We start from the raw sequence: 54487 nt of genomic DNA on the forward strand, positions 1-54487 counted from the left end.
ACCGTCCTCCTGACCTCTGTCCCGCGGCTGCGGGGGCCTCGCGGGACGAGGTCCTCACGACGAAGGGCCCTGCGGCTGGACGCACCAGCACAGCAGGACCCTTCGTAGCGGTGGAGCTGAGGGGATTCGAACCCCTGACCTTCTCATTGCGAACGAGACGCGCTACCAACTGCGCCACAGCCCCTTGAGCGGGTAACAGGCTAGCACCACGTCGGCGGTGCTACCCACCCGCGGCCTCACTCCCCCGACGCACGCCGACGGGCGAGGATCGCGTCCAGGTCGAGGGACCTGGCCGGGCCCGTCGAGCTCGCGGTGGCGGGTGCTGCCGAGGGAGTCGACTCCTCCGGACGGCCGGACGCGCCGTGCCCCTCGTCCGCCGACGGCGCGTCCGCGGCGAGCTGGCCCACCGCGGTCAGGGCGACGTCGTCGAGCACGAGCGGAGCGGGCTCTCGACGCGGGGCCGCTGCCTTGAACGTGTAGGACGGGCGTGGCACGGGGACCGGGGCCCAGGTCTCGGTCTCGGCCGACCGGGCCTCGGACCGTGCCTGCGCAGCCGTGCGATCCGGTGCCTCGGAGGCCTCGGCGACGCGGCCCTGCACCGCCCCCGCGGACACCGTCCCCGCCCCGGTGGAGCTGCGGTCGGTCCGGGCGCTGGTCACGCTCTCCCGCGGGACGCGGGCCATGACCTCGGTGCTCGCCTCGGAGGGGTGGACGGCGCGCCCCGTCGTGCGGCGGGCGGGCTGCCGTGCGGCGCTGTCGACCGCCACGGGGGCGCGGGTGGCAGCGCCGGCCTCCCAGGCGGCGTCCGCGCGGGCCCCGGCGATCACCGCGCGCCGTCCCAGGCCCAGCACGGTGGCCAGGAGCGCGGTCGGCACCGCGCCCGCGAGCACCGCCGCGCCGGCCGCGCCGACGAGGGCCCAGCCGCCGACGGCGAGGAGGAGCAGGGCGGCGCACAGCAGGGCACGACGACGGGCAGCCGCCGAGCGGCGGGCCAGGTGGGCAGCGCGCTGGGCGTGCTCGGCGGCACTGCGCCGGGCGGCGTCCGCCGAGATGCGGTCCGTGGTCGCGTGCGGCCGGTCCATGGGTCCACCCCCTCCTCGTGCTGCTCGAGCCGTGCTGTGCAGCGGGAAGGGTGACCGTCCCGCACTCGCCGTGACCGTCGCCCCCGCCCGGGTGGCCTGGGCCACGCGCAGGACCCGCAGGCGCTCGGAGTACCTGTCGTCCGCGCGGGACTCGAGCAGCTGCTGGCGGTACCGCAACCGGTGCGGCACCAGGTAGGCGATCCACAGGCCAGCCATGGCGATCACCACGAGCCCGGCCTGGTTCACGTCACGACGGTAGGCGAGCCCGAGCACGGCGGCCCGCAGCGGCCGCGGCGTGTCGGCGGGGGAACTACACCGGTGTGGTTCGCGTGCGGCGCCACCGGGCCATCAGGCCTTCGGGGAGCTCCTCCGCGGTCACCGCGAAGGTGCGGTGGTCCCGCCACTCCCCCTGGATGTGCAGGTAGCGCTCCCGCACCCCTTCGTCGCGCAGTCCGAGCTTCTCGACCACGCGCAGGCTCGGGGTGTTCTCGGGCCGGATGTTGATCTCGACGCGGTGCAGACCGACCGGACCCAGGCAGTGGTCGACCGCGAGGGCCACGGCCGTCGGCGTGATGCCACGACCGGCGACGTGCTCGCTGATCCAGTACCCGATGCTCCCCGAGCAGAGCGACCCGCGCACGATCGTCGAGACGGTCAGCTGCCCGACGAGCTCCCCCCGGTACTCGACGGCGAAGGGCAGCGCTGCGCCCGAACGCGCCTGCCCCGAGAGCGCACGCACGAACTCCCCGAAGCTCGGCGGCGGGCCGGACACGGGCTCGGGGGAGGTCGCCTCCCACGGGTCGAGCCAGCGCGAGTTGGCCGCGCGGGCGTCCAGCCACGCCCGGGCGTCGCGTCGTCGCAGGGGCCGGAGGACGACGTCGTCCTCGCGCAGGACCACGGGCCAGCCGCGCGCCACCTCAGCTCTCCAGCACCAGGCAGGCGAGGGTGTCCCCGGCCCGCACCTGGGTCGTGTCCTCACCGACGACGGCGAGGGCGTTGGCCCCGGCCAGGGAGGAGAGCGCGACCTGGGACGGGTCACCCACGGGGCTCACCGTGTAGCCGTCGGTCGGCGAGCCGAGCACCCGCGCGGGCACGAACTGCCGTACCCCCGACGGCGAGGCCCACGGCCGGGTGGCGGCGGCCCGCAGCGAGGGCCGGAAGATGTCGGCGTGGCCGCCCATGGTCCGCAGCGCCGGGCGCACGAAGACCTCGTAGGCGACCTGGGCCGAGACCGGGTGCCCGGGGAGCGCGAAGACCGGGATGCCGTCGACGGTCCCGAAGCCCTGCCGGGCACCCGGGGCCATCGCGACGTGGTCGAAACGCACCGTGCCCAGCGGGGCGAGCACGTCCGTGACCGTGTCCCACGGACCGGCGCTCAAGCCCCCGGTGATCACCAGGAGGTCGGCCCGGACGAGCTGGTCGGCGATGATCTCGCGCAGGCCCGCGCGGTCGTCGGGGACCGGCCCCACGCGCACGGCCGTCGCACCGGTGTCCTGGATCGCGGCCGCGAGGGCGTGCGCGTCGGCGTCGTGCACGCCGCCGTCGGTCCGGGGCCGACCCGGCAGGACGAGCTCGTCCCCCACGGAGACGACCACCACGCGCGGTGCTGGGTGGACGCGCAGGCGTCCGCGGCCGAGGGCGGCCGCGACCGCGAGGTGCCGGGCCCCGACCCGGGACCCCTCGGCGAGGAGCCGGTCGCCGGCGGCGGCGTCCCGCCCGACCGGGCGGACGTGCTCGCCGGGATCGGCCCCGCCACGGACAGCCACCCGGGCGCGACCGCGGTCGGTGCGCTCGACGGGCACCACCGCGTCGGCCCCGTGGGGCAGGGGCGCCCCCGAGGCCACCAGGATCGCCGAGCCCCCGACGAGACGGAGCGGTTCGGTCGAGGAGACGGGCGCGTCGTGGACCACCGGCAGGACGACCTCACCCACCGGGGCCGGGCCGCGCAGACCGACGTCCTCGGACCGGACCGCGTAGCCGTCGCAGTCGGCGACCGCCCACGGCGGCACGTCGTAGGGGGCCGTGACGTCCTCGGCCAGGATGCACCCGGCAGCGTCCGAGAGCACGACGTCCAGGGGCGGCACGGGGCGCGCGGCGTCGAGCACCGCGGCGAGGTGGTCGTGCACGGATCTCATAGGAGCACCATCATGTCAGGACGAGGGTCCCCGGCCGGTCCTGGGACACCAACGACGGAAACTTTGCGATGATGTGACCATGAGCGGCACAGTCCAGCCCTACCCCGTCCCGCACAGCGGCCAGGACGTGGGAGAGGCCAAGGACGCCCTGCGCGCCGCGATCCGCGCCGAGCGCGAGAAGAGATCCCCCCGCACCCGGGCCCGAGCAGGTGTCGAGATCGCCCAGGTCGTCGGCGACCTCCCGCAGGTGCGCGAGGCCGGCTGCGTGGCCGCCTACGTCTCCCGGCCCACCGAGCCCGACACCCTGCCCCTGCTCGAGATGCTCGCGGGGCGAGGGGTCCGGGTGCTGCTGCCCGTCCTCGGGAGCGGCCTGCAGCGCGACTGGGCGTGGTTCACCAGCGCCGACGACCTCCAGGTCCGTGCCCCGGGCCGCCCCCCCGAGCCGGGCGGCCCGACCCTCGGGGCCGGCGCGCTGGTGGAGGCCGAGGCGATCATCGCCCCGGCCCTCGCGGTGGACACCGGTGGCGCCCGGCTCGGCCAGGGGGGCGGGTGGTACGACCGGGTGCTGGCCTACGCCCGCCCCGAGGCGACCGTGGTCGCGATGGTCTTCCCCGAGGAGGTCTACGACGCGGTCGAACGACCGCTGCCGCGTCAGGACCACGACCGTACCGTCGACATCGTGGCCACCCCGACCGGCTGGACGTGGGTCAGGGAGCCCGAGGGCTCCGGGCACTAGCAGGGCACGCGGCCGCACGTCGGCGGCGAGAGCACGGCCTGCCGACGCGGCCGCCCGGGTCAGCGCAGCGTCAGCCCGCGGGGCGCAGGGTGAGCTCGCGCGAGCTGGCCTCCTCGACCGCCTCGCGGCGGAAGGGCCACGGGAAGGTCTCCCCCTCGGCCCAGGCCGAGAACTGGTCGGTGTAGTGGACGCTGCCCGGGTGACCCGAGGTCCCCGTGAGGTTGACCCAGGTCGAGGCGTCGAGATCGGCCAGGTCCACGACCATGCGCATCGACGGCGCGGCGGTCACGGCGAAGGAGTCCGCCGCGGCGTCCCACGAGGTCGCGTTGATGATCGAGGAGCCGCCGGGCACCGCGAGCGGGCTCGGGTTGACCAGCTCGCGCACCGGACCGGGGGCGGCCTCCCCGCCGAGGACAGGGTGCTCGGGGGCTGCGGTGTGCAGGCGTCCCCACTGCCACTCGTCGGCGGTCTTGCCGAGCTCGACCGTGAGCTCGAGGCGGGCCTCGGTGAGAGCACGGACGAGGATCTCGTCCCGGCTCTCGACCACGTTGACCGTGCGGCGGTCGTCCCACCACGCGCTGTCCGGGTCGTCGAGGAGGTCCTCGACGACGGCGAGCCACCGGCTGTTGCCGCTGGGCCACTGGTCCTCGGGCAGGTCGTCCCAGAAGGTCAGCTCCAGGAGCTTGGCCCACACGGCGGAGAAGTACGCGGCCGCGGCGGAGTCGGTGCCCTGCACGTGGTCCCAGTCCCGCAGCAGGTCCACCCCCTCCTCGGTGAAGGCGTCGACCTCGAGCTCGAGGAGGGCAGGGATGAGGCTCTCGGCGTACGGGCTCCAGGCGTCGTTCTGGAGCTCGTTGGTCATCTCGACGTCGATCCGGGTGCCGTCCGCGACGAGGGCGTCGAGCTGGTCGCGGATCCGCTGCGACCGGTACCCGTAGTCCCAGTCCGCGGTGAGGAAGGGCTGGGTCCCGGAGGCGGTCACGGCCTGGTTCGCCGCGACCACGTAGCCGACAGCCGGGTCGAGGACCGCGGGCATCGAGGAAGGCTCGACCCAGCCCTGCCAGTCGTAGCGCGAGTCCCAGCCGGGCCGGGGCCAGGTCCCGTCCGAGGGCACCGGGCCGTCCAGGACCCGTGCTCGCACGGGGATCCGCCCCGGGGCCTGGTAGCCGATCTGGCCCTCGGTGGTCGCGAACACGATGTTCTGGGACGGCACGTCGAAGAGGGCCGCGGCCGCCGCGACGTCGGCGGCGTCCGAGGCCGTCGCGAAGGCGAGCACGGCGTCCGCGGTGTGGCCCGGCTCGAGCGCCGTCCACGCGAGGGCCACCTCGGTGGTGCGCCGGCTGCCCTCGGCGGTGGGCGAGGCTGCGACCCGTCCGAGGTCCATGACGTCGGAGATGATCGGGCCGTGCACCGTGGTGCGCACCTCGATCTCCTCCGACGGCCCCCCGGCGACCTCGATGGTCTCGGTGCGCGTCTCGAACGGGACCTGCTCACCGTCGCGCAGGTAGGTGTCGCCGGCGGGGCTGGTGCGCTGGAGGAAGAAGTCCGTGACGTCGGCACCGAGGTTCGTGATGCCCCAGGCCAGCTCGGCGTTGTGACCGATGATGACCCCGGGGAACCCCGAGAAGCCGAAGCCCGAGACGTCGTAGGGGCACTCGGGACCGACCGCGGTGCAGTGCAGGCCGACCTGCGACCAGATGCCCGGGGCCGAGATCGACAGGTGCGGGTCGTTCGCCAGGATCGGCGAGCCCGAGACCGTGTGCTCCCCGGAGACCACCCAGGAGTTGGATCCCGTGCCGTCCCCCTCGCCGAGGAGGTGGGGCACCGCGCCGAGCACCTCGGCGGTCGCGTCGAGGGCCCGCTGCAGCTCGGCGCCCAGCAGCGTGCCGTCAGGGTCGGCACCCGGGTGGTCGGGGGCGCCGCCCACTCCGGCGGCGGTGGGCCTCACGTCACCCTCGGCCACGATCGGGGCGTTGACGTCCTGCGGGTACCGGGGAAAGAGGTCGTTGACCCGGCCGACGTCGCGGACGGTCGCGTAGATCAGGGCGCGTGAGAGCTCCTGGTCGTAGTTGCCCTTGAGGTCCCACGCCATCGCCTTGAGCCAGGCGAGGGAGTCGATCGGGTCCCACGGATCAGGGTCGGCGACGTCGATCTGCAGGCCCAGCACCGCGTACTCGACGCCCAGGGACTCGGTGGGGGTCGCGTCGAGGTACGCGTTGACCCCCTCGGCGTAGGCCGTGAGCGCCTCGCGGGTCTCGGGGGCGAGGATCTCCCACTCCTGCTCGGCGACGGCGCGCCAGCCGAAGGTCCGGATGACCTTGTCGGCCGCGAGGGCCTCGTCGTTCTCCCCGACCAGCTCCGAGAGACGTCCCGCGGTGACGTGCCGGCGGTAGTCCATCTCGAAGAACCGGTCCTGGGCGTGCACGTAGCCCTGCGCCCGGAACAGGTCCTCGGCGGTCTCGGCGTAGATGTCTGCGACCCCGCGCTGGTCCCGCAGGACCGTGACCTCGGCCCCCAGCCCCGCCAGGTCGGCGGTGCCGCCGTGGTCGGGCAGCGGACGACGGACGACGGTCGCCGCGACGGCCGCGACGGCGACGATCGCGAGCACGAGAACGGCAGCGGTCCCGAGCAGGACGAGGCGGAGCGGACGACGACGGGGCACGGAGCGAGACTAACGGCTCCCCCACGGTGACCGAGGACCGGGGGTACCCGCCCCGGTGTCGTAGCATTGGCACTCGGATCGTGAGAGTGCCAGTCGTGATCGTGCCAGGAGGAACCGTGCCCACCTACGCCTACGCGTGCACCGCGTGCGACCACCGCTTCGACGTGCAGCAGGCCTTCACGGACGACGCGCTGACCGAGTGCCCGGCCTGCGCCGGCCGCCTGCGCAAGCTGTTCTCCGCCGTGGGCGTGGTGTTCAAGGGGTCAGGCTTCTACCGCACCGACTCGCGCGACGAGAAGCGCAGCAGCGGCGCCCGGAGCTCCTCCTCGACCTCCGGGTCGGGGAGCTCGTCGGGGTCGAACGGCGCCGCCGGGACGGGCGACAAGGCCGGCTCGAGCTCCTCGGGCGGCGACTCCTCGTCGGGCGGCTCCTCGTCAGGCAGCTCGTCCTCCGGGAGCACGGGGTCGAGCAGCTCGGGGTCGGGCGGCTCCGGGTCCAGCAGCTCGGGCTCCAGCAGCTCGGCGTCCGGCGGGTCCTCCTCGACCTCGGCTGCCGCAGGCTGACCCTCAGCGGGTCCACAGGGCCGGCGCCCCTCGCCCCCTCCACACCGTGGGCGGCCCCTCCCCGGAGCCCGTCGTGCACGTCCCTAGCGTCGCCGCATGGCCCGAGGCTCCACGGACGACCGCCCCCCTCCCCTCATCACGCTGCGCATCCTGCTGTGGAAGGGCCGCGGGGCGATGCTGGTCGGCACCCTCGTCGTCGCCGGGTGGGCGGTGGTCCAGCAGCTCGCCCCGAGCGGGCCGACGACCGCTCCCGTGGTCGTGACCACCCGTGAGGTGCCCCGCGGTGAGGTGCTCGAGGCCGGGGACCTCCGCGTCGCGCACCTCCCCGCACGCCTGGCGCCCGAGGGGGCTCTGGGTGATGCGACCGCCCTGGTGGGCCGGGCCACCGCCGTCGGGCTGACGGCGGGCCTTCCGGTGGTCGACCCGTTGCTCGAGGGGGCACGGTTCGGCGTCGAGCCGCCACCGGGGACCGTCGTGGTGCCGGTCCGGCTGGCCGACGCGTCGGTGGTGGGTCTGCTGCGGGCCGGGGACCGGGTCGACCTGGTCGGGCCGGCCGAGTCGGGGCCCGTGCTCGGGATGGCGACCGGAGCCGAGGACACGGGGAGCCCCCTCCCTCAGCCGGTCCTCCTGGCGCAGGGGGCGGTGGTGCTCGACCTCGGCGGGGGCACCGAGGAGGAGGGGCGGCTCGGTCTGGGCGGCGTCGCCGGGGCGACCTCGACCTCCGAGGCCGCCGCCGTCACGGTCGTGGCGGTCTCCCCCGAGGAGGGGCGGGCACTGGCAGCGACCGGTTCGTGGACCGCGCTCGGAGCGGTGCTCGTGGACTGAGGGTCACCACCCGTCGGGCCAGGCTCTGCGGTCGCGCGGCCGAGCACCGCCCGCGTGCTGGTGAGGCGCCAGGGCCCGCTGACATGATCACCGCGGCGGGCCGCTCGGCGCCGTCGTCCCTCTCGGTCCAGGAGACGTCATGATCGCCGGTTTCAAGAGCTTCATCCTGCGAGGCAACGTGATCGACCTCGCGGTCGCCGTCGTCATCGGTGCGGCCTTCTCGGCCGTGGTCGCCGCCATCGTCGAGGGGTTCCTCAACCCGCTCGTCGCGGCGATCTTCGGTCAGCAGGACCTGTCCGAGGTCGCGACCTTCACGATCAACGGGGCGGACTTCTCGATCGGCCTCGTCCTCGACGCGATGCTGACGTTCCTGCTCGTCGCCGCAGCGATCTACTTCGTCATCATCACCCCGATGAACGCCCTCGCGGCCCGTCGCAAGCAGGGGGCCGAGCCCGAGCCGGCCGCCCCCGCCGAGGACATCCTGCTCCTGCAGGAGATCCGTGACCTGCTCGCGAGCCGCCGGGAGCCCTGAGTCCCCGAGGCCCCGCGCCACCGCGGGACGAGCTCACCAGTGCGGAGGCTTCTCCCTGAGGAGCCGTTCGTCGTCGCCCTGGTCGGGGTCGGATCGCTCGCCCCAGCCCACGTCGACGTCGTCAGCGCTGCGCACGGGGAGCACCGGGGCGGCCTCACGCACCGTCTCGGTCGACCCGGAGGTCGACCGAGGTACCTCGCGCGCGGCATCCTCCCGACCGAGCCCGGCGGCCCCCGGTGCGGGCGTGCCGCCCGTGGCCCGTCGGGGCCGACGCGGAGGTGAGCTGCTCATCGACCGGGACCTCGCCCCGTCACAGCCGCCGGACCGCGCTGAGCACAGCGGTGTCGACCCTGGTCCCGCGGCGTGAGATGCCGAGCTCGGCACGCAGGGCCGCCGCGAGCTCCTCCTCGGTGCGCTCGACCCCGTCCGAGGCGATCCACACCGCGACCTCGTCGAGCTCGTCGTCGCTGTACGCCGCGATGGGCAGGCCCTGCTCGACCGCGGGGCGCGGGCCCCGGGCCGAGGGGCCGGGCGTGACGGCCGAGACCGGGATGAGCTCACCCTGCTCACCGTCCAGGTCAGGGGCCAGCGGCCCTGCCGCAGCGTGCACCGCGGGAGCCTGTGCTGCGGGAACCTGCACCGCGGGAACCTGCACCGCGGGGATCGCCTCGGAGCGCGCTTCCGCGACCACGTCCGGGGCGGCGTCGGCCAGCACCTCGGGGCGTCCCGGCCGTACGGGACGGGCCTCGGTGCGCTCGGCCGTGCGGCGGGCGCAGGCCTCGACGGTCGCGGCGAGCACCGCGTCGGCCTCGCCCTGCGGGTCGAGGAAGGCTGCGGCCGACCAGACCTGGACCACGGTCCAGCCGAGCCGCTCGAGGCGTTCGGCGTCCTGGCGGTCGCGCACCCGCACGCTCGGCTCGCCGACGTAGGCCTCGTCGTCGGTGAGGACGGCCACGAGCATCTCGCCGGGCAGGTCCGGGTGACCGACGACGAGCGGGATGCGCGCGTCGGTGCCCAGGCCGTGGTCGATGTCCACCACGAGGCCCTGGCGCCAGAGCCGCTCGGCGAGGTCCAGCACGAGGCGGTCGGGCTCGGGCCCGGTGGCCTCGGGCTCGTGACGCTCGCTCCGCGTCGGGGCGGCAGAGCGCGCCTCGGCGAGGGCCAGGAGGTCCGCGAGCATCCGAGCCCCGGGCGACTTCAGCCGGTCGGGGTCGAGGTCGGTCGAGGAGAAGCAGCTCACGACGGTGAGCCGTTGGCGGGTCGCACCGAGGGCCTCGAGCAGGCGTCCGTCGCCGCCCGGCTCGCTCACGGCACCGAAGCGGTGCAGCACCCGCCCGTGCGGGGTGCGGCCGTAGCCCACCGAGAAGATGACCGCCTCGCGGGTGAGGCCCTGCGTGGCCCCGATCTCGACCACGGCGAAGGGCTCAGGCTGGTCCGGTCGGAAGAAGGTACCGAGGGAGGGGTTGTCCCGGACCTCGGCCATGACGGCCTCACGCAGCCGCTCGGTGTGCACCGGGGACGCGCTGACGACGGCGAGGGACTCGTCGGGGCGGCTCAGTGCGTGCTCGAGCACGAGGTCCACGACGTGCGTGATCTCGGCCTGCGTGGCCTCGACCGCGCCGTTGGCGGCGGGCATCCCCGCCCCGTCGACCACGTCCAGGCGCAGCAGCGAGGCCGTCGAGGGCAACGGGGTCGCGGTGAGGCAGCCGGCGTAGCCGTGGTCGGACAGGAAGGCCGTCAGGTGCGGGTCGCGACGGGAGGTGTCCGCGTGCAGGGCGAGGGAGGGCAGCACCTCGGCCAGCTCGGCGAGGGCGGTGCCCGAGGCGCACCGGGTGTCCCCGACCACGAGCACCTGGCGGCCACGGGCCAGCGCTCCGACGACGGTCTCGATGGGCAGGTGGCTCGCGGCGTCGAGGATCACGAGGTCCTCCGAGCGGCGCCCGGGCAGCACGTGCGGCACCAGCATCGGTGAGGCGACGAGGCAGGGGCGCAGGTGCCGGGTGACGTCGGGGTAGCGGTCCACGGCCTGGCGCACGCCGCCGAACCTGTCCTCGACGATCTCCCCGAACAGGTCCTGGGTCTGCTGGTCGGCCGCGCGCAGCCGGACGCGCAGGTCCTCGCGGGCCGCCGCCAGGGCGAGCACCCCGCGGTCGGCGACGTAGCGGCGGTCGAGGGTGCGGAACTCGGCGACCAGGCGGGCGAGGGCTGCGCCGTCGTACCCGGCCAGCGCAGGGTCCTGGCGCAGGATCTCCTCGAAGACGGTGCTCCACCAGGCCAGCTCGAGCTCGGCGCTGACCAGGGCCGCCGGCACCCGGCGGTCGGCCAGGTCCTCGAGCAGGTCCCCCAGGCCGCGTCGGTCCAGGTCCCGGACGATGGCGGTGCGCTCGGGGAGGGTCTCGAGGGCCGACCGGTCCTGCTCGAGCCGGCGCAGCCGCTCCCGGAGCGACCTCCACGAGAGGGTCTCGAGCTCGCCCCCGTCGGGGGTGTTGGCCAGCACCGAGCTCAGCCTGGCGAGGTCGCCGCGGATCACCTGGAACTCGCGCTCGATCGCCGCGAGCCCTTCGGGGATCCGGGGCCAGCCACCGGCCGGGCAGTGCGCCTGCCACACCTCCCGCTGGGACTGCACGTCGACGAGGGCCGCGTGCAGGTCCTCGACGGGGCGCCCGGGGCGCAGCATGTCCTTGGCCTGCTTGCGGAAGCGGCGGCGCAGGCCGCGTGGCATGTCGAGGCCCCGTTCGGCGCGCCACGCGGGTGTAGCGGTCGCGGCGACGAGGTCGGCGGCGGAACGCTCGAAGACGATGGGCTGGAAGACGTCGAGGGCGCCGCGCACCCCTGCGAGCATCTCGAGCTGCTCGCCCCACTCGGCCGGTGTCGCGGCAGGGGTCAGCCCGGTGGTCTCGGCGACATGGGCGACCTCCTCCTCGAGCCGCGGCAGGCTCTCGTCGAGCAGGTGGTCCAGCCGCGCCAGCACGGCGGCGGCGCGGTCGTTGGTGAGCAGGTCCGCGCCGTACCAGGCGGTCGAGCGGGCCGAGGTGGAGAAGGCCCCGAGACCGGCCGCGCGCACCAGGTCGGCGGCAGCCTGGGCACGGCGCTCGGCGTTGAGGGACTCGGCCACGGGCACGGTCAGGCGCACCCGGGTCTGCGCCGCGGGTCGGCCGGAGGTGAGGCGCGCGAGGGCCTGCAGGGCGTCGTAGGCCGAGGCCCCCCACGGGTCGCGCTGCACGTGCAAGCCGTCGATGTACCCGCTGAGCCGGGCGCGACGGTCCAGCAGCTCGCGCTGCACGATCGCGACGTGCGAGGCCTCGACGTGCACCGGCTCGACCGTCATCGCGCCGAGCAGGCGGCGGGCGGCCTGGGCGCGCCAGCCCGAGTCCGGCGCGATGTCCAGGACGAGGCTCTCGAGCCCCAGCTCGGTGAGACGGTCGACCAGGGCCGCGCCCGCCCGGCGATGACCGGGGACGTAGAGGACCGTGCGCCCGGCCGCTGCGGCGTCGGCCACGACGGCGGCGAGGGTTCCGGGCACGTCGCTGCCCGCGGGGGCGTCGACCAGGAGGTGGTGGCCGGCGGCGATCGCGTCGAGCACGTGGGTCTGCGCGGGGTCGAGGTCGCCGACGCCGCGCTCCTGGTCGAGGGGCCGGTCGCCACGCAGGGGACGGGGCAGGGGGTGGGTGAGCGCCTCGACGGACCGGTGGTCCCCGGCCAGGGCTCGGAGGACCTCGTGCTCGACCAGGTGGGCGCCCTGGGCCTCGAGGTCGTCGACGAGCACCTGCTCGGGGTGCACGAAGGTACCCACCAGGAGGCGCTCCTCGAGGCGGAAGTCCTCCAGCACGGCAGCGCCCAGGGCGCGCAGCCGCCCGAGGGCCGGGCGGGGGTCGAAGCCGGCCTCGGTGAAGGTGCCACGGGCGAGGGCGGCCGGGTCCAGCAGGGCGCCGCGGCGGCGCAGCGAGGCCGCGAGCAGCGGGTTGATCTCGAGGGAGGGTTCGAGGGAGAGGTCGTAGTCGCTCTCCCCCCGGCCGCGGGGGTGGATGGCAACAGGGCGGAGCAGGACCGGGGCCCGGACCGTCCTGACGTGCGGGGCGTCCTCGGACTCGGTGGCGCGCGAGGACTCCTCGGGGACTGCCCCGTCGGCCACGCGGTCGGCCTCGGCGGCCTCGTGCGCCTCGATCGCGCCCGGGACGACGGCGACCTGGGCGATCGCCTCGAGGTCGTCACCGTCGACGGACTGGGCCGTCCGGGTGTCGAGGGGCTCGGTCCAGGTCGCGACGCCGATGGCGAGGAAGGCGGAGGCGATGCCGTAGCGCTGAGCATGGTCCTCGGCCAGAGCGCCGACCGCCCGGGCCCGACGCTTCGCGGAGGAGAGAGCACTGCCCTCGCGGACGAGATTGGACAGCCGTGTCTCGCGGCCCGCGAAGAGCTGCGCGATGCCTGAGGGGTGGGCCGCCGAGAGATCGAGCTGGGCCTCACCGAGACGGCCGACGTCGGCCAGGGCCGAGTCGCCGGCGCGCGCCACGAGAGCCTCGCGCCACCGCGCGGCAGCACGGTCGACGAGCACGGCCGGGTCAGGCTCGGGGACGACGGCGGGACGCACGACCTCTTCCCCGTCGGCCTTCTGGGGGTGTCCGTCGGGCCCCGGGGCGTGGATGCGCACGGGAGCTGTCACAGGTGCACGGTAACCGCGCGACGGGGCGAGATGGCGGTGCCGCGCCGTCGCGTCGGCGTCCGCCGGGACTGGCGACTCTGGCAGGAGGCCTCGCCAGGGGTCCCGCCCGCAGCCGCAGCCTGTGGGGCCGGGGCGATCGACGCTGGACTCCTCGGGATCGGAACCTCGGGGAGTGTTCACCCGGGACCGGAAGTAGAACAGTGCGCACCGCGCAGGGGGCAGGCGATGCGCACTGTCAGGGCCCAGTTTGCACCTCCCACCGGTGAGCGTCAAACCCCCGGGGTTCACCCCCGCCACGGGGGCGCGCCGCACCGCCTGCCCACAGGGAGCCGGGCGCCCGACATACGCATCACCGACGTTTCATTAGTGACTAAGGAATGCCTCACCTCAGAATTCTGGGTATTGCCCTATGGCATTCTTGGTGTGATTCTTGAGGAACACGATCGACGATTCGAGGAGCCACCATGACCGCCACGATGCCCGAGGTCAGCGAGTGCACCGTCGCTGGCTGCTCGTACAACCACGACGGCTGCCACGCCTTCGCCATCACGGTGAGCGGTGCGAACGGCTCGGCCGACTGCGGCACCTTCATCCCGCTGAGCACCAAGGGCGGCCTGGACCGGGTCGTCGCCCAGGTCGGTGCGTGCTCACGGGCCGACTGCGTGCACAACAGCGCCCTCGAGTGCACCGCCACCGCCGTGCGCATCGGCGCAGGTGCGGGTGGGCACGACGCGAACTGCCTCACCTTCCAGCAGGGCTGAGCCCGCACTCAGCGCGGCACACCACGCTTCGCCGAGGGACCCCCCGCCTAGAGTTGCCCCGTGCCCGAGCCCCGCATCGACGTGCAGGAGGTCCTCACCGCGCACGGACCGGCACGGGCCCACCTCCACGTCCCCGCACGGGCCCGGCGAGGGCTGCTCGTTCTCGGCCACGGCGCCGGGGGTGGGGTCGACGCCCCTGACCTCCTCGCCGTGGCCGCCGTCGCGACCGAGCTCGGGATGACCACCGCCCTGGTCGAGCAGCCCTACCGCACGGCCGGCCGTCGCGGGACCCCCCGGGCCCCGACCCTCGACGCAGCCTGGACGGAGGTCCTCGCGCACCTGGTCGCCGGGCACGGCGGCCACCTCCCCCTGGTCACCGGCGGACGCTCGGCAGGGGCACGCGTCGCGTGCCGCACCGCCGGGGCGACCGGAGCGGACGCCGTGCTGTGCCTCGCCTTCCCGGTCCAGCCCCCGGGGCGTCCCGACCGGCCGAGCCGACTGCCCGAGCTCGACGGTGCGGTCGTCCCGGTCCTGGTGGTGCAGGGCGACAGAGACCCCTACGGCCTGCCGCCGTCGGCCCCCGGCCGCACGGTCGCCGTCGTGCCCGGGGACCACTCCTTGCGTCGCGGGCTGGGCGAGCTGCCTGCGACGGTGCGGCCCTGGCTCGAGGCCCTCCTCTCCCGCTGATCGAGGGTGACGCACGTATCACCCCTCTGGGCCTCACGGCCCTGGCCCGCACGTCGACGGGGGTGCACCATGGAGGTGGTCGGCAACCCCGGCCACCTCACACGTCCCCGCGAACCACACCCAGGAGCGCATCATGAGCACCATCACCGCCCAGCCCCGCCACGACGGCACGATGTCGGTCCGCGACACGTTCCGCTGGATCCGCGAGACCCCCGCCCCCTACTGGGACGCCGAGGACTCCACCAAGGGCCGGTACGTCGCGTGGCTGGGCATCAGCGCCCTCGCGTGGACGGTCGTGGGGATCGCGGGGACGGCACTCGTCGGCGAAGGGCTGCGCGGGCTCGCGGGCCTGCTCGGCTGACACCCCGGGTCGGCTCGCGCTCGCGGAGACAGGCCCGACCGCTTCCGGGTGAACCTCGGACGAGCGCCGGTCGTTCGCCTGACTCCTCGGGCGATGTGGGCCATCATGTCCGGTATGCGATCCGCCCTGTCGATGGTCGTCCTCGCCGCCGTCGTCGCCACCACCGCGGCCTGCGGTGGCTCGGACCTCCCGTCCCGCACCCCCGACGTCAGCGGCGTCGTCGACCGCGAGGCCGGGTCCGAGAGGGTGACCCTCTCAGGGCCGTCGAACCCGTACTACGACGGCATGGACCTCCTGCGTGGCAGCCCGGTGATCGTCGCCCGGAGCGACGAGAGCGCCCTGGCCCCCGAGGACCTCGCCGGCGGCGACGTCGTCGACGTGTGGATCGAGGGCGCCTGTGCCGAGTCCTCCCCGGTCCAGTGCACGGTCACCGCGCTGAGGGTCCGCGACTGACACCGCGCCGGCCGCGCCACCACGCTACGACGCGGTCCTTGCCCTTGCGGAGCACGTCGAGGATCCGCACCAGCAGGCGTCTGGCCCACGGGAACTCCGCTCCGAGCACCGCGAGCCCCAGCAGGATCGTGGCGATGCCCGGTCCGGGCAGGACCAGCATCGCGACGCCCGCCACGATGATCACCGTGGCGACCGTCGCCACCACGATGCGGTAGCCCAGCGACGTGGCGGGGTGCGCCCGGAGCCGATCGCGCAACCGCGTGACCGGATGGGCCCGTGTCCGGGTGGCGGTGTCGGTGTCGCTCACCAGACGATTGTGCCCTGCCTCACAAGCACGGGTCGACGGGGTTCGGGCAGGACATGGGGTGAACCTGTGTGCATCTGAGGATGCGCCGGGGCGAGCACCGACGGTGGCGGCATGGACGACAGCGGTGACCGAGGACCACACTCGGTGCACCTGCTGACCTGACGCTCGGAGGACGCCGTGACCACCACGCTCCCCCTGAGCCGCGAGCAGGTCATGGCCCACCGCCGGCGAGTCGGTGTCCTCGACGAGCGCCTGCCCAGCGGCCCCGAGGCACGACACCAGGCAGCAGCGGCGGGCCTGACCGACAGCGGGCCGCGGGCCGCGCTGCTGTCGCTGCACGCACGGGTCGAGGGCACGAGGTCGTCGGACTGGGAGGCCCCGGGGCTCGTGCAGCTGTGGGGTCCACGGTTCAGCGCCTACGTGATCGCCGAGGAGGACCGGGCCACGTTCTCCCTCGGCAGGCTGCCGACCAGGGGTGCGCGGCGGGAGCTCGCCGAGGACCTCGCCGAGCGGCTCGACGCGGTGCTCCGCGGACGCGAGATGCCCTACGGGGAGGCCGGACGCGCCGTCGGCGTGCACCACAACCAGCTGCGGTACGCGGCCCTCACCGGGCGGGTGCTGATCCGGTGGGACGGCGCCCGGCAGCCGACGGTCCGATGCGTCCCACCGCCGCCGGTCGACACGTCCACGGCACGGCTCGACCTGGCCCGCCGGTACCTGCACGTGATGGGCCCGGGGACGGCCGAGGGCTTCGGCCGTTGGGCAGGGCTGCACGGGCGCTCGACCCTCCCGGCCTTCGAGGCCCTCGGGCCCGAGCTCCTCCCGGTGCGGACCGTCGTGGGCGAGGGGTGGATCCTGGCGGGGGACGAGGCGTCCCTCCGGTCCTCCCCCGGCCCGGCGGCCGCTGCGCGGCTGCTGCCCAGCGGAGACAGCTACACCCTCTTCTGGGGGCCTGACCGCGAGCTGCTCGTCCCCGACGCGGGAGACCGGGCCGCGCTGTGGACGCCACGGGTGTGGCCCGGTGCCGTCCTGGTGGGCGGCGAGGTGGTCGGGACGTGGCGGCGCGCGGAGGAGAAGGTCACGGTCACCGCGTTCCGCGCGCTGACCGCCCGAGAGCGCGAAGCCGTCGAGGAGGAGGCCGTGGGCCTGCCCCTGCCGGGGCTCACCGCGCCGATCTCGGTGCGCTGGTCCTGACACGCCCCCGGCGGTGCAGGACGCGCGTCGCCCTCAGGTCAGGCCGAGCTCCGCGAAGGCGGCGATCAGGCCCTCGTCCTGCGGCCCCTGGGCGACGCGGTCGGCGACGGCGATGACCTCGGGCGGTGCGCCGACGATGGCCACACCCGTGCCTGCCCAGGCGAGCATCTCGAGGTCGTTGAGCCCGTCCCCGACGGCGACGACGTCCTCCCGGGCCAGGCCGAGGTGCGTCGCGACGAGGTCGATGCCGATCGCCTTGTGCACCCCGTCGAGGTAGAGCTCGCCGGCTGAGTCCCCCATGCCGGGGATCGAGCTGGGCAGCACACCGACCCCGGCACCGATCGCGTCGAGCAGGGCCCCACCGGCCAGGGGTGACTCGAAGTAGGTGATCTTGCCGAAGGAGACCTCGGTGAGGTCCTCGGCCATGCGGAGGGAGTCGAGGATGTCCGTGGGACCGTCCCGGTCGTCGCTCGGGCCGAAGCGACCGCGGTGCATCTGCCGGAGCCTCTCGTCGACCCCGGGCCGCCCGTGCAGCACGTCGGGACCCTCGAGGACGTACGCGATGTCGTGCTCGTCGAGCGTCCTGACCGCGCGGGCCGCGAGGTCCGCGGGGAAGCGCTGGTCCTTGAGCACCGCGCCGTCCACCTCGACGTAGGCCCCCGCCGCCGCGACGAGGCCGTCGAAACCCGCTGCGAGGATGCGCTCGGGGAGCATGGCACGCGGTCGGCCCGTGCACAGGAGCACCAGGTGCCCCGCGGCACGCGCTGCCCGGACGGCATCGACATGCCCCGGAGGCACGATGCCGTGGTGGGCGTACGTCCCGTCGACGTCGAGAAACACCGCCCTGCGCGGGCTGGTCGGCACACCGTTCGTCGTCATGTCCGTCGCAGTCTACGGCCATCCCGCGGGGTGCGACCGTCCTCGGGGCGAACGCTCGGGCGGCTCGACCGACTGCCCCAGACGGGCCGCCTGCACCCGGAGGTGATCGCGTTCGGCGGTGCTCGCGGCGAGACTCGCGGCCTCGGCGTAGAGGTCCCGGGCCCGCTCGAGCTCGCCCGCACGCTCACGCAACCACGCGGCGACCGCCGTCCGCCGTGGGACGCCCTCGGGCACCGCAGCGAGGGCGGCCAACCCGACCTGGGGCCCGTCGACGTGCCCGACGGCCATCACGCGGTTCAGGGCGACCACGGGCGAGGCGGTGAGGCGCAGTAGCTCGTCGAACCACTCGAGGATCTGCGCCCAGTCGGTCTCCTCGGTCGAGGTCGCGTCGCAGTGCAGCGCGGCGATCGCGGCCTGGGCCTGATACTCCCCGAGCCGGCCCTGGGCGAGAGCCGCCTGCAGGACGTCGACCCCCTCAGCGATGAGCGCGGTGTCCCACCGAGCACGGTCCTGCTCGGCCAACGTGACGAGCGCACCGCTCTCGGTCCATCGGGCGCCGCGCCGGGCATGGTGCAGCAGCATCAGCGCCAGGAGCCCCGCGACCTCCGCGTCGTCGGTGAGGCCGCGCAGGGTGCGCGCCAGCCGGATCGCTTCCGCGGCCAGGTCGACGTCGCCCGAGTAGCCCTGGTTGAAGATCAGGTACAGGACACTCAGGACATCGCGGAGATCACCTGGTGCCCCGATCCCTTCGCGGGCCACGGTGCGCTTCGCCCGGCTGATCCGTTGGGCCATCGTCGCCTCGGGCACGATGTACGCGTCCGCGATCTGCCGTGTGGTCAGACCGCCGACCGCGCGCAGGGTGAGGGGGACGGCCGACGCGGGGGTCAAGGCCGGGTGACAGCACAGGAAGAGCAGCTGGAGGGTGTCGTCCTCCTGCCGCACCGGCCCCGGTCCTCGCCGGTCGGCAGCACGCGCCTCGCGGGCTCGGCGGGCCGAGTCGGCGCGGCCGGCGTCGACGAGCTTGCGCCAGGCCACCGTCACCAGCCAGCCCTGGGGGTCGTCCGGAGTGGTGTCGGGCCAGCGTCGGACGGCCTCGACCAAGGCCTCCTGGACGGCGTCCTCGGCCGCCGGGAAGTCAGCTCCCCGGCGGACGAGGACGCCGATCACCCGCGGGATGAGCTCCCGGAGGTAGGCCTCCATCGGTCAGTCGGTCACCGTGGGCGGGGCCTCGAGGAAGGGTCGCACCTCGATCCACTCCTGGAGCGGCACACCGCCCTGGCCGGGGGCGGCCGAGAGGAACGCCGCGGCCTCGTGGGCGCGCTCGACGGACTCGACGTCGATCACCATCCACCCGGCGATGAGGTCCTTGGTCTCCGCGAAGGGACCGTCGGTCACCGGGCGCCGTCCCTCGCCGTCGTACCGCACGAAGGTGCCCTCGGGGGACAGGGCCTGCGCGTCGACGAACTCCCCCCGTTCCCCGAGCACGTCGGCGACGTGGTTCATGTAGGCGATGTGCGCGGACACCTCGTCCGGGGCCCACCGGTCCATGGGCGTCTGGGCGCTGGGCATCTGGTCCGGCCCACCCCGGTAGTGCTTCAGCAGCAGGAACTTCGCCATCGGTCTCTCCTCCATCGTTCTCTGTCCGTGGCACCGGTCCCGGTGCCCTTGCTCCTAGGACGGAGCCGACGGACGGTTCTCGACGTCGACGAGGGAAGGATGCTCACGTCCGTGGTGCGGCCGCGCCGGACCGAAGGCCTGGCGCGGCCGCACTCACGTCACACCGAGGGCCCGGTGCCCCGTCCCTGCACGAGCTCCATGAGGTCGATGCCGGTCTGAGCCTTGAGGAGCTCGGCGAGCTCCTGCACCCCGGTCGCGACCTGACCGGTCATGCGGCCGGCGCCGTCCTTGTCGATGATCGTGATGCCGTCGATGCTGCCGAGGGCGTCGGCGTAGGGCTGGGCCAGCTTGGGCATGGCCTCGAGGACCATCTGCAGGCGAGCAGAGTCGGGGAACGTCTCGTAGGCGCCGGACTCGGCCTTGATGGCCGCGGCCTTGGCCTCACCCCGTGCGCGCTCGGATGCCGCCTCGGCCTCACCCCGGGCCTGGATGCCGTCGGCCTCGGCGCGGGCCAGGGCGAGAGCACCCTCGGCGCGACGCTGCTGCTCGACGAGGGCGGCCTCGGCACGGGCACGCGAGGCGGAGGCCTCGGCGTCCGCCTGGGCGGTGGTGCGCTGGGCCTCGGCCTCGGCCTTGCGGATAGCTGCGGTCTTGCTGGCCTCGGCCTCCTGCTCGGCGGCGTACTTGCGGGCGTCTGCCTCCTGCGCGGCCTCGTACTTGCGGGCCTCGGCGGGCTTGCGCACCTCGGTCTGCAGCTCCTGCTCGCGCAGGGCCGCACGGCGCTGGGCCACGAGCTCCTGCTGCTCGAGGACGGCCTGCTGGGCCTCGGCCTCGGCACGCTCCTTGGCCGCGTGGGCCTCGGCCTCGGCCTGCGCGGTCTCCTGCTGGATCTGGGCGTTGCGCAGCGAGAGGGCCTTGTTCGACTCGGCGATCTGGACGGCCGACTCGTTGGAGCGCTCGGTGCTCTCCTGCTGCGCCTGGGCCTCGGCGATCTCGGCGTCACGGGCGACGGCTGCGGCCCGCGGGCGGCCGAGGTTGGTGATGTAGGCGCCCGAGTCCTCGACGGTCTGGATCTCGAAGTTCTCCAGGACGAGCCCGCGCTCGGCGAGCATCGGCACGGCGATGTCCTTGACCTCCTTCGAGAAGTCCTGGCGCTCGTAGAGGATCGACTCGACGGTCAGGGTGCCCGCGATGGTGCGCAGCACACCGACCAGCACCTCGCTGGTCTGGCCCTCGATGACCTGTTCCTGGCCGCGACCGGCGAACCGCTGGGCGGCGGCCCGCACCATGCGCTCGGTGCCGCCGACCTTGACGACGGCGATGCTGCGCAGCGTCACGCCCACGCCGCTCTTGGTGGTCGCGTCCTCGGCGGTGACGGGGAAGCTCTGCGAGGCCAGGGACAGCCGCGCGACCTGCTCGAAGATCGGCTTGACGAACGTTCCGCCCCCGATCACGACCCGCTGGCCGGAGAGGTCGGTCGTCTCCTCGCCCGTCTCGGGGTTGATCACGGGGGTGCCGCGCTTGCGCCCGGTGATGATCAGCGCCTCGTCGGGCGTAGCGATCTTGAACCGCACCTTGGCGTAGATGCCACCGACGATCGCGAGCGCCACCAGGGCGACGATCGCGATGACGGTGGTCAGAACGGGACCAACGAGCTCCATGGGACTCCTCAGGGGCAGGCCCCCTGCGGCGGAGGCGCTGGCGTGGGCGCAAGACCGAGGTGCTCGCGCGGGGTCACGCCACCGGTGCCACGACCGAAAGAAGCCCCCCGACCGCCGACCGGCGACGGTCGAACTCTAGGGCCAGAGGACCGCGCCGCGCGGCCCGTCCACCCGATCGGTGGACACGCGCTGTCCCACGGCGGGTCACGGGCGGGCGACAGGGGTCATGCGGACGGGCGGACCTGCACGACGGACTTGCCCCGGGTGCGCCCGGCGGTCAGGTCCCCGATCGCCTCGGCGACCTCCTCGAGCGGGTACACCCGCCCGACGGCGGGGACCAGGGTGCCCGCGACCATCGCGTCGCGCAGGCGCCGGATACCGGCCCCCTCCTCCTTGGCCACGAAGAAGGTGAGCCGCTGCCGCACGAAGGGCGAGAGCAGCGCCGCGCCGATCGGCCGCCCGAGCCCGCCGGTCCACCGGTCACCGCCCTCGCTCCCGACGATCACGAGCGTCCCCGCCGGGGCGAGGATGCGGCGCAGGCGTCCGACGCGGACGCCGCCGCCGTTGTCGATGATCACGTCGTAGCGGACCGCCCCCTGCGTGACGTCGGCCGTCCCGTGGTCGACCACGTGGTCAGCACCCAGGGAGCGGACGAGGTCGAGCTTCGCGGCGCTGGCGGTGCCGGTGACCTCGGCCCCGGCCGCCTTCGCGATCTGGACGGCGTAGGTCCCCACCCCGCCCGACGCCCCCAGGACCAGCACCCGCTGCCCCGCGTGGACCCGTGCCACGTCATGCACAGCCTGCTGCGCCGTCAGGCCCGAGATCGCCACCGCGGCGGCCTGGACGGCGGAGATCCCGGCAGGACGGTGGACGAGCTTGTCGGCTCGGGCCCGGGCGTACCCCGCGAAGGTCGCGACGCCGATCCCGAAGACCTCCTCCCCCACGGAGAAGTCGCTGACCTCGGGGCCGACCGCGACGACACGGCCGGCGAGGTCCATGCCCAGCCCGCGCTGCCGCGGTCGGCGCAGTCCCAGGGCCAGACGGACGAGGTAGGGCTCCCCGGCCATGAGGTGCCAGACCCCCCGGTCGAGACCTGCCGCGTGCACCTCGACGAGCACCTCCCCGCGGCGTGGCGAGGGGGTGGGGACCTCCAGCACGCGCAGGTGCTCGGGTCCGCCGTACCGGGAGCGCACCACGGCCGGCATCCGCGCCGGCACCGCCCGCGCGCCGGAGGTTGGTGCCGTCCTCGTGCCGTCCTGCTCTCGAGAGCTGACCATCGGGGCCTCCTGGCTTCTGCCTTACTTAGTACGGCTGGCTTGCCCGACGATAGACGTACTAAGTACGGTCGGTCAAGAGCCGAGAGGACGGTGCACGTGGCCCCACCTGCCGAGGACACCCCCCGGGCACCCTTGACCCGCGACCGCGTGCTCGAGACGGCCCTCGGGGTCGCCGACCGGGTCGGCGTCGACGCCGTGACCATGCGCAGGCTCGCGGTCGAGCTGGGCGTCAAGCCCATGTCGCTGTACCACCACGTGCCCGGCAAAGACGCGATCCTCGACGGGCTGGTCGACCGCGTCTTCGCCGAGATCGACGTGCCACCTGAGGGCCTCCCGTGGAAGGACGCGATCCGTCTCCGGTGCCTCTCGGCCCGTGCTGTCCTGCGCCGTCACCCCTGGGCGACCCCCCTCCTCGAGGGACGGACCTCCCCCGGTCCGGCGACCTTGCACCACCACGACGCGGTGCTGTCCTGCCTGCGCCGAGGCGGGCTCTCGCTGGCGCTCACGGCGCACGCGTACGCCGTCCTGGACAGCTTCGTCTACGGCTTCGCCCTCCAGGAGGCGACGCTGCCCTCCGGCGGCGACGAGGGGATCGCCGAGCTCGCGGAGCACATGGTCGAGACCTTCCCGGCCGGGGCCTACCCCCACCTCGTCGAGCTCGCGACGCACCACGTGCAGCAGCCCGGCTACGGCTTCAGCGCGTCCTTCGAGTTCGGGCTGGACCTGCTGCTCGACGGCATCGAGGCGGCGGCCGGGCGCAGGCTCTGACGACCGCGTGACGCCACCCCGGGCCGGGTTACGCCGGGGTGCGCCGGGCCAGGAGCGTCGAGTCGTGGAGGTGGTGGGTGACTCCGTCGCGGGTCGTGGTCCGAGGCCGCTGCTCGACGAGGAGAGGCTCGACCCCCTCGGTCAGCCCGGGCAGCAGCTCCCCGGCCGTGAACATCGCGCGCCGCCGGCTCTCGGTGATCCCCGGGAAGCTCTCGTCCGGGGCGTGCCCGACCACGAGCAGGTGCCCACCGGGAGCCACGGCACCGCACAGCCGACGGACGACGTCGACCATGCCGCCGTCGGGCGGGTGCAGGAAGTGGGTGGTCACCAGGTCGAAGGTGCGGCCCTCGGCCGTGAAGGTGCGGGCGTCGACCTGCCACCAGTCGGTACGGTCGCTGACGGCCGCCTCCGCGGCGTGGCGGGCCGCGCGGGCCAGGCCGTTGGCGGAGAAGTCCGCGCCCGTCGCGTGCCAGCCCTGCTGGGCCAGCCAGATGACGTCCCCACCCTCCCCGCACCCGAGATCGAGGGCACGACCCGGGGTCAGCCGGGAGGCCTCGGCCACCAGCTGTGCGTTCGGACGGCCGGACCAGATCTGCTCCGCTCCCGCGTAGCGCTCCTCCCAGGCGGCAGGCTCGAACATGGCCCGGGAGTCCTCCTCGGCGGGGGCGTGCTGGTGCTCGGCCATCAGAGGTCTCCTCGAGGGATCGGCGCGGGCGCAGCTCCGGTGTGCCGGTGGTGCGTCGCGTGGTGGTGCGCCGTCGAGCGCGCTCTGCCCAGCCTCACCGACCACACCGCTAGGCGCAAGAGCCCTTGCTGTTCCGGCAAGACGCTGGCCCGTGCATGTCACCGTGCGGGACCTGCGACCGATGAGTTCGCACGCCTCCGTCGGTCCACCCCTACGCACCAGACGCGAGCAGCGCGTCGGCGCCCCGCCGAGCACTGGAGGAGCCATGACCGAGTTCGCCACGACAGCCCACGGAGACCGCGTCGCCTACGACCGTCGGGGCGAGGGGCCCGGGCTGGTCTTCATCGCCGGTGGCGGCCCGATCTTCCGAGCGAACGACCCCGTGACGAGCGCGACGGCCGAGCTCGCGTCGGCGGCGGGGCTGTGCACCGTGGTGTACGACCGCCTCGGCCGCGGGGAGAGCCGTGCGGGCGGACGACTGACCCTCGAGCGCGAGCTGGGCGCCGTGGCCGCGATGCTCGAGGTGGTCGGCGGTCGAGCCGTGCTGTGCGGCCACTCCTCAGGGTGCTCGATCGCGCTGGCGGCGGCCGACGCCGGCCTGCCCGTCGCATCTCTGGCTCTGTGGGAGGCGCCGCTGGGTGACCCCTCAGAGAAGGTGCGGAGGTGGTTCGCCGAGTTCGAGCGACGCCTGGACGCCGAGGACTACGTCGGGGCGACCGAGCAGTACATGGAGGACATGCCCCCCGAGTGGCTCGAGGGCCTGCGCCAGTCCCCCGACTTCGCCGAGATCGCGCGAGGGGCGGTCAGCCAGCGCGCCGACGGCGAGTCCCTCGTCTGGGCGACGCACGCGCTCGAGGACGGCAGCCTCGCCGGGCTGCACACCCCGCTGCTGGCGATGTACGGCACGAGCACCCTGCCCGAGATGCCGTCGGCCGCCGCCTGGATCGCGTCCGTGGTCACAGGGACGTCCGTCGAGGAGATGCCAGGGACGGACCACACCTGGGAGGCCGAGCCGATGGCGCGGCGACTGGCGGAGCTCGCGCTCACGCACCCCTGACGGTCAGCTCGCCTCGAAGCGGTCGCGTGCGGCCTCGATCTGGGGCAGGGCCGCCGCCGTCCACCGCAGGAGGGCCTCGATCGGCTCGCGCAGGGACTTGCCGAGAGGCGTGATGCGGTACTCGACGGCGACCGGACGGGAGCTCACGACCGAACGCTCGACGATCCCGTTGCGCTCGAGGCGCCGCAGGGTGGCCGTCAGGGACTTCTGGGTGACCGCCGGGATGGCCCGGCGCAGCTCGTTGAAGCGCAGAGGTCGCTCGCACAGCTCCTCGAGCACGTGGACCGACCACCGGTCGAGGACCTGGTCGAGCAGCTCACGGTGAGACGGTGCGATCTCGAGCCGTCCGGACGGGTGCGTGGTTTCCGGCATGACACCTGGTCTCGTTGAAGTGCCTTGAGGCAACTAGGTATAACACAGATACCTACAACGAGGAGCCTCATGACCGTGCACCTGTTCAGCCCCGACGACCTCATGCAGCCCGTGCCGTACCACCACGTGGCTGTCGCGACCGGCAGCCGCCACGTGTACGTCGCCGGCCAGATCTCCCGCGACGCGGCGGGCACCCCCCTCGCCCCCGGGGACCTCGCGGGCCAGACCGCCCAGGCCCTGCGCAACACGGGCGCCGCGCTCCGGTCGGCCGGCGCCTCCTTCGACGACGTCGTCCGGCTGACCTTCTACGTCACCGGGTGGAGCCCGGACAAGATCGGTGGGTTCATGGCCGGTGTCGAGAGCGTGGCCGAGGAGCTGGGCCTGCCCACTCCCCTGCCCCCGGCCTCCCTGATCGGTGTGGAGATGCTCTTCGAGCCCGACGTGCTCGTCGAGGTCGAGGCGACCGCCGTCCTCGACGCGTAGGCCGGGTGCGTCGACGCGGAGGGTGCCCGCGCCGAGGTCCTCAGGCCCGGGCGCCCCACCGCCGCCGCACCATCAGCACCGCAGCACCGCTGAGCAGGAGCACCACGGACAGCAGGCTCATCGTGATCGCCTCGGCACCGGTGGCGCCGAGCTGACCACCCCCGGAGCTCCCCGGACCGCCTGCGGCACCCGAGCCGCCCGTGCCCGGCCCTGATCCGGACCCGCCGTCCCCGCTACCGGCCCCACCCGGGCCTGGGCCACTGCTCCCGCCGCCAGACCCACCGCCGGGCCCGTCGCCCTCCGGGTCGACCGGTGCCGCGAGCACGTTCAACGTGACGGGCTCGAGCTCGGTGGTCCCGACGGCGCTGGTCACGCGCAGGCGCAGCTGGAGGCCGTCGTCCGCGGAGGTCGGGGTGTAGCGCAGGGTGAAGGTCCGGGTCGTGAGGTCCGCGGCGGCCGCCGTGACGACCCCGGCGCTCTCGGCGAGGTCCCTGCCGAAGGAGGGCGATGCGGAGACCTGGTCGGTGACCGCGCCCGAGGGCAGCGGGCCCCACGTGGCACCACCGTCCCGGGACGAGGACCACTCGGCCGAGGTGAGCAGACCCTCGACGGTGTAGCGCAGCTCGAAGGCCCTGCCCGCGGTCACGGTCGCGACGCCGTCCGCCCCGACGGTCACCCCGTCGGGGCCGGAGATGAGCTCGGGCACCTCGGCGACGGTGAGCACGGCCGTCGCACTGGTCGCGGTGGTGCTGCCGGCCACGAGGGTCGAGGTCGCACGAGCACGCACCTGCAGCCCGTCGCTCGCGAGGGTTGCCATGAGGTCCAGCTGGGGGCCGGTGACCCCGGCCACGGGCTCCCAGGACGTCCCGTCGGCCGAGGTCTCCCAGGTGACGGTGGGCGTGGGAGTGCCGCCCGTCACGACGGTGAAGCGCGCCTGCTCACCGGGGGCGACGGCGACGTCTGCCGGTGCGCTCACCGTCGGTGGGGTCAGGACGGTGAGACGGGCGGTACCGCTGGGTACGTCCGCCTCGACCGTGTTCGTGGCGAGGGCCCGGACGTCGAGATCCTGGGTGGCGGTGAGCTCGAGGGTGCCACCGGCCGCCCCGTCGACGTCGGTCCACGCACCCCCGAGCGGTCGGGTCTGCCAGCGCAGGGTGGGGTCCGGGGTGCCGGAGGCCGCCGCGGTGAAGGTCGCGGTGGTACCGACGTCGGCGGTCAGGTCCTGCGGCTGCGTGGCGAAGGCCGGTGCCTCGCCGACGGACAGCACCGCGGCGACCGAGACCGTGGTCCCCGCGCTGTTGGTCGCGCGGGCCCGAACCTGGGCGCCGTCGCTGGTCACGTCGGCGGGGGTGATGCTGAGCGTGGTCCCGGTGCCCGCGGGCTGCCAGACGCCGTCGGCGTCGAGCTGCTCCCAGAGGACCGTCGCGGTCGGTCGGGCGTCGACCGCCACGGTGAAGGTCGCCGTCTGGCCCACCTCGACCGCGGTCGACGTGGGCTGCGTGGTGAAGGAGGGGGCCCAGTGCACCGTGAGCGCAGCAGCACCGGTCACGACCTCGTGCGGGCCGTCGACCAGGGTGGTGGCCGCGCGGGCCCGGTACTCGGCCCCGTCGAGGGCCCGAGCCGCGGTGATCTCGAGGGTCGCGGTGGTCAGGTCGCCGTCGGTCGAAGCCGTGCCACCGGGCGCCGCCACCCAGGACGACGCCCCGACGAGCCTGCGCTCCCAGGTGACCCCGCTCGGGGCGGGCGAGCCCTCGACCGTGGCGGTGAAGGTCGCGACCTCCCCGTCGACGACGGTCGCGGCCGAGGGTGAGCTCGCGACCGCGAGGGGGGTCTGCACCGTGAGGGTCGCGACCGTCGAGGGCACGGCGCCCGTGGTCCCCGTCAGGACGGCCCGCACCTGGAGGTCGTCGTCCGCGGCGGAGGTGGTGCGCACATAGGTGGCGCCGGTGGCTCCAGGGACATCGACCCACGGCGCCTCACCCGAGGACCGCACCTGCCACCGGACGGTCGGAGCAGGGACCCCGGCCGCGGCGACCTCGAAGGTCGCGTCCTGACCCGCGACGACGACGACGTCCTGGGGTGCCGCGCTGATCTCGGGGCCCCAGGTCACCGTGAGGGTCGCGGCCGCACTGGTGACGGTGCCGGCGCTGCTCGTGGCGACGAGCCGGTACCGGTCCCCCTGGAGGTCGCGCCCGGCGTCCACCGTCAGGGTGCCGGTCGTCGCCCCGGCGACGTCGGCCCAGCTCGAGGTGCCGGCAGGCGCGGTCTGCCACTGGAGGGTGGGTGCCGGGTTCCCGGTGACCGTCGCGGTGAAGCTCGCGGTCGCCCCCTCGACCGCGCTCGCGTCGGCCGGGCCTGCCGTGATCGCCGGGGGCACGGCGCGCTGCACGGTCGTGGTGCGGGTGGCGCCGTCGAGGGTCGTCTGCACCAGGGCCTCGAGGGCCGCACCTGTCGTGTAGGTGTGGGTGGCGGTCCCGTCGGCGAGCAGGGTCGCGCCCCCGGTGCCACCGGTCGCGGCGTCGGCGGGGGCGGTGGACCAGCCCACGGGCCTGCCGGCGAGCAGAGCCAGCAGGCGCGGGTCGGCCGCACCGCCCTGGGAGGACCGCACGGTCGCGGTGACCGCCACGTCGTCGTTCTCGTTGGGCTGGGTCGGTGCCGCCTGGGTGAACAGCCCCACGAAGGACGCCGCGGTCGCACCCCCGGCGAGGGTCTGGCACCCGGCGGCCGGGCCGTCGGCGCAGCCCCACCAGTTGCCACCGGCCGCGACCGGACCCGTGACGGCGACGTTCCGCGTGGTGCCGCCGATGGTCTCGGTGCTGCCGACCAGGCGTGACGCGGTGACCGTGCTGCCCGCCGGGAGAGCCAGGGCCCCGCCCGACCCGGGACCGTCCAGACCGCCGGAGACCGTGCTGGACTCGACGCTCGACGCCTCGACCGTGGTCGGCCCCGTCGCGTACACGGCCCCGCCTCGCGGGCCGGAGGCCGTCGCCGCCGCCGTCACGGAGCTGCCGCTGAAGGTGCTCGCCGTGATCGTCGCGGGGGCCTCGGTGAACACGGCGCCGCCGCCCAGCACGCCCGCAGCGTCCCCGACGTTCGTCACGGCGTTGCCCGAGAAGCTCGTCCCGGTGATGGTGAGCCGGTCGCTCGCGCTGCTGGCGAGCATCGCGACCGCGCCGCCCGGGGCGCCGTCGGCGGTGTTGCCCGTGAAGGTGCAGTCGGTGATCTCGAGGAGGCCACCGTTCATCTGGATCGCCCCGCCCGGGGCTCCCGCGTCCCCGGTGCCGGTGACGTTGCGGTTGTCCCGGACGGCGCAGTCCTCGAGGCGCAGGGTGTCGGGCTGGGCCGGGTCGCCGGTGCCCGCCAGGACCGCGCCACCGCCGGCGTAGGGGTCCTCGACGGTCTCGTCGCCGTGGCCGCCGACCAGCTCGACACGCGCCAGGGTGACGTCGACGCCTCCGACGAGCTCCGGGTCGACGTCGAGGATCCGGCCACCAGCACCGTCGACCGTGAACCGGCCGCCCGAGCCGGCGACGGTGATGACGCTCGCGCCCGTGGGGGCGACGCTCAGGGGGCCCGCCGTCAGGGTCACGGTGGTCCCGGCCGGCACCACGACCTCACCTCCGCCCGACGCGGCTGCGACCTCGCACAACGCCTCGCGCAGCGTGGTGCCACTCGTGCCGTCGTCGCACCCCGTGAGCAGCGCACGGTCCCCGGCGTCTGTCACGGTGACGGTCGTCGCTGCGCTCGCCTCCGCCACGGGCACCACGACGGCGAGCGCCGCGGCGAGGGCGACAGCCGCGACGCCGGCCAGGACGCGCGGGGAGGGCGAGGTCACCGGGGGCACGAAGCGAGGCTAGAGGGTTTCACCCGGTCACAACCGGTTCCGGCCGGGTGAAAGGTCATAGGCTCCGATCGCTTTGATCGTTCCTGACGCTGACCTCCCGAGGTGACCCTGTGCCCACGCTCACGCGCCGCACCGTGCTCGCCGTGGGCGCCGTCGCGACAGGTGTCGCGGTCGCGGGGGGCGTGCAGGTCGTGCGTCGGCGCCACATCCCCCTCGAGCTCGCGGTCCTGCAGCCCCTGGTCGGGTCACGCTTCCGCGTCGAGGGCCGCACGGTGACGCTCAGCGCCGTGACCGGGCCCGGCGACGCCCGGCCGACAGCCAAGGCCTTCCACCTCACCTTCACCTCCCCCCGTCCCCTGGACCTCCCGGGGGAGATCCGCACCCTCGAGCACGCCGACGGCGACCTGGTGGTGCACCTCGAGCCCGTGGGCGCGGAGGGCACCGCCCTCGAGGCCGTCGTGAACCGGTCCGTCTGATGCCCGACAGTCCGCTGCTGGTGCGTCCCTCGACTCCCGCCGACGCCCCGTTCCTCGCAGTCCTGCACGACGCCGTGCGCGGCGAGGAGGTCGCGACCTTCGGGTGGCCGCCCGACGTCGCGGAGGCCTTCCTCGCCCAGCAGCGGGTCCTGCGTGACGCCCAGTACGCGGCGGCCTACCCCCACGCGCAGCAGGTCCTCGCCGAGGTGGACGGCGCCCCCGTCGCGCGCCTGCTCGTCGACGCCCGGACCACCCACCGGCACATCGTCGACCTCGCCGTGCTGCCCGCCCATCAGGGACGTGGGATCGGGACCGTGCTGCTCCACGGCGTGCTGGAGCAGGCGGCGGCCGAGGGCGTGCCCGTGCGGCTGACCGTGCGTGCCGACAACGCCGGTGCTCGGCGCCTGTACGCGCGGCTCGGCTTCGCCGTCGTGCGGGACGACGGCCTCGACCTGGCCCTCGAGGCCTCGACCGACCAGGAGGTGGCGCGTGGCCGGACAGTACATTGGTGAGATCCGCATCTTCGCGGGGGCTTTCGCCCCGGCGGGGTGGGCGTGGTGCGACGGGCAGCTGCTGCCCATCAGCGAGAACGCGGCCCTCTTCCAGCTCATCGGCACCACGTACGGCGGGGACGGGGAGAACACCTTCGCCCTGCCGGACATGCGCGGACGGTTCCCCGTGCACGCAGGGACGGGGCCGGGCCTGAGCGCGCACATGGTCGGACAGACCGGTGGTGCCGAGGAGGTCACCCTGACGCGCAACCAGATGCCGGCGCACCGGCATGTCGCTCGCGGGTCGGTCGCCGCCGCGACGGCCACCACCCCGCAGGGCGGTGTGTGGGCGGCGTCGAGCGGACCTGCCTTCGTCCCGTCGACCGGTCCGGCCCCTGCGCCCCTTGCGGCCGACGCCCTCGGAGCCACGGGCGGCAGCCAGCCGCACGAGAACCGTCCGCCGTTCCGGGTGATGAGCTTCATCATCTCCCTGTACGGCATCTTCCCGAGCCGGACCTGAGGAGTGACATGAGCGAGCCGTTCCTCGGCGAGGTCCGCATGACCAGTGTGAACTTCGCCCCGAAGGGCTGGGCGTTGTGCGACGGGCAGCTGCTGCTCATCAACCAGCACCAGGCGCTGTTCGCGCTCCTCGGGACCACCTACGGGGGCGACGGGAGGACCACCTTCGCCCTGCCGGACCTTCGAGGACGCATGCCGGTCGGTGGTGGCACCGGGCCCGAGGTCCAGCTCGGGCAGCGTGGCGGGGCTGAGCAGGTGACCTTGACCCAGAGCCACCTCCCCCCGCACTCGCACTCCGCCAGGGCAGCCTCCGGTCCGGCCACCACCGCCGACGCCGCCGGCGGTCGTTGGGCCGCCACAGACCAGCCGCACTACGGCCCCTCGCCCCAGGTGGCGATGGCCGACGGGCTCGTCGGCCAGGACGGCGGGAGCCAACCGCACCCCAACGTCCCCCCGTACCTGACGGTGATCTTCATGATCGCCATCCAGGGCATCTTCCCGAGTCAGAGCTGAGGAGCGACCGTGTCCGATCCCTTCGTGGGTGAGATCCGCATGTTCGCGGGGAACTTCGCACCCTCCGGCTGGGCCCACTGCGCGGGGCAGCTGCTCCCGATCTCCCAGAACACCGCGCTCTTCTCCTTGCTGGGCACCAACTACGGGGGCAACGGGACCAGCACCTTCGCCCTGCCAGACCTGCGCGGCGCGACCCCCGTGCACCTGGGCCAGGGGCCCGGCCTGTCCCCGTACGACATCGGCCAGTCGGGCGGGGCAGCCGCGGTGGCGCTGACCGTCGACGATCTCCCCGCGCACACCCACCCGGTCTCCACGGTCGCGGCCGGGACGCGGGGCACCACGGGCAACCCCTCGGGAGCCGCCTGGGCCCGCTCGCAGCAGGGGCGCACCACCGAGAAGCTCTACACCGACGACGCGGGCACCGTGGCGATGCACACCGGGAGTGTCGGATCTACTGGCGCCGGGGCTCCCCACGAGAACCGCTCGCCCTACCTCGGGGTCACGTTCATCATCGCCCTGCAGGGGTTCTTCCCGCCGCGATCCTGACAGCGAGGCGGAACGCTCCGTCAGCCCCGCAGCGTCGTCACGACCCGGGCCAGCAGGGCGTCGACGGCGTGGCGGTCGAAGCCCGGCGTCCACCACGTGGTGGGGAGCTGCGCACCGGCCACCTCGTCGGCGCCGGGTGAGGGACGCAGGCCGCGGGCGTGGAGGTCGAGGGAGCCCGCTGCGGCGTTGACGATCGCCGCGACCGCGTCGGGGTCGTAGCCGGCGCGCATCCGGCGGGGCTGCAGGGACGCGAGCTCGGAGCGGAGCCGGGCCGCGTCGATGGGCTCGGCGGGCTGCCCCGCCGGTCCGGCTGCGGCGCCCGCTCCTTCGCCCGCGCGGAGGCTGGCGACGACGCGGTCCAGGAAGTCGTCGACCTGGTCCTGGTCGTACCCCTCGGTGAACTTGGTGGCCTTGAACCTGGCGTTCAGGACGTCCTCGGCCGTCACCCCGGGCGCCTCACCGGTCGCAGCGGCATCGAGCCCTGCGGCCACCCGCGCCATCAAGGCGTCGACCTGCTCGGGCTCGTAGCCCTCGCGGAACTTGGTGGGCGTGAACCTCGCGGAACGCACCTCGGCAGCGCTGATCATGCTGACTCCCCCTTGTCGGTGCCGGCCGGTCACGGCCAGCACTCTCCCCCGTAGGGCATCACCGTAGGGGCGAGGACCGACGCCGGTGGACGGTCTGCGACTCTCGACGGCAGCAGGCGCTGAAGAGCACCCGTTCAGCCCAGCCAGGAGCTCCCGTGGAAGGCCTCGGTGTGCCGCGGGAGGTGCACCGTCTCCCCCGCGGCGAGGCGTCGGCAGAGGTCGAAGGCCACGTCGAACTCCGGTCCCCGTCCATCGCTGCTGGCGCTGCCCCCGCCCGGGTGCCACTGGGCGTGCCACGTCCTGCCCTGCAGGACGACGAAGGGCCCACCGACGACGTCGACGACGGCGGCGTCGACCGCTTCGAGGAGGTCCTGCGAGCCGCTGTCGCAGGCGTCGCAGCCGCAATCCGGCTGGAGCGCGACGACGACGCCGGGCCGGGTCACGCACACCTCCAAGACGGCGAGCGTCGCGTCGGCCTCGTCCTGCGCGACGTCCCGTTCGAGCAGCAGCAGGGCGAGGGCGTCGCGGCGCTGCGGGGTGAGGCGCAGACCACGGTCGAACTCGGGCCGACCGTCACGGCCCGTCGACGGCACGATCTCCTCGACGCTTGCGCCGAGCACCTCGGCGAGCACCGCGGCCCACACCCGCGCACGCTCGTGGACGATCCGGTAGCGCCCCGGGTCGGTGACGCGCGAGTACTCCTCCTCGCGCGGCGAACCGCCGTCGGGCCGGGGGTCTGGCCATGACGGGAGGTCGAGCCGCTCGTAGCGCGCGAGGACGAGCGCCTGCAGGTCCGCGACGGTGGTCTCCACCCGACGAACCTACGGCGCTGAGCGCCGACCGTGCCTGCGCTGCGAGGATGACGCCTGTGACCCCGCCTCCTCGTCCACGCGCCGCCGACGTCGTCGTGGCTGCCGGGACCTGGCTCGTCGCGGGGGTGCTGCTGCTGTCGATGCCTGCCATCGCCGCCATGGACCCCGAGGTGGCCATGGCGGCACCCACGCCAGGAACCCTCGCGTGGTGGCTGGGCCTGGGCATCATCACGGTGCAGGCCGTCGCGCTGCTCTGGCGCCGGCCCCACCCGCGGGTGGTGCTGGTCGCCGTCGCCGGGGCGGTGCCGGTGGGGGGCCTCGTCGGCCTCGACGACGCCCTCGGCACCACGACCGTCGCGCTGCTGGTGGCCGCCTACGCCGCCACTGTCTGGGGTCCCTTCCGGCGGACAGCTCCCGCCCTCGCCGCCGCCGCAGGTCTGATGGGGCTCGGCACGCTGCTCTCCCTGCCCGAGGGCGGGGTCCTCACGCTGCTGACCGTGGGCGCCGCCCTGGGCCAGGCCGTCGGCACCATCGGGCTCGCGGTCCTGGCCGGGGTCGTGGTCCGCGCGCGCCGGGAGACCTCGCAGGCGCGCGAGCGTCAGGTCCAGGCGCTGCGCCGCGAGCACGAGGCACGCGTCGAGACGGCCGTGGCCCGCGAGCGCGCCGCGATGGCCCGTGAGCTGCACGACGTCGCCGCCCACCACCTGTCGGGCATCGCGGTGATGACCGGGGCCATCGGGCGACAGATCGACGTCGACCCCGAGGCTGCGAAGGCCGCGGTGCAGCGGGTGCGCGGGGAGACCACCGCGATGCTCGACGAGCTGCGCAGCCTCGTCCGCCTGCTGCGAGACCCACCCGCGGCCGGGCAGGGCACGGAGATGGAAGAGGCCCGGGTCGAGACCCTCGCGACCATCCCCGCGCTGGTCGAGCGGGTCCGCGCCTCCGGGGTCGAGGTGAGCCTCGAGGTGCTCGGCACCGCGGACGGCCTGCCACCGCGGGACGTCGTCGGGCCCCTCGCCCAGCTGTCCGTCTACCGCACCGTGCAGGAGTGCCTGGCCAACGCCGCTCGGCACGCGCCGGGGGCGGCCTGCGTGGTGGTGCTGGACGCGCGGGACCCGGCCACCCTGGTGGTCAGCGTGCGCAACGGTCCGCCGACCTTCACCTCGGCGCCGCCTGCGCACCACGGGTTCGAGCCCGGCCGCGGGCGCGGGGACCAGGAACCCAGCGACGACCGCCCGGGCGGTGGCCTGGGCCTGATCGGCATGCGCGAGCGCGCCGAGCTCACCGACGCCCACCTGACCCACGGCCCCCAGCCCGACGGCGGCTGGCTGGTCACCCTCACGCTGCCCGCCCACGGCACGGTCGGACCTCCACCCGCCAGTGCCTCGACCGAAGGGACCCCCGGATGATCCGCGTCGTGGTGGCCGACGACCAGCCCCTGGTGCGGGCCGGGCTGAGCGCGATGCTCGGCGTCGAGCCGGACATCGAGGTGGTGGCCGAGGCGCCCGACGGCGTCCAGGCGGTCGAGGCGGCCCGACGGCTGCGCCCGGACATGGTCTGCATGGACGTGCGGATGCCCGGCCTGGACGGTATCGCCGCGACCCGGGAGCTGTGCGGCCCAGGGGTCGAGCACCCGATCCCCGTCCTGATCCTCACCACCTTCGACGTGGACGACTACCTCTTCGGGGCCCTCGAGGCAGGGGCCTCGGGGTTCCTGCTCAAGGACGCCGAGCCGACGACGGTGGTCGAGGCGGTGCGGTCGGTCGCGGCGGGGAACGGGACCCTCGCGGACACCCTGACCAAGCGCGTGGTGCGGGAGCTGCTCGAGCGGCGTCGCACCCAGCCCGTGACGGCGGCCCGCGCGACCGAGCTGCTCACGGCCCGCGAGCTGGACATCCTGCTGCTCCTGGCGCAGGGCATGTCCAACGAGGAGATCGCGCGCAGCCTCGTCCTGGAGGTGTCGACCGTGAAGTCGCACCTGGCGCGGATGATGCCCAAGCTCGGGGTCCGGTCCCGCCTGCAGGCCGTCGTCTGGGCCTATCAGAACCGCGTCGTCGACATCCCCACCTGACCCGTCTCGTGTCAGAACCTGGGGTGCCCAGGGCACCCTGAGGTTCTGACACGAGACGGGGCGGGGACGGTTGCATCGAAGGATGGAACCTGGTGGAGCCCTCCTTCCGGGGCTCGATGGGATCCCCTCCCGGTTCCTAGCGTCGAGAGCGACATCGCACCTCGACCCCAGGAGCCACCGTGCCCACCACGAGCACCACCACCAGCCACCCGACGCAGGACCACCGGACCACCCCCGCCGTGCGCCTGGTCGACGTCCGCAAGACCTACCCCGGCCGTGAGCCGGTGCACGCGCTGCGCGGGATCTCCCTCGACCTGCGCGCCGGCTCGGTCACGGCCGTGGTCGGCCAGTCCGGCTCGGGCAAGTCGACCCTGCTCAACTGCGCCGCCGGCCTCGACTCCCCCAGCCACGGGCAGGTGCTGGTCGCGGGGCACGACCTGACCACGCTGCGGCCCGACGACCTGACGCGCTTCCGCCGCGAGCACGTCGGCTTCGTGTTCCAGTCCTACAACCTCATCGGGCACCTGAGCGCGGTCGAGAACGTCCGTCTGCCGCTGGTGCTCGCCGGGCGCGTGCCGGACCCCGCCTGGCAGGCCGACCTGCTGGCCTTCCTCGGTGTCGCCGAGCTGGCTGACCGCCTCCCGGGGGAGCTCTCGGGCGGGCAGGCACAGCGCGTCGCGATCGCGCGGGCCCTGATCACCCGCCCCGCGGTGGTCTTCGCCGACGAGCCCACGGGGGCCCTCGACTCCCGCACCGGGGCCGCGGTGCTGCAGGTGCTCCGCGAGACGGCACGAGCCCTCGCCCAGACGATCGTCGTGGTCACGCACGACAGCACGGTCGCCGCCGCGGCCGAGCGGGTGATCGTCCTCGCCGACGGCCAGGTCGTCGACGAGCTCGAGGCACCCACGGCCGAGCAGGTCACCGCCGCGCTGCTGAACCGGGCCCGGTGATCGGGATGTGGAGCCTGGCCACCTCAGCCGCCCGCGCCCACCGTGGCGCCTTCGCCGGCACCGCGATCGTCCTGGCCCTGGCCGCCGCCCTGGTCGCCGTCACAGGCGTGATGTTCGAGTCGGGGCTGCGCGCCCCGGCCACCTCGCCGCGCGACGCCCTGGGCGGGGACATGCTCGTCGCCGTCGCCTCGTCCTTCTCGGGCTTCGCCCTGGTCGTGGTCATGATCGTGGTCGCGGCGACCGTGAGCCTCGCGCTGCGGGGCCGTCGCCGCGAGCTCGCCCTCCTGCGGGCCGTGGGCGCCACCCCGCACCAGGTCCGGCTGCTCGTGACCCTCGAGCTGGTCGTGGTCACCCTGGTCGCGGCCCCGGTGGGTGCCGTCCTCGGGTTGCTCGGAGCGCGGCTGCTGGACCCGTTGCTCATCGACTCCGGGGTCGTCGCCCCTGACTTCGTCTCGACCCTCTCCCCCTGGCCCGTGCTCGGCGCGCTGCTGCTCGTGCTCCTCACGGCCGTGCCCACAGGCCTGATCGCGGCGCGGGAGGCAGCCCGCACCGAGCCGACCTCGGCCCTGCGGGAGAGCGCCGTCGAGCAGAGCGAGGTCGGACCCGCACGGCGGTGGGGCGCCCTGGCCATGGCTGCCGCCGGGCTGGCGACGGCGTTCTCGCCGATGGTCGTGCCCGGTACGGTCGGCAGCGCGGTCGCAGCGGTCTCGGCGTTCCTGCTCGTCGGTGCGGCCGCCATGGCCGGACCGGTCCTGGTCGGCTGGATCTTCGACCGGCTGGCCCACCTGGGCGGCCCGCTCGGCCGTCCCGCCCCGATGCTCGCGGTCCGCAACGTGCGCGGCTTCTCACGGCGGCTGACGACGGTCGTGGTACCGCTGGCGCTGATCGTGACCGTCGCGACCGTGCAGACGAGCGTCGATCGCGCCGTCACGACGGCGGCGGGTGAGCAGCTCGAGGCTGCCCTCGCCGTCGACCTCGTCGGGACGGCAGACCACCCCCTCGACGCCGATGATCTCGACCGGCTCGCCGCCGTGCCCGGCATCGCGACCGTCGAGCCACTGACGGATGTGCCCGCGCAGGTGATGATCGACACCGACGAGGACCTCGCCTGGGCCGAGGGACTGATCTGGGAGAGCACGATGCTGCGCCTGGTCCCCGCAGTCGGTGCCACCGGCCAGGACGCCGGCACACGATCGGCACCCTTCGACCCCGGCGTGGTCGAGGGCACCCTGGCCGACCTCGCCGCCCCAGGCACGGTCGCGATCAGCACCGACGCCGCCTTCGAGGTCGGTGCGCGCCTCGGCGGCTCGCTCGCGCTCCGGTTCGGCGAGGAGGTCGTCGAGGCCCGCGTGGTCGCGCTGTACTCGCGTGGCCTCGGAGTCGGGGACTACCTCATCGGCACCGGGACCGCCGCCGCCCAGGGCCTGGACGGCCGTCCCGGCACGGTGCTGGTCGGCATCGAGCCCGGCGCCGACCCGCACGAGGTCTCTGCGGCGCTGGAGGGGATGGGTGTCACGTCGACCGACGTGCCCGGCTACGTCGACGAGGCGATCGGGGCGGGGGCCGCAGACCGACGTCTCTCGGCCGCGTTGCTGCTCGTGCTGATGGTCGTCGTGGCCCTCGGGGCCGCGACCACCCTCGCGCTGACGACCGCCTCACGGCGTGAGGAGCTCGGGCTGCTGCACCGCACGGGCACCACCCGTCGTCAGCTCATGGCCATGACCACCATCGAGGCCCTCGTCACGGGGCTGACGGCGTGGGGGCTCGGCACCCTGGCGGTGATCCCCGCGGTGGTCGGGGTCAGCGCGGGCCTGCTCGGCGCGAGGGTGCCCGTCGTGGACGTGCCCATCTACGCGATGGCGAGTGCCGGCGTCGTCGTCCTCGCGGTCCTCGCCGTGGGGCTCGCCTCCCGGCAGGCGACCCGCTTCACGCCGGCCGCCGTCTGACCGTCCCTCGGGGACGCGCTGCGGCGCGGGCCTACCTCGGGGCCCGCGTCGCGGCGACCTCGGGGCTCAGGTCCTGGGTGCCGATGACCCGGAGGAGCGCGAGCTTCTCGGCGGCGTCGGTGCGAGGCGGGGCGGTGAGCACGAGCAGGCACTGGGACTGGTCCTCGGTGAACAGCGCCTGGCAGTCGAGCTCGATGGGCCCGGCCTGGGGGTGGAGCAGCACCTTGTGGTCCTCGAACCGGCGCCGCACCTCGTGACGCTGCCAGATCTCGGCGAACTCGGGGCTCTCACGCTCCAGGGCACGGACGATCTCCCCCGCCCGCGAGCGCGGCCCGAGCACCCCGTAGGCCACCCGCAGGGAGGACACCTGGGCCCGGGACTGGCGGTCACGGTCCTCGGGCGGGTAGATCCGCCTCGCTGCGTCGGGGTCGGTGAACCACCGGTACACCTCGCTGCGCGCCAGACCGCGGTACCCGGACCGGTCGCCCAGCAGGGCGACGGCCATGGTGTTCATCACCAGCGTCTCTCCCAGCCAGGTCAGCACGAGGGCCGGGGTGTCCTCGAGCCGGTCCAGGACGCGCTGCAGGGCGGGGGCGACGAACCGGCCCCCTGCCTCGGGGCCGGGCGGGTTGCGGCCCGCGAGCCGGTAGAGATGGTCGCGTCCGTCGCCGTCGAGTCGCAGGGCGCGGGCGAGGGAGGCCAGCATCTGCTCGCTGGGCTGAGGGCCGCGCCGTTGCTCGAGGCGGGTGTAGTAGTCGGCGGACATGGCCGCGAGCTGGGCGACCTCCTCGCGCCGCAGCCCAGGGGCCCGACGGCGGGGCCCGGCCACCAGCCCGACGTCCTGCGGGCGCAGGGCCGCACGGCGTCGGCGGAGGAAGTCGGCGAGGGCAGGTCGGTCCACGTGGCCATCGTGCCTGGCGAGCGGGAGCAGGACCAGGTCCCGGGCGCTCCGGAGCCAGGGACCGCTGATCCCCCGATCACCGCTCCGCTCCCCTCCGCAGGCTGCCCGCACCACGGTGGTGCCATGGACATCAACGACAGCACCGTCTTCATCCCCGGCGCGACCAGCGGGATCGGTCTCGCCCTGGCCCTGGCCCTGCACGACGCCGGCAGCACCGTGGTGGTCGGCGGGCGCCGCACCGAGCTCCTCGAGCAGATCGCCGCCGAGCACCCCGGCCTCGGCACCGTGCACGTGGACACCACCGACCCCGCGAGCATCCAGGTCGCGGCCGAGGAGGTCATCGCCCGGTGGCCCGGTCTCGACACCCTCGTGACGATGGCCGGCGTGATGCAGGCCGAGGACTGGCACCACCCCGACGGCTTCCTCGCGAGCGCCGAACGCACCATCACGACCAACGTGCTGGGCCCGGTGCGCCTGATCGCGGCCTTCCTCGAGCATCTCCGGTCCCGGCCTGCCGCGACGATCATGACCGTCTCCTCAGGGCTGGCCTTCGTCCCGCTCCGGGTCACCCCGAGCTACAACGCCAGCAAGGCAGCGATCCACATGCTCAGCGAGAGCCTGCGCCTGCAGCTCGCGGACACCGCGGTGCGGGTGGTCGAGCTGGTGCCGCCGAGCGTCCAGACGGACCTCATGCCCGGCCAGGCCACCAACGAGAACGCCATGCCCCTCGCGGAGTTCATCGCCGAGGTGATGACCATCCTGCGCGAGCAGCCCGAGGCCCCCGAGGTGCTCGTCGAGCACGTGAAGCTCCTGCGCTTCGGCGAGGCCCGGGGTGACTACCCGCAGGTGGTCGCGGCGGTCAACGCGAGCGACCCGCACGGCAGGTAGGCCGGCCCGGCGGGCGGGTCAGGGAGCAGACCCTGACCCGCCAGCGCCGAACCGCAGCCCGTCGACCACGAGGTCGAGCAGCCGGCGGACCTGGGCGTCCCACTGGTCGCCGTCGGGCACCAGCCAGACGGCCGACATCGCGAGCACGACGTCCTCGGCACCGACGTCCGAGCGCACGGAGCCCTCCGCCCGGCATGCCTCGAGCAGCACGTCCAGGGCACCGACGATGCGCTCACGGGTCTCGGCGAACAGCGGGGAGTCCGAGCCGACGGCGGCGCGGAGCGTCGCGGCGAGGCCACGCTTGGCCGCGGCGTACCGCACGAAGTGCCCCGCCCAGTCACGCAGGGCCTCGATCGCCGGGCGGTCACCGTCGAGCAGGAGGGGCGCCGCGTCGCAGAGCTCCTCGACCTCGTGCCGGTAGACGGCCTCCACGAGGACGTCCCGGTTCGGGAAGTGGCGGTAGAGGGTGCCGATCCCGACCTGGGCGCGCTCGGCGATCGTCTCGAGGGGCGTGTCGACGTCCTCGAGCAGCGCGGCGGTCGCCACCGCGAGCAGGCGGTCACGGTTGCGCTGGGCATCAGCACGCAGCGGCTTGATCGTGGCGGTCGGCACAGCTCTCCTCTTGCTAATCGGAGGAACCTCCGCTTAGTCTGTCGGTACGAAGCGGAGGCGCCTCCGTTCAGGCTACGCGGCTCGAGGGCCGAGGTCTACCCGAGGCACCGCCCCCTCCCCGAAGGAGTCCCCATGACCACCACCGCCACCGCCCTCTCGCAGCACCGCGCCACCCGGCCCGCCGACCGCGCGTCCCGGACCACGACCTTCGCCGGCCTCGCGTACGACGCCTTCGACGCCCTGGCCGCCGCCCAGTTCTGGGCCGCCGCCCTGCGCGTGGACCTCTCCCCCGGCGCCAGCCCGGCCCGCGCCGAGCTCGTCACCGGGAGCACCGCGGGGATCCCTCCTCTGGTGTTCCGCCAGGTCACCGACGGCCGCACGCTGACCACGCCGCTGCACCTGCAGCTCACCACGAACGACCTCGACGCCGAGTCCCGCCGGCTGCAGCAGCTCGGCGCCCGCCGGGTCGGCAGCGTGAACGACCACGGCCGGCGCTCGATGACCCTCATCGACCCCGAGGGCAACGCCTTCGACCTCGTCGACGGCGGAGGGCTCGGGCGGTAGCCGGCGCCCTACCTGCGCCGACCACCGCCGCCCGCCGTCCTCAGGCGCCGTCGTACGCCGCCGCGACGTCGAGCACCCAGACCACGCCGAACCGGTCGCGCAGCATCCCGTAGAGCGGGGCCCAGCCGGCCGGGGCCAGCGGGACGATCACGGTGGAGCCGACGGCGAGGCGTTCCCAGCGCTCGGTGATCTCCTCGGCCGAGGCGCCGCGCACCGAGACGAAGTAGGCGTTCTGCCCAGGCTCCCAGGGCATCGAGGACGGCACGTCGTAGGCCATGACGTGGAACCCGTCGGCCGAGACGACCTGGCCCCACATGACCTGGTCCGCCTCGGCGGGGTCCTGGACGGCGTGGGCATCGGCATAGGTGACGGCGGTGAGCTCGCCCCCGAAGACCGACTGGTAGAGCTCGAGGGCGGCACGGGCCTCGCCGCGCAGGTTGATGTGGGTGACGGTGCTGATGGACATGGTGTCTCCTCCGAGAACGGGTGCGCCGCGCGGTCTGGCGATGCACCTGCACACTCACAGACCAACTGGACAGGATGTGTCCGGATAGCACGGCACACTGGACGACGTGCCCACCACCTCCTCCCGGCTCCTGACGCTCCTGTCCCTGCTGCAGGCGCGACGGGACTGGCCGGCGACCGTGCTGGCCGACCGCCTCGAGGTCAGCGACCGCACGGTGCGTCGCGACGTCGACCGCCTGCGCGAGATGGGGTACCCGGTCACCAGCACCCGAGGGCGCGAGGGCGGGTACCGGCTCGAGGCCGGTGCCACCCTGCCGCCCCTGCTCTTCGACGACGAGCAGGCCGTGGCCCTCGCCGTCGCGCTCCGGACCGCGGCAGGGACGGGCGCGGACGTGGAGGAGGCCGCGACCCGCGCGCTGGCCACGGTCCGCCAGCTCCTGCCCGCCAGGCTGCGGCACCGTGTCGACGCCCTCGACGTCCGGGCGGTGCCCGGTGCGGCCGTCGCCGACCCGGTGGACCCGGACGTCCTGACGGCGGTGAGCGCCGCGATCCGCGCGCACGAGGTGCTCCGCTTCGACTACCGCAGCCCCGGCGGCCAGCGGGCCGAGTCCCGCGGGCCCCGTCGCGCCGAGCCCCACCACCTGGTCACCCGCGCCGGCCACTGGTACCTCGTGGCCTGGGACCTGGACGTGGACGACTGGCGCACCTTCCGCCTCGACCGGCTCGATCCACGCACCCCGGGTGGCGCGCGCTTCTCGCGGCGCGAGGTGCCCGGGGGCGACGTCGTGGACTTCGTCACCGGGAGGTGGCGCGGGGCGACCGCCCCGTCGACCGGGCCGGGAGCGTGGCCCTGCGAGGGCGAGGTGATCCTGCACGCCCCCCTCCGCGACGTGGTGCCCTACGCGTACGACGGCGTGGTCGAGGACCTGGGCGACGGACGCTGCCGGGTGGTGCTGGGCGCCTGGTCCTGGGTGGGGCTCGCGGCGACCCTGGGAAGGTTCGACGTCGAGATCGAGGTGATCGGCCCTGCGGAGCTCACGAGGGCGTTCGGTGAGCTGGCCGGGCGTCTCGCACGCGCAGCCGCCAGCGCCGGCGGCGTGGGCTAGGCCCCAGGAGACTCAGCCTCGGGGCCGTGCGACGGACCCCGGTCGGCCGTGCCCAGCAGCAGCTCCGCCGCGTGATCGGCGAGGGCGGTGCCCGCTGAGCCGTAGAGGTGGAAGACGGCGTCAGCCCCGTGCCGCCTCAGCTCGGCGACGTCGTCGTCGTACCGGGCCACGGCGGCGACCGTCCCTGTGAAGCCTGCCGCCTGGAGGCGGTTGAGGGCGATGAGGTTCGCGTTGTGGAACGGCATGGCGAGCACCGCCACCTTGATCTGCCCGGCGCGCTCGACCCGGTCCCAGAACTCGACGTCGGTGGCGTCCGCGCGGAGGACCTCGAACCGATCAGCCCCGAGCTCGGCCACCCGCACCGCGTCGTGCTCGACGCCGAGGACGGACAGGCCGTACCTGTCTCGCAGCTGGGAGTAGGTGGCCGCGCCGATCCGACCGAGCCTGATGACCAAGGCGTCGGCCCTGCCGACGTCGACGAGCCTGTCGTCGGGGTGGAGCTGCTGGGTGCTGTGGTGCGGGAGCAGCGGGACCATCCTGGTGGCGAGCTCGACGCCGCGGCGGTTGAGCAGGGCCGAGACCGCGAAGCTGATCGCCACGGCGAGAGAGATCACGACCACCCACCGTGCGTCGAGGAGGCCGGCCGAGGCCCCGACCACCGCGACGATGATCCCGAACTCGGAGAAGTTCGCCAGGACGAGCCCCGCGAGGAAGGCCGTGCGGCGCCGCAGCCTCATCACCCAGAGGAGCACCGCGTAGAAGGCGACCTGGAAGGGCAGCACGGCCAGCAGCGCCACAGCAAGGCGGGCCTCCTCGAGCCCGGGGCGCCCGTGCAGACCGATCTCGAGGAAGAACGCGACGAGCATGAGGTCCTTGAACGTCATCAGGGACCGGTAGAGCTCGGAGGAGCTGGGGTGCTTGGCGAGGAGCGCACCCATGACGAGGGCACGGAGCTCGCCGTTCACGCCGAAGGCCTCGAAGACGCCCCACCCGAGGGCGACAGCGACCGTCACCCCGAACAGGGCCTGCAGCTCGCCGTGCCCGATCCGGTCCCAGATGCGGTGCAGCGGCCAGGCGGCGGGGATCACGAGGACCAGGAGCAGCGCCCACGGGCTCGGCACGTGACCGCCCGCGGCAGCCATGAACGCGACGGCGGCGACGTCTTGGAGCACGAGCAGCCCGACGGCGATGCGCCCGTACAGAGAGGTCGCGTCGGAGCGGTCCTCGAGCACCTTGACGACGAACACCGTCGAGGAGAACGAGAGGGCGAACCCGACGAGCGCCAGGGCACCGAAGGACTCCCCGGCGACCAGGGGGACACCGATCACGACGAGCAGTCCGAGGAATCCGAGCCCGACGGCGGTCGAGAGCGCCATGTGGACGCTCGCGGTGAGCCAGATCTCGCGGCGCAGCAAGGTCCGCGCGTCGAACTTGAGCCCGATCGTGAAGAGCAGGAGCACCACGCCGATCTCGGCGATCTGCTCGAGGCCGGCGGGGGCGGGAGAGTCCAGGGCACCCAGCGCGAACCCCGCTGCGAGATACCCCACGAGGGGAGGGAGCCGGATCGCCGAGGCGAGCAGACCCCCGACGACTGCGGCCGCGAGGTACAACGCGAGCTCCATGCGCATGCCGCCACGGTGTGGCCGTCGTCGGTCAGGGCTTCGCCCCTGCCCAGGGCACGACCGTAGGTCAAGGATCGCGATGGCCGCATCGTCGACGGCCGGGCCCGAGATGCGGCTAGACACTATACGTAGACGTATGCATATACTCGGTGCCATGCCTACGATGGCCTCATGCCGAACAAGACGATCTACGTCTCCGACGCCGACCTGCCCGTCTTCCAGCGCGCGCAGGAGCTCACCGGCGGCAACCTCTCCGCGGCCATCACCAAGGCGTTGCACCGGCTCGTCGAGGTCGAGGAGGGGCGCCTCGCGGGCTTCGACGAGATCACCGTCGGCGTGGGCCCCGGTGCCAAGAAGCTGCAGCGCTTCCAGGGGGTGCAGCTGGCGGAGTGGTCCCGGTCCACCAGCTACGGCAACGAGGAGCACCGGGTCTACCGCACCCGCACCGGCCGCTACGCCCTGCACGTCACCCACCCCCCGGAGTGGGTCCACACGGCCGGCAAGGACGGAGACCTGACCGGCTGGCGCAAGCACCTCAGCAGCGAGCAGCAGTGGGGCACGACGAGCACGTCGGCGACCCTCAGCGTCTTCGAGAGCTTCGACGAGCTGCGCGCGGCCGTCCCCGCCGAGCTGGCCGCCCTGGTGGAGCCCTACACCACCGAACCCGAGGTCGAGGACCTCGACATCTGACGCTCCCCGCATCGCCGGGAGCCCCCGGCACTGCCCAGAGGAGTCAGCATGCCCACCACCCCTGCCCCCGCGATCGAGGTCGCCGGGCTCCACAAGCGGTACGGCGACCAGACCGTGCTCGACGCGCTGGACCTCACCGTCCCCGTCGGCACCGTCACCGCCCTGCTCGGCCCCAACGGCGCCGGCAAGACGACCACCGTCTCGATCCTGTCCACCCTGATCCCGGCCGACGGCGGCACCGCCCGCGTGCTGGGCCACGACGTCGCCCGTGAGCCCCAGGCCGTGCGGCGGCTGATCGGCGTGACCGGTCAGCTCTCGGCCGTCGACCCGCTGCTCACCACGGTCGAGAACCTGCGTCTCATGGCCGACCTGCTCCACCTCCCTCGCCTCGAGGGCCGACGTCGCGTCACCGATCTTCTCGAGCGCTTCGGCCTGACCGACGCAGCACGCAAGCAGGGGCAGCAGCTCTCGGGGGGGATGCAGCGCAAGCTCGACCTGGCCATGACCCTCGTCGGCGGACCGCAGGTGGTCTTCCTCGACGAGCCCACCACCGGTCTGGACCCGCGGGCCCGACGCGACCTCTGGGACCAGGTCCGCACCCTCGTCGCGGGTGGCACCTCGGTGCTGCTGACCACCCAGTACATGGAGGAGGCCGACCAGCTCGCCGACCACGTCGCGGTGCTGCACGAGGGCCGTCTGGTCGCCCACGACACCCCGACCGGCCTCAAGGCCACCCATGACGCCGGCTCCCTCGACGACGTCTTCCTCGCCCTGACCGACCCTGACCGGGCCGGCTCCGCCCGCGCCGGGCACGACTCGACGGAGGTGGCGTGATGACCGCCGCAGCTGCTCCTGCTCCCCCGCTCACCCGGACCGCGCCGTCGGGGTTCGGCGGGGCCACGCACGACCTGGTCACGATGACGCGACGCAGCCTGCTGCGGATCCTGCGCAACCCGTCCATGACGGTGCTCCTGGTCGGCACCCCGGTGGTCCTGCTCCTGCTGTTCGTCTACGTGTTCGGCGGAGCCTTCGGGGCTGGCGTCGCACCCGGCATCACCCCCGGGGCTGCCGGCCGCGAGGTCTACCTGGACTACATCACCCCCGCGGTGCTGATCCTGACCGCCGCGAGCATCGCCCAGGCCACCGCGATCGGCGTCGCGATGGACATGACCGGCGGGATCGTCACCCGGCTGCGGACCATGCCGGTCGCCTCCGTGGCCGTGCACGGCGGGCACGTGGTCGGCGCCGTGGTGCAGACCCTCCTGGCCACGGCCGTGGTGCTCGGGGTGGCCGTGCTGCTCGGGTACCGGCCCGGCGCGAACCTCCTTGGGTGGCTCGGGCTCGCAGGCGTCTTCAGCCTCGTGGCCCTGACCCTCACGTGGCTGTCCGTGGCGATGGGCGCAGCCGCGCCGAGCGTCGAGACCGCCTCCAACACCCCGATGATCCTCATGCTGCTGCCGTTCTTCGGCAGCGGGTTCGTCCCGGTGGAGACCATGCCCACCGCAGTCCGCGTGTTCGCCGAGCACCAGCCCTTCACCCCGATCATCGAGGTGGTGCGCGGGCTCCTCGCGGGAACGACGGTGCCGACCACGACGGCGTGGACGGCCCTCGCCTGGTGCGTCGGGCTCACGGTGCTGGGGTGGCTGTGGGCCCGGGCCTCCTACCGCAAGCCACGGGTCACTCGTTGATCGCCTCGACGCCCTCCTGCCGAAGCTTCTCCAGGTGGTCCAGCATCCCCTGGAGGACCTCGGGCGGGTGCCCCTCCCAGTCGAGGACCTCCTCGAGCACCCGCAGCGGCTCGCGGGTGCGGTAGGAGCGGGTGGGGTTGCCCACGAACCTCGTGTTCGTCAGGTTGGGGTCGTCCTCGAGGGCGCCGGTGGGTTCGACGAGGTAGATCCGACCGGGCCCCTCGCCGACCGCGAGCTCGGCTCCCCAGATGGCCGCGTCCATCGTGGCCGTGAGGTACACGAAGGTCGCGGAGCGACGTGCCCCGAAGTTCGAGCTGCGTCCCGGCTCGATCAGGTCACCGGTGCTCAGCGCCGCTTTGGTGCCGTGGAAGAAGGGCCCCGGGTCGTCGACCGAGGAGGCCGCCGTGCTCATCGCGCACCACCGGCGAGGCGCACCTTCTCGGCGGTGACGACGAACATCGCCAGGGTCGCGACGAACGGCCCCTGCCGCAGGGCGGCGACCCACTCGCGCGCCTCGGTGGCCAGGTGCCCGGAGGCGATGGCGCGCTCGACGTTGCGCTCGATCCCCAGGATCGTGTCCGCCAGGGCGAGGTCTCGGAACACCCCGGGCACGACGTCGACGCCCGTCACCTGCAGCCCGACGGCGTGCGCGTGGCCGGCGAGCTGACGCCCGATGTGACCGTTCCGGACGACGACGTCGCGCACGTGGTCGCGGAAGCGCCGACTCGCCTCGACCTCCTCGGCGGCGATGGCCAGGGTGTCCCAGTCCGGCTCGGCGAAGACCGCCCGGCCACCGGGACGGAGCACCCGGCGGACCTCGTCGACCGCGCGGCGCGGGTCGACCACGTGCTGGAGCACGCGGTCGGTGCGCACCCTGTCGACCGTGGCGTCGGCCAGCGGCAGGTCGTGGGCGTCGCCCTGCCGCACCTCGACCACCGACCCCTCCGCCACGGCGCCGGCGCGCTCCAGCATGGTCGGGTCCCGGTCGACGCCGAGGACCGATCCGGTAGGCCCGACGGCGTCGGCCAGGGCCCGCAGGTCTGTCCCCGGGCCGCAGCCGACGTCCACGACGTCGAGCCCGGGCCGCAGATCGAGGGCGTTCCTCGCGAAGGCCTTGTACTCACGACCGGGTGCGCTGCCCGCGACCACGCCCATGTACGACGCAGCGTCGAGCACCAAGGGCTCGGGTCCTGCCACCATGTGCCCCAGTAGACCAGATCGATCAAGACCCGTAGAACAGCAACTAGTTGTTGACTATCGATATGTCGTCGTAGGGTGGGCCCATGGAGACCAAGATCCTGCGACTGCTCTTGTTCGTCCTCGCCGGCGGGGTCGTCGCCGCGGCCGGGGTCCTGTACCTGCTCAGCCTCGAGTCGGCAGCGACGTTGCCCGAGTACGCGCATCTGCGCCTGCCGACCTACCTGGGTGCGGTCGCCGGGTTCCTGCCCGTGCTGGTCGGGATCGGTCTGCTGCTGCGCTTCCTGCGGCTGGTCGACGCTGGCGAGGCCTTCTCCACCCCGACGGTGCGGGTCTTCCGGCAGGTCAAGCTGCTCATCGCCGGGGTCGCCGTCTACTACCTGGTCGGGCTGGTGGCCTTCAACCTCGCGTTCGGGCAGGGACACCCCGGGGTGTTCCTCGCCTGGCTCGGGCTGGAGATCGCGATCCTGCTGCTGCTGGGCGGCTTCGCGCTGCTCGAGCGGCTGTTCCGCGCCGCGCACGCCCTGCGTCAAGACGTCGAGCTGACGGTCTGAGCATGGCGATCATCGTCAACCTCGACGTCGTGCTCGCCCAGCGCAAGATGCGCCTGACCGAGCTCAGCGAGCGCGTGGGCATCACCCTCGCCAACCTCAGCAACCTCAAGACGGGCAAGGCCCGCGCCATCCGCTTCAGCACCCTCGAGGCCATCTGCGAGGTCCTCGAGTGCCAGCCCGGCGAGATCCTCGAGCACCGGCCCGACGCGGGGGACGACGACTCCCCCGCCGCACCTCAGGCGGCAGACCGGGGCTGAGTCAGAACAGCGGCCACGGCACCGCGGGCATGTCGCCGTCGGGCCCGGGGAACTGGCCCGCGGCGAGCAGGCGGTCGCAGCGCGCGGCGAGGGCTGCGACCTCCGGCGCGCTGAGCAACGCCGAGAGCTCCTCCCCCAGGTCACCGCCCAGCCCGGAGCGCACCAGCTCGACGCCGGCCACCTCGTCGGGGTCGAGTGGATCGCCGAGCCACCCCCACAGCACGGTGCGGAGCTTGGGCTCGACGTGGAAGGTGACGCCGTGGTCGACCCCGTACCGGTGGCCGTCGGGCAGCGGGAGGATGTGCCCGCCCTTCCGGTCGGCGTTGTTCACGAGCACGTCGAACACGGCCATGCGTCGCAGGGCGGCGGTGTCCTCGTGGATGACGGTGACGGTGCGCCCGCTCTCGTCGCTGCCCTCGAGCACGGTGCGCCAGCCCTCGTCCGGGACCTCGGCCGAGGGGACGACGTCGACCGGGTCCTGCGCGGGGTCGGGCTCCTGCCACAGCTGGACCATGCCGACGCCGAGGGGCCCGTCGCGCAGCCAGGTGCGGGGGACGATGTTCCACCCGAGCGCCTCGGACACCAGGTAGGCGGCGACCTCGCGGCGGGCCAGGGTGCGGTCGGGGAAGTCCCACAGCGGCCGTTCCCCGGCCTCAGGCTTGTAGACGACGGCGACCTCGCCGATCGTGCCGACGAAGGTCGCGTTCGAGGCGACGGTGATCCGCCCCTCGAGGTGCAGCTCGCCGCCGTCGAGGTCGACCTCCGGGACCGTCACTCCTCGGTGAGGTCGCAGACGTGACCGTCGGGGTTGACGGGCTGTCCGCAGAGCGGGCACAGCGGGCGCCCCGAGTGGACGACCTTCCGGGTGCGCTGGGCGAAGGCACGGGCGGTCCCGACCGGGATGCGTACACGGAGCATCTCGCTCGGCTCGTCGTCCTCCTCGTCCGGGGCGAGGCCGTCGTCCTCACGCGGCAGCTCGACGGGGAAGGCCTCGAGAACCACCTGTGCCGTGCGCGGGTCCCAGGCGAGGCGCATCGCACCAGCGCGGAACTGCTCCTCGACCGGCTGGTCCAGGGGGTCGTCGTCGACGAGCTCGACGGGGATCTCCGTGGGGGCGTTGACGGGGTTGTCCTCGTCGGCCGTCAGCTCGTCGAGCAGCTCGTCCATCTTGTCGGCGAGGAGGAAGGACTGCTCCTTCTCGAGGGCGACGCTGGTGAACCGGGCGCCGGCGCGCGCCTGCAGGTAGAAGGTCCGTTCGCCGGGGCGACCGACGGTGCCGACGACGACGCGATCCGGCCAGTCGTACTCATGGACGAGGGTCCGCATGAGGTCAGTCTACGAGCGAGCCGACGGGCTGGCCTGCTCGGCGCCGTCCGCATCGCCCGTACCGCGCTCGTGACCTGTGCCGTCCTCGTGCCCGGCTCCGCCCCCGACGGGCGCGTCGGTGACCGGCCCGCTCGATCGCAGCCAGCCGAGGTCCCCGAACTCGGTGTTGGTCGAGACGACGTCGGGCCGGTGGGTCCCGTACCGGACCACGGAGATCGAGGCCGGGCCCACGGTGACGCGCTGGAAGAGGTCGAGGTGCATGCCCAGGGCGTCGGCCAGGACGGACTTGATGATGTCCCCGTGGCTCACGACGGCCCACACCGCGCCCGCGCCGTGCTGCTCGTGGACCGCGGCGTCGCGGCGCCTGATCGCCGCCACCGCGCGGGCCTGCATGGCCGGGAGGGACTCGCCGCCGGGGAAGACGACGGCTGAGGGCTGGCTCTGGACCACCGACCACAGCGGCTCCTTGGCCAGCTCGCCGAGGGCCCGCCCCTGCCACTGCCCGTAGTCGCACTCGGTGACGGCCTCGTCGATCTGCAGCTCCGGGGCGTCCTGCTGCTGGTCCAGGAGCGCCTGGGCGGTCTGCCGGCAGCGTTCGAGGGGGCTCGACACGACCCCGACCAGGGGGACGACGGCGAGCCGTTCGGCCGTGCGCTCGGCCTGCTGACGCCCGACGTCGTCGAGGTTCACCCCTGCGGTGCGCCCGGCGAGGACACCGTCGACGTTCGCCGTGGAGCGGCCGTGCCGGACGAGGATCACTGTGGCCATGGGGGCAGCCTAGGCAACGGCACGCGGCGGCCGTCGCCGTCGAGAGGGCGCAGCGCCTCCTCCCTACCCGGCGCGCGCCGGTCCCGGCGTCGTGAGCGGAGCCAGGCACCAGGGCGCAGCGACCCACACGGCGACGGCACCGAGGCCCCCGGCGACGAGCACCCCGACCCAGCCGAGCGCGGTCACCGCACCCCACCCGCCCCCTGAGCTCAGGATCACGTACGGCGCGAGCATGGCGCCCAGGACGGGCAGCGGCAGCAGCACGAGCCGCATCGCGGCGGGGCGCATCTCCGGGCGCAGAGCCCTGGCGATGTGCAGCACGCTCGCGTTGAGTACCTGGACCGCGAGCCCTGCGACCAGGCCGACCATCGCGGCCACCGGGGCGTACCCCAGGGCGAGGAGGACGTCTTCCGGACCGCCCGCCACGACCATCGTCACGCCACCGATGGCGAAGCCCGCCAGCAGCCCCGCCCACAGCAGACGCCCGAGGACGGCGAACCCTGGAACATGCTGCTCGCCGAGCGCGACGTCAGCCCGTGGATCCTCACCCGTACGCACAGGCCATCGTTGCACTCGCGGAACCCCGGTCGCAGGTCAGGGGCCGTACCGAACCGCGTCTCGCCCAGCGCACCCAGACAGCACTAGCCTTCTGGCAGCGGCGCACGTGCGCCGGCGGGGAGAGGGAACCCATGAGTCTCGACCAGAGCACCACGCCGTCCGTCGCGCGGCGCCATGGGGTCCGCTCGCTGGCCCGCGGACTGGCCGTCGTGGCCGCGGCCCTCGCCGTGGCCGACCTCTTCCGCTGGGGCAACCGCTGGTACGTCTCGACACAGTTCGCAGCCTCGGACGAGGCCTACGCGTCCCAGCTGCTCGCGAGCGCTCACGCCCCGCTCGTCAGCGCGGTGGTCTGGGTGCTCGTCGCCACCGCGGCGACCGCGATCGGGTGGCGCCTCCGCGTGGTGCGGGCCCGCGGCTGAACCCGCCGGTTGCGCCCCACCTACCCCGCGGCGACCATCGCCCGATGAGCTCCTCCCCCCGCGACCACGACATCGTCGTCTTCGGCGTCACCGGCTTCGTCGGTGCGCTCGTCGCCGAGCACCTCGCCGAGCACGCCCCGGAGGGCACCCGCATCGCCCTCGCGGGCCGCTCCCGCAAGAAGGTCGAGCTCGCCCGGGACGGTCTGCCGAGCCGCGCGCACAGCTGGCCGGTCCTCGTCGCCGACTCCACCGACCCGGACTCCCTCGCAGCCATGGCCGGCAGCACATGCGTCGTCGTGACCACCGTGGGCCCGTACCTGCGCCACGGACTGCCGGTCGTCGAGGCCTGTGCCCGCGCGGGCACCCACTACGCAGACCTCACCGGCGAGACGCCGTTCATCCGCCAGGCCATCGACCGGTACGGCGACGCCGCCCAGGCCTCGGGCGCGCGCATCGTCCACGGCTGCGGGTACGACTCGATCCCGTCCGACCTGGGCATGCTCACCCTGCACCGCCAGGTCCAGGGCGACGACGCCGGGACGCTCAGCCACGTGCTGGCCGTCGCGCGGGCCCGGGGCGGGGTGAGCGGTGGGACGATCGAGTCGATGCGCGGCATCGTCGAGCTCGCGGCGAGCGACCCCTCGGCGCGGCGCCTGCTGGGCGACCCCTACTCGTTGAGCCCGGACCGCGAGGCCGAGTCGACCACGCCCCAGCCCTCGGACTCCCCCGCACCGACCAGGCTGAGCGACGGCCGGTGGATCGCGCCGTTCCCGATGGCCTCGGTCAACTCCCGCATCGTGCGGCGGTCCAACGCCCTGCAGGGCTGGGCCTACGGTCACGACCTGCGGTACGGCGAGGCCATGGGGGTGGGCCGTGGCGCACGCGGCGCGATGCAGGCGGTCGGCCTCACGGCGGGCCTGGGCCTGGGCGCCGCCGCCTTCATGCTTCCCCCGACCCGCGCCCTGCTCGCCCGCGTGCTCCCCGCCCCCGGCACCGGGCCCGACGAGGACACCCGCCGCCACGGCTGGTTCCGCACCGACCTCCGGGCGATCACGACGACCGGCCAGCAGTACCTCGCCGTCGCCGCCGGCCGGGGCGACCCGGGGTACGCCGCCACCGCCGTGATGCTCGGCCAGTCCGCCTTGGCCCTCGCCCACGACGGCGACGCCCTGCCGGACCGCGCGGGCTCGCTCACCCCGGCCGCGGGGATCGGGGACGCGCTGATCGACCGGCTCCGCGCCGCGGGGCACACCTACGGCGCCGCACCTCGGTAGCCCGCCACCAGCCCGTGCTCAGGCCGGAGGCGGCGCCGTCGACTCACGGACCACGAGCTCGGCGGCGATCAGCTCCTGGCCGGTGGTGGAGTCGCCCTCGAGGGCGGCGAGCACCATCTCCAGGGCGAGGGCACCCAGCGCGGCGAAGTCCTGCCGCACAGTCGTCAGCGGAGGCAGGAAGTGCGCGGCGTCGGGGAGGTCGTCGAACCCGACGACGCTGACGTCCTGCGGGACGCGGATGCCACGGCTCGCCAGACCGTGGAGCAGCCCGAGGGCCATCTGGTCGTTGCCCACGAAGATGGCGGTGGTCTGCGAGAAGTCATGGGTCGCACCGACGTGGTGCCCGAACCCGGACGTCCAGTCCCCGACGACCGGTTCGACGACGGGCAGCCCGGCTGCGGTGAGGGTCTGGCGCCAGGCCTGCTCCCGCCCGCGGGCGTCGTACCAGTCCAGCGGGCCCGCGAGGTGCATGATGCGGCGGTGCCCGAGCTCGATCAGGTGCGAGACCGCGAGCGACGCACCGGCCTGCTGGTCGACGGCCGCCGTGTGCATGGCGGTCTCCGGCTCAGCCTTGATCACCACCGTCGGCATCCCCAGCCCCTGCTGCCGCAGCACGTCGAGGGACGAGGCTCGGGGCGCGATGACGCACAGCGCCTCGATCCCCTGCGGGACGAGCTCGACGAGGCCGCTCTCGATCTGGTGGTCCTCGTCCTCCGACAGGGAGAAGGCGCTGATCGCGTAGCCCGCACGCCGGGCGGCGCTCTCGAGGGCGCGCAGGGTGCTGTTCGGGCCGTACTGGACCGGGGCGTCGACGATGACGCCGATCCGCATGGTCCGCCGGGTCGCCAACGCCCGGGCGATCGAGCTGCGCGTGAAGTTCGTCTCCGCGATGGCCTGGAGCACCTTGGTGCGCGTGGAGTCGCGGATGTTCGGGTGGCCGTTCAGCACCCGGGACACCGTCATGTGGGACACCCCGGCGACCTTTGCAACGTCGTAGATGCTGGGCCGTTGCTGTCGGACGCTGCGCGTCGTCTGCTCGGCCATCCCCGGTCACTCCTGCCCTGGCGGGCGGTCCACCGGTGTGGC

The 54487-nt window shown here is 74.0% G+C and carries 59 protein-coding genes and 1 tRNA gene; 31 read left to right on the forward strand and 29 right to left on the reverse strand.

Features of this window, described 5'->3' with window-relative positions; all coding sequences use genetic code 11:
- Positions 1-111: 111 nt before the first annotated feature.
- The 4 genes from J4G33_RS09390 to J4G33_RS09405 all read right to left on the reverse strand — a co-directional run bounded on the left by J4G33_RS09390 (position 112) and on the right by J4G33_RS09405 (position 3217).
- Positions 112-184 (reverse strand) — tRNA-Ala (locus J4G33_RS09390).
- Between the two features lie 52 nt (positions 185-236).
- Entirely contained in the window at positions 237-1328 is a 1092-nt protein-coding gene (locus J4G33_RS09395; protein ID WP_307793838.1) for a hypothetical protein, read from the reverse strand.
- Positions 1329-1392: 64 nt separating this feature from the next.
- Positions 1393-1998 carry a GNAT family N-acetyltransferase gene (locus J4G33_RS09400; protein ID WP_208055706.1) on the reverse strand — a complete coding sequence of 202 codons (606 nt, stop codon included), beginning with the start codon at positions 1996-1998 and terminating at the stop codon, positions 1393-1395.
- Position 1999: 1 nt separating this feature from the next.
- On the reverse strand, positions 2000-3217 hold the full coding sequence (locus J4G33_RS09405) for a molybdopterin molybdotransferase MoeA (protein WP_208055707.1): 1218 nt from the start codon (positions 3215-3217) through the stop codon (positions 2000-2002).
- 79 nt (positions 3218-3296) lie between these two features.
- On the opposite strand from J4G33_RS09405, the gene J4G33_RS09410 reads away from it, so the two are divergent.
- Positions 3297-3953: a 5-formyltetrahydrofolate cyclo-ligase gene (locus tag J4G33_RS09410; RefSeq protein WP_208055708.1), complete on the forward strand. Its 657-nt coding sequence runs from the start codon at positions 3297-3299 to the stop codon at positions 3951-3953.
- Positions 3954-4023: 70 nt separating this feature from the next.
- Here the strand turns inward: J4G33_RS09410 and J4G33_RS09415 are convergent, their stop codons facing one another.
- The gene (locus J4G33_RS09415) at positions 4024-6615 is read right to left on the reverse strand and encodes a penicillin acylase family protein (protein WP_208055709.1); all 2592 of its coding nucleotides are present in this window, start codon (positions 6613-6615) and stop codon (positions 4024-4026) included.
- Between the two features lie 116 nt (positions 6616-6731).
- On the opposite strand from J4G33_RS09415, the gene J4G33_RS09420 reads away from it, so the two are divergent.
- The 3 genes from J4G33_RS09420 to mscL all read left to right on the forward strand — a co-directional run bounded on the left by J4G33_RS09420 (position 6732) and on the right by mscL (position 8535).
- Positions 6732-7178, forward strand: coding sequence for an FmdB family zinc ribbon protein (locus J4G33_RS09420; protein WP_208055710.1), 447 nt, complete (start codon positions 6732-6734; stop codon positions 7176-7178).
- A 96-nt stretch (positions 7179-7274) separates the two neighbouring features.
- On the forward strand, positions 7275-8003 hold the full coding sequence (locus tag J4G33_RS09425) for an SAF domain-containing protein (RefSeq protein WP_208055711.1): 729 nt from the start codon (positions 7275-7277) through the stop codon (positions 8001-8003).
- A 139-nt stretch (positions 8004-8142) separates the two neighbouring features.
- Positions 8143-8535: a large conductance mechanosensitive channel protein MscL gene (mscL, locus tag J4G33_RS09430; protein ID WP_208055712.1), complete on the forward strand. Its 393-nt coding sequence runs from the start codon at positions 8143-8145 to the stop codon at positions 8533-8535.
- A gap of 33 nt (positions 8536-8568) precedes the next feature.
- Here mscL and J4G33_RS09435 read toward each other — a convergent pair whose 3' ends face one another.
- Positions 8569-8826, reverse strand: coding sequence for a hypothetical protein (locus J4G33_RS09435; RefSeq protein ID WP_208055713.1), 258 nt, complete (start codon positions 8824-8826; stop codon positions 8569-8571).
- Positions 8827-8845: 19 nt separating this feature from the next.
- Entirely contained in the window at positions 8846-13195 is a 4350-nt protein-coding gene (locus J4G33_RS17790) for a PDDEXK-like endonuclease domain-containing protein (protein WP_208055714.1), read from the reverse strand.
- A 464-nt stretch (positions 13196-13659) separates the two neighbouring features.
- Here J4G33_RS17790 and J4G33_RS09445 point away from each other — a divergent pair, with 464 nt between their 5' ends.
- The 4 genes from J4G33_RS09445 to J4G33_RS09460 all read left to right on the forward strand — a co-directional run bounded on the left by J4G33_RS09445 (position 13660) and on the right by J4G33_RS09460 (position 15457).
- Positions 13660-13956, forward strand: a complete 297-nt coding sequence (locus J4G33_RS09445) for a DUF1540 domain-containing protein (protein ID WP_208055715.1) — start codon at positions 13660-13662, stop codon at positions 13954-13956.
- A 60-nt stretch (positions 13957-14016) separates the two neighbouring features.
- Positions 14017-14643, forward strand: a complete 627-nt coding sequence (locus J4G33_RS09450) for an alpha/beta hydrolase family protein (RefSeq protein WP_208055716.1) — start codon at positions 14017-14019, stop codon at positions 14641-14643.
- Positions 14644-14776: 133 nt separating this feature from the next.
- Entirely contained in the window at positions 14777-15004 is a 228-nt protein-coding gene (locus tag J4G33_RS09455) for a hypothetical protein (RefSeq protein WP_208055717.1), read from the forward strand.
- Positions 15005-15118: 114 nt separating this feature from the next.
- On the forward strand, positions 15119-15457 hold the full coding sequence (locus J4G33_RS09460) for a hypothetical protein (protein WP_208055718.1): 339 nt from the start codon (positions 15119-15121) through the stop codon (positions 15455-15457).
- On the opposite strand, the gene J4G33_RS09465 is transcribed toward J4G33_RS09460, so the two are convergent.
- Complete coding sequence (locus tag J4G33_RS09465) at positions 15432-15764, reverse strand: PGPGW domain-containing protein (RefSeq protein WP_307793839.1); 333 nt, start codon at positions 15762-15764, stop codon at positions 15432-15434. The genes J4G33_RS09460 and J4G33_RS09465 overlap by 26 nt on opposite strands.
- 177 nt (positions 15765-15941) lie before the next feature.
- Here J4G33_RS09465 and J4G33_RS09470 point away from each other — a divergent pair, with 177 nt between their 5' ends.
- On the forward strand, positions 15942-16958 hold the full coding sequence (locus tag J4G33_RS09470; protein WP_208055719.1) for a DNA glycosylase AlkZ-like family protein: 1017 nt from the start codon (positions 15942-15944) through the stop codon (positions 16956-16958).
- 33 nt (positions 16959-16991) lie between these two features.
- Here the strand turns inward: J4G33_RS09470 and J4G33_RS09475 are convergent, their stop codons facing one another.
- The 5 genes from J4G33_RS09475 to J4G33_RS09495 form a co-directional block, all read right to left on the reverse strand.
- Positions 16992-17837 (reverse strand): HAD family hydrolase, encoded by an 846-nt coding sequence (locus J4G33_RS09475; RefSeq protein ID WP_208055720.1) that lies wholly within the window; start codon positions 17835-17837, stop codon positions 16992-16994.
- A 12-nt stretch (positions 17838-17849) separates the two neighbouring features.
- Positions 17850-19037 (reverse strand): RNA polymerase sigma factor, encoded by a 1188-nt coding sequence (locus tag J4G33_RS09480; RefSeq protein WP_208055721.1) that lies wholly within the window; start codon positions 19035-19037, stop codon positions 17850-17852.
- A 3-nt stretch (positions 19038-19040) separates the two neighbouring features.
- Positions 19041-19454, reverse strand: a complete 414-nt coding sequence (locus tag J4G33_RS09485; protein WP_208055722.1) for a YciI family protein — start codon at positions 19452-19454, stop codon at positions 19041-19043.
- Between the two features lie 158 nt (positions 19455-19612).
- Positions 19613-21115: a flotillin family protein gene (locus tag J4G33_RS09490; RefSeq protein ID WP_208055723.1), complete on the reverse strand. Its 1503-nt coding sequence runs from the start codon at positions 21113-21115 to the stop codon at positions 19613-19615.
- A gap of 224 nt (positions 21116-21339) precedes the next feature.
- Positions 21340-22392 carry an NAD(P)-dependent alcohol dehydrogenase gene (locus tag J4G33_RS09495; RefSeq protein WP_243758900.1) on the reverse strand — a complete coding sequence of 351 codons (1053 nt, stop codon included), beginning with the start codon at positions 22390-22392 and terminating at the stop codon, positions 21340-21342.
- Positions 22393-22488: 96 nt separating this feature from the next.
- Here J4G33_RS09495 and J4G33_RS09500 point away from each other — a divergent pair, with 96 nt between their 5' ends.
- Positions 22489-23160, forward strand: a complete 672-nt coding sequence (locus tag J4G33_RS09500) for a TetR/AcrR family transcriptional regulator (protein ID WP_307793840.1) — start codon at positions 22489-22491, stop codon at positions 23158-23160.
- A gap of 28 nt (positions 23161-23188) precedes the next feature.
- On the opposite strand, the gene J4G33_RS09505 is transcribed toward J4G33_RS09500, so the two are convergent.
- Positions 23189-23845 carry a class I SAM-dependent methyltransferase gene (locus tag J4G33_RS09505; protein WP_208055724.1) on the reverse strand — a complete coding sequence of 219 codons (657 nt, stop codon included), beginning with the start codon at positions 23843-23845 and terminating at the stop codon, positions 23189-23191.
- 265 nt (positions 23846-24110) lie between these two features.
- Between J4G33_RS09505 and J4G33_RS09510 the strand changes: the two genes are divergently transcribed.
- Positions 24111-24902 carry an alpha/beta fold hydrolase gene (locus J4G33_RS09510; protein ID WP_208055725.1) on the forward strand — a complete coding sequence of 264 codons (792 nt, stop codon included), beginning with the start codon at positions 24111-24113 and terminating at the stop codon, positions 24900-24902.
- Between the two features lie 3 nt (positions 24903-24905).
- Here the strand turns inward: J4G33_RS09510 and J4G33_RS09515 are convergent, their stop codons facing one another.
- Entirely contained in the window at positions 24906-25274 is a 369-nt protein-coding gene (locus tag J4G33_RS09515; protein WP_208055726.1) for a winged helix-turn-helix transcriptional regulator, read from the reverse strand.
- A 69-nt stretch (positions 25275-25343) separates the two neighbouring features.
- On the opposite strand from J4G33_RS09515, the gene J4G33_RS09520 reads away from it, so the two are divergent.
- Entirely contained in the window at positions 25344-25757 is a 414-nt protein-coding gene (locus tag J4G33_RS09520) for a RidA family protein (protein WP_208055727.1), read from the forward strand.
- A 40-nt stretch (positions 25758-25797) separates the two neighbouring features.
- Here the strand turns inward: J4G33_RS09520 and J4G33_RS09525 are convergent, their stop codons facing one another.
- Entirely contained in the window at positions 25798-29601 is a 3804-nt protein-coding gene (locus tag J4G33_RS09525) for an immunoglobulin domain-containing protein (protein ID WP_208055728.1), read from the reverse strand.
- A 110-nt stretch (positions 29602-29711) separates the two neighbouring features.
- Between J4G33_RS09525 and J4G33_RS09530 the strand changes: the two genes are divergently transcribed.
- The 5 genes from J4G33_RS09530 to J4G33_RS09550 are packed head-to-tail and all read left to right on the forward strand — an operon-like array spanning position 29712 to position 32146.
- The gene (locus J4G33_RS09530; RefSeq protein WP_208055729.1) at positions 29712-30077 is read left to right on the forward strand and encodes a DUF6916 family protein; all 366 of its coding nucleotides are present in this window, start codon (positions 29712-29714) and stop codon (positions 30075-30077) included.
- Positions 30077-30589, forward strand: a complete 513-nt coding sequence (locus J4G33_RS09535; RefSeq protein ID WP_208055730.1) for a GNAT family N-acetyltransferase — start codon at positions 30077-30079, stop codon at positions 30587-30589. The genes J4G33_RS09530 and J4G33_RS09535 overlap by 1 nt, the downstream gene beginning before the upstream one ends.
- Entirely contained in the window at positions 30567-31088 is a 522-nt protein-coding gene (locus J4G33_RS09540) for a phage tail protein (RefSeq protein WP_208055731.1), read from the forward strand. The genes J4G33_RS09535 and J4G33_RS09540 overlap by 23 nt, the downstream gene beginning before the upstream one ends.
- Before the next feature lie 8 nt (positions 31089-31096).
- Entirely contained in the window at positions 31097-31600 is a 504-nt protein-coding gene (locus J4G33_RS09545) for a phage tail protein (protein WP_208055732.1), read from the forward strand.
- 9 nt (positions 31601-31609) lie between these two features.
- Positions 31610-32146 carry a phage tail protein gene (locus J4G33_RS09550; protein ID WP_208055733.1) on the forward strand — a complete coding sequence of 179 codons (537 nt, stop codon included), beginning with the start codon at positions 31610-31612 and terminating at the stop codon, positions 32144-32146.
- Between the two features lie 20 nt (positions 32147-32166).
- Here the strand turns inward: J4G33_RS09550 and J4G33_RS17930 are convergent, their stop codons facing one another.
- The gene (locus J4G33_RS17930; protein WP_208055734.1) at positions 32167-32733 is read right to left on the reverse strand and encodes a DivIVA domain-containing protein; all 567 of its coding nucleotides are present in this window, start codon (positions 32731-32733) and stop codon (positions 32167-32169) included.
- A gap of 134 nt (positions 32734-32867) precedes the next feature.
- The gene (locus J4G33_RS09560; RefSeq protein ID WP_208055735.1) at positions 32868-33545 is read right to left on the reverse strand and encodes a DUF6226 family protein; all 678 of its coding nucleotides are present in this window, start codon (positions 33543-33545) and stop codon (positions 32868-32870) included.
- 56 nt (positions 33546-33601) lie between these two features.
- Between J4G33_RS09560 and J4G33_RS17795 the strand changes: the two genes are divergently transcribed.
- The 4 genes from J4G33_RS17795 to J4G33_RS09580 all read left to right on the forward strand — a co-directional run bounded on the left by J4G33_RS17795 (position 33602) and on the right by J4G33_RS09580 (position 38512).
- The gene (locus J4G33_RS17795; protein ID WP_208055736.1) at positions 33602-34954 is read left to right on the forward strand and encodes a sensor histidine kinase; all 1353 of its coding nucleotides are present in this window, start codon (positions 33602-33604) and stop codon (positions 34952-34954) included.
- Positions 34951-35616: a response regulator gene (locus J4G33_RS09570; protein ID WP_208055737.1), complete on the forward strand. Its 666-nt coding sequence runs from the start codon at positions 34951-34953 to the stop codon at positions 35614-35616. Before J4G33_RS17795 ends, J4G33_RS09570 begins: the two co-directional genes overlap by 4 nt.
- Before the next feature lie 179 nt (positions 35617-35795).
- Positions 35796-36566, forward strand: a complete 771-nt coding sequence (locus J4G33_RS09575) for an ABC transporter ATP-binding protein (RefSeq protein WP_208055738.1) — start codon at positions 35796-35798, stop codon at positions 36564-36566.
- A gap of 5 nt (positions 36567-36571) precedes the next feature.
- Positions 36572-38512 (forward strand): FtsX-like permease family protein, encoded by a 1941-nt coding sequence (locus J4G33_RS09580; protein WP_208055739.1) that lies wholly within the window; start codon positions 36572-36574, stop codon positions 38510-38512.
- A gap of 31 nt (positions 38513-38543) precedes the next feature.
- On the opposite strand, the gene J4G33_RS09585 is transcribed toward J4G33_RS09580, so the two are convergent.
- A complete protein-coding gene (locus J4G33_RS09585) occupies positions 38544-39413 on the reverse strand; it encodes a helix-turn-helix transcriptional regulator (RefSeq protein ID WP_208055740.1) in 870 nt (289 codons plus the stop codon).
- A gap of 123 nt (positions 39414-39536) precedes the next feature.
- Here J4G33_RS09585 and J4G33_RS09590 point away from each other — a divergent pair, with 123 nt between their 5' ends.
- Entirely contained in the window at positions 39537-40301 is a 765-nt protein-coding gene (locus J4G33_RS09590; RefSeq protein ID WP_208055741.1) for an SDR family oxidoreductase, read from the forward strand.
- 18 nt (positions 40302-40319) lie between these two features.
- On the opposite strand, the gene J4G33_RS09595 is transcribed toward J4G33_RS09590, so the two are convergent.
- The gene (locus J4G33_RS09595) at positions 40320-40913 is read right to left on the reverse strand and encodes a TetR/AcrR family transcriptional regulator (protein WP_208055742.1); all 594 of its coding nucleotides are present in this window, start codon (positions 40911-40913) and stop codon (positions 40320-40322) included.
- A gap of 132 nt (positions 40914-41045) precedes the next feature.
- Between J4G33_RS09595 and J4G33_RS09600 the strand changes: the two genes are divergently transcribed.
- Positions 41046-41477, forward strand: coding sequence for a VOC family protein (locus tag J4G33_RS09600; RefSeq protein ID WP_208055743.1), 432 nt, complete (start codon positions 41046-41048; stop codon positions 41475-41477).
- Positions 41478-41517: 40 nt separating this feature from the next.
- Here the strand turns inward: J4G33_RS09600 and J4G33_RS09605 are convergent, their stop codons facing one another.
- Positions 41518-41943, reverse strand: coding sequence for a VOC family protein (locus tag J4G33_RS09605; RefSeq protein ID WP_208055744.1), 426 nt, complete (start codon positions 41941-41943; stop codon positions 41518-41520).
- A 106-nt stretch (positions 41944-42049) separates the two neighbouring features.
- On the opposite strand from J4G33_RS09605, the gene J4G33_RS09610 reads away from it, so the two are divergent.
- On the forward strand, positions 42050-43048 hold the full coding sequence (locus J4G33_RS09610; protein WP_208055745.1) for a helix-turn-helix transcriptional regulator: 999 nt from the start codon (positions 42050-42052) through the stop codon (positions 43046-43048).
- Here the strand turns inward: J4G33_RS09610 and J4G33_RS09615 are convergent.
- Positions 43045-44676 (reverse strand): cation:proton antiporter domain-containing protein, encoded by a 1632-nt coding sequence (locus J4G33_RS09615; protein WP_243758901.1) that lies wholly within the window; start codon positions 44674-44676, stop codon positions 43045-43047. The two genes, J4G33_RS09610 and J4G33_RS09615, sit on opposite strands and share 4 nt — an antisense overlap.
- A 165-nt stretch (positions 44677-44841) precedes the next feature.
- Between J4G33_RS09615 and J4G33_RS09620 the strand changes: the two genes are divergently transcribed.
- Genes J4G33_RS09620 through J4G33_RS09630 form a run of 3 tightly spaced genes read left to right on the forward strand, consistent with a single transcriptional unit; the run spans position 44842 to position 47048 of the window.
- Positions 44842-45360, forward strand: coding sequence for an EXLDI protein (locus J4G33_RS09620; protein ID WP_208055746.1), 519 nt, complete (start codon positions 44842-44844; stop codon positions 45358-45360).
- A 48-nt stretch (positions 45361-45408) separates the two neighbouring features.
- Entirely contained in the window at positions 45409-46194 is a 786-nt protein-coding gene (locus J4G33_RS09625) for an ABC transporter ATP-binding protein (protein WP_208055747.1), read from the forward strand.
- On the forward strand, positions 46194-47048 hold the full coding sequence (locus J4G33_RS09630) for an ABC transporter permease (RefSeq protein WP_208055748.1): 855 nt from the start codon (positions 46194-46196) through the stop codon (positions 47046-47048). The genes J4G33_RS09625 and J4G33_RS09630 overlap by 1 nt, the downstream gene beginning before the upstream one ends.
- On the opposite strand, the gene arr is transcribed toward J4G33_RS09630, so the two are convergent.
- Both arr and J4G33_RS09640 read right to left on the reverse strand, forming a co-directional pair.
- A complete protein-coding gene (arr, locus tag J4G33_RS09635) occupies positions 47038-47460 on the reverse strand; it encodes an NAD(+)--rifampin ADP-ribosyltransferase (RefSeq protein ID WP_208055749.1) in 423 nt (140 codons plus the stop codon). The two genes, J4G33_RS09630 and arr, sit on opposite strands and share 11 nt — an antisense overlap.
- On the reverse strand, positions 47457-48248 hold the full coding sequence (locus J4G33_RS09640) for a methyltransferase domain-containing protein (RefSeq protein WP_208055750.1): 792 nt from the start codon (positions 48246-48248) through the stop codon (positions 47457-47459). The genes arr and J4G33_RS09640 overlap by 4 nt, the downstream gene beginning before the upstream one ends.
- 83 nt (positions 48249-48331) lie before the next feature.
- Between J4G33_RS09640 and J4G33_RS09645 the strand changes: the two genes are divergently transcribed.
- Together J4G33_RS09645 and J4G33_RS09650 are read left to right on the forward strand one after the other, a co-directional pair.
- Positions 48332-48799 (forward strand): DUF2975 domain-containing protein, encoded by a 468-nt coding sequence (locus J4G33_RS09645; protein WP_208055751.1) that lies wholly within the window; start codon positions 48332-48334, stop codon positions 48797-48799.
- A 2-nt stretch (positions 48800-48801) separates the two neighbouring features.
- The gene (locus J4G33_RS09650; protein WP_208055752.1) at positions 48802-49056 is read left to right on the forward strand and encodes a helix-turn-helix domain-containing protein; all 255 of its coding nucleotides are present in this window, start codon (positions 48802-48804) and stop codon (positions 49054-49056) included.
- A 1-nt stretch (position 49057) separates the two neighbouring features.
- Here J4G33_RS09650 and J4G33_RS09655 read toward each other — a convergent pair whose 3' ends face one another.
- The 4 genes from J4G33_RS09655 to J4G33_RS09670 form a co-directional block, all read right to left on the reverse strand.
- On the reverse strand, positions 49058-49831 hold the full coding sequence (locus tag J4G33_RS09655) for an SCO1664 family protein (RefSeq protein ID WP_208055753.1): 774 nt from the start codon (positions 49829-49831) through the stop codon (positions 49058-49060).
- Complete coding sequence (locus tag J4G33_RS09660; protein WP_208055754.1) at positions 49828-50382, reverse strand: DUF3090 domain-containing protein; 555 nt, start codon at positions 50380-50382, stop codon at positions 49828-49830. Before J4G33_RS09660 ends, J4G33_RS09655 begins: the two co-directional genes overlap by 4 nt.
- A gap of 9 nt (positions 50383-50391) precedes the next feature.
- Positions 50392-51150, reverse strand: coding sequence for an MSMEG_4193 family putative phosphomutase (locus J4G33_RS09665; RefSeq protein ID WP_208055755.1), 759 nt, complete (start codon positions 51148-51150; stop codon positions 50392-50394).
- A 63-nt stretch (positions 51151-51213) separates the two neighbouring features.
- Positions 51214-51708, reverse strand: coding sequence for a hypothetical protein (locus J4G33_RS09670; RefSeq protein ID WP_208055756.1), 495 nt, complete (start codon positions 51706-51708; stop codon positions 51214-51216).
- Positions 51709-51839: 131 nt separating this feature from the next.
- On the opposite strand from J4G33_RS09670, the gene J4G33_RS09675 reads away from it, so the two are divergent.
- Complete coding sequence (locus J4G33_RS09675) at positions 51840-52127, forward strand: hypothetical protein (protein ID WP_208055757.1); 288 nt, start codon at positions 51840-51842, stop codon at positions 52125-52127.
- Between the two features lie 44 nt (positions 52128-52171).
- On the forward strand, positions 52172-53401 hold the full coding sequence (locus J4G33_RS09680; protein ID WP_208055758.1) for a saccharopine dehydrogenase family protein: 1230 nt from the start codon (positions 52172-52174) through the stop codon (positions 53399-53401).
- A gap of 18 nt (positions 53402-53419) precedes the next feature.
- Here the strand turns inward: J4G33_RS09680 and J4G33_RS09685 are convergent, their stop codons facing one another.
- Positions 53420-54445: a LacI family DNA-binding transcriptional regulator gene (locus tag J4G33_RS09685; RefSeq protein ID WP_208055759.1), complete on the reverse strand. Its 1026-nt coding sequence runs from the start codon at positions 54443-54445 to the stop codon at positions 53420-53422.
- Between the last annotated feature and the right edge of the window lie 42 nt (positions 54446-54487).

The sequence above is a fragment of the Actinotalea soli genome (assembly GCF_017565425.1).
Taxonomy (GTDB): Bacteria; Actinomycetota; Actinomycetes; order Actinomycetales; family Cellulomonadaceae; genus Actinotalea; species Actinotalea soli.

What these genes read in the sequence shown, in the direction of transcription:
- J4G33_RS09435 (WP_208055713.1), bottom strand. Translation starts at nt 8,826, where the DNA reads ATGAGCAGCTCACCTCCGCGTCGGCCCCGACGGGCCACGGGCGGCACG.
- J4G33_RS09620 (WP_208055746.1), top strand. Translation starts at nt 44,842, where the DNA reads ATGCCGAACAAGACGATCTACGTCTCCGACGCCGACCTGCCCGTCTTC.
- J4G33_RS09665 (WP_208055755.1), bottom strand. Translation starts at nt 51,150, where the DNA reads ATGGCCACAGTGATCCTCGTCCGGCACGGCCGCTCCACGGCGAACGTC.
- J4G33_RS09630 (WP_208055748.1), top strand. Translation starts at nt 46,194, where the DNA reads ATGACCGCCGCAGCTGCTCCTGCTCCCCCGCTCACCCGGACCGCGCCG.
- J4G33_RS09515 (WP_208055726.1), bottom strand. Translation starts at nt 25,274, where the DNA reads ATGCCGGAAACCACGCACCCGTCCGGACGGCTCGAGATCGCACCGTCT.
- J4G33_RS09600 (WP_208055743.1), top strand. Translation starts at nt 41,046, where the DNA reads ATGACCACCACCGCCACCGCCCTCTCGCAGCACCGCGCCACCCGGCCC.
- J4G33_RS09625 (WP_208055747.1), top strand. Translation starts at nt 45,409, where the DNA reads ATGCCCACCACCCCTGCCCCCGCGATCGAGGTCGCCGGGCTCCACAAG.
- J4G33_RS09545 (WP_208055732.1), top strand. Translation starts at nt 31,097, where the DNA reads ATGAGCGAGCCGTTCCTCGGCGAGGTCCGCATGACCAGTGTGAACTTC.
- J4G33_RS09605 (WP_208055744.1), bottom strand. Translation starts at nt 41,943, where the DNA reads ATGTCCATCAGCACCGTCACCCACATCAACCTGCGCGGCGAGGCCCGT.
- J4G33_RS09580 (WP_208055739.1), top strand. Translation starts at nt 36,572, where the DNA reads ATGTGGAGCCTGGCCACCTCAGCCGCCCGCGCCCACCGTGGCGCCTTC.
- J4G33_RS09535 (WP_208055730.1), top strand. Translation starts at nt 30,077, where the DNA reads ATGCCCGACAGTCCGCTGCTGGTGCGTCCCTCGACTCCCGCCGACGCC.
- J4G33_RS09510 (WP_208055725.1), top strand. Translation starts at nt 24,111, where the DNA reads ATGACCGAGTTCGCCACGACAGCCCACGGAGACCGCGTCGCCTACGAC.
- J4G33_RS09645 (WP_208055751.1), top strand. Translation starts at nt 48,332, where the DNA reads ATGGAGACCAAGATCCTGCGACTGCTCTTGTTCGTCCTCGCCGGCGGG.
- J4G33_RS09475 (WP_208055720.1), bottom strand. Translation starts at nt 17,837, where the DNA reads ATGACGACGAACGGTGTGCCGACCAGCCCGCGCAGGGCGGTGTTTCTC.
- J4G33_RS09640 (WP_208055750.1), bottom strand. Translation starts at nt 48,248, where the DNA reads ATGGTGGCAGGACCCGAGCCCTTGGTGCTCGACGCTGCGTCGTACATG.
- J4G33_RS09675 (WP_208055757.1), top strand. Translation starts at nt 51,840, where the DNA reads ATGAGTCTCGACCAGAGCACCACGCCGTCCGTCGCGCGGCGCCATGGG.
- J4G33_RS09490 (WP_208055723.1), bottom strand. Translation starts at nt 21,115, where the DNA reads ATGGAGCTCGTTGGTCCCGTTCTGACCACCGTCATCGCGATCGTCGCC.
- J4G33_RS09405 (WP_208055707.1), bottom strand. Translation starts at nt 3,217, where the DNA reads ATGAGATCCGTGCACGACCACCTCGCCGCGGTGCTCGACGCCGCGCGC.
- J4G33_RS09685 (WP_208055759.1), bottom strand. Translation starts at nt 54,445, where the DNA reads ATGGCCGAGCAGACGACGCGCAGCGTCCGACAGCAACGGCCCAGCATC.
- J4G33_RS09650 (WP_208055752.1), top strand. Translation starts at nt 48,802, where the DNA reads ATGGCGATCATCGTCAACCTCGACGTCGTGCTCGCCCAGCGCAAGATG.
- J4G33_RS09425 (WP_208055711.1), top strand. Translation starts at nt 7,275, where the DNA reads ATGGCCCGAGGCTCCACGGACGACCGCCCCCCTCCCCTCATCACGCTG.
- J4G33_RS09680 (WP_208055758.1), top strand. Translation starts at nt 52,172, where the DNA reads ATGAGCTCCTCCCCCCGCGACCACGACATCGTCGTCTTCGGCGTCACC.
- J4G33_RS09460 (WP_208055718.1), top strand. Translation starts at nt 15,119, where the DNA reads ATGCGATCCGCCCTGTCGATGGTCGTCCTCGCCGCCGTCGTCGCCACC.
- J4G33_RS09495 (WP_243758900.1), bottom strand. Translation starts at nt 22,392, where the DNA reads ATGGTCAGCTCTCGAGAGCAGGACGGCACGAGGACGGCACCAACCTCC.
- arr (WP_208055749.1), bottom strand. Translation starts at nt 47,460, where the DNA reads ATGAGCACGGCGGCCTCCTCGGTCGACGACCCGGGGCCCTTCTTCCAC.
- J4G33_RS09590 (WP_208055741.1), top strand. Translation starts at nt 39,537, where the DNA reads ATGGACATCAACGACAGCACCGTCTTCATCCCCGGCGCGACCAGCGGG.
- J4G33_RS09410 (WP_208055708.1), top strand. Translation starts at nt 3,297, where the DNA reads ATGAGCGGCACAGTCCAGCCCTACCCCGTCCCGCACAGCGGCCAGGAC.
- J4G33_RS09455 (WP_208055717.1), top strand. Translation starts at nt 14,777, where the DNA reads ATGAGCACCATCACCGCCCAGCCCCGCCACGACGGCACGATGTCGGTC.
- J4G33_RS09520 (WP_208055727.1), top strand. Translation starts at nt 25,344, where the DNA reads ATGACCGTGCACCTGTTCAGCCCCGACGACCTCATGCAGCCCGTGCCG.
- J4G33_RS17930 (WP_208055734.1), bottom strand. Translation starts at nt 32,733, where the DNA reads ATGATCAGCGCTGCCGAGGTGCGTTCCGCGAGGTTCACGCCCACCAAG.
- J4G33_RS09505 (WP_208055724.1), bottom strand. Translation starts at nt 23,845, where the DNA reads ATGGCCGAGCACCAGCACGCCCCCGCCGAGGAGGACTCCCGGGCCATG.
- J4G33_RS09445 (WP_208055715.1), top strand. Translation starts at nt 13,660, where the DNA reads ATGACCGCCACGATGCCCGAGGTCAGCGAGTGCACCGTCGCTGGCTGC.
- mscL (WP_208055712.1), top strand. Translation starts at nt 8,143, where the DNA reads ATGATCGCCGGTTTCAAGAGCTTCATCCTGCGAGGCAACGTGATCGAC.
- J4G33_RS09615 (WP_243758901.1), bottom strand. Translation starts at nt 44,676, where the DNA reads ATGCGCATGGAGCTCGCGTTGTACCTCGCGGCCGCAGTCGTCGGGGGT.
- J4G33_RS09485 (WP_208055722.1), bottom strand. Translation starts at nt 19,454, where the DNA reads ATGGCGAAGTTCCTGCTGCTGAAGCACTACCGGGGTGGGCCGGACCAG.
- J4G33_RS09660 (WP_208055754.1), bottom strand. Translation starts at nt 50,382, where the DNA reads ATGCGGACCCTCGTCCATGAGTACGACTGGCCGGATCGCGTCGTCGTC.
- J4G33_RS09570 (WP_208055737.1), top strand. Translation starts at nt 34,951, where the DNA reads ATGATCCGCGTCGTGGTGGCCGACGACCAGCCCCTGGTGCGGGCCGGG.
- J4G33_RS09480 (WP_208055721.1), bottom strand. Translation starts at nt 19,037, where the DNA reads ATGGAGGCCTACCTCCGGGAGCTCATCCCGCGGGTGATCGGCGTCCTC.